The sequence below is a fragment of the Bradyrhizobium sp. 521_C7_N1_3 genome (assembly GCF_052075975.1).
Classification (GTDB): Bacteria; Pseudomonadota; Alphaproteobacteria; order Rhizobiales; family Xanthobacteraceae; genus Bradyrhizobium; species Bradyrhizobium japonicum.
Genome location: NZ_CP197232.1, coordinates 229,072 through 284,806, shown reverse-complemented (window position 1 = coordinate 284,806; position 55,735 = coordinate 229,072). Strand labels below are relative to the sequence as shown.

Genomic DNA, 55,735 nt, shown 5'->3' with positions numbered 1-55,735 from the left:
TGCCGGGCCGCAACGCCATCGGTATCGAACTGCCGAACGCGCATCGCGAAAAGGTCTATTTGCGCGAACTGCTGATCGCAAAGGAAGCGACCGACACGGTTGCGAAGCTGCCGCTTTGCCTCGGCAAGACCATCGGCGGCGACCCCGTGATCATCGACCTCGCGCGCACGCCGCACATGCTGATCGCCGGCACCACCGGCTCCGGCAAGTCGGTCGCCATCAACACCATGATCCTCAGCCTGGTCTACCGGCTGCGCCCGGACCAGTGCCGCCTGATCATGGTCGATCCGAAGATGCTCGAACTCTCCGTCTATGACGGCATTCCCCATCTGCTCACCCCCGTCGTGACCGACCCGAAGAAGGCGGTGGTCGCGCTGAAATGGGCCGTGCGCGAGATGGAAGAGCGTTACAAGAACATGGCCAAGCTCGGTGTGCGCAACATCGACGGCTACAATACGCGCCTGCTCGAATTGAAAGCCAAGGGCGAGGAACCGACGCGCACGGTGCACACCGGCTTCGACAAGGAAACCGGCAAGGCGATCTACGAGGAAGAGAAGCTCTCGCTCGACCCGCTGCCTTACATCGTCATCATCGTCGACGAAATGGCCGACCTGATGATGGTCGCCGGCAAGGACATCGAAGGCGCGGTGCAGCGCCTCGCGCAGATGGCGCGCGCCGCCGGCCTGCATGTGATCCTCGCGACGCAGCGCCCGTCGGTCGACGTCATCACCGGCACCATCAAGGCGAACTTCCCGACCCGCATCGCGTTCCAGGTGACGTCCAAGATCGACAGCCGCACCATTTTGGGCGAGATGGGCGCCGAGCAGCTGCTCGGGCAGGGCGACATGCTCTACATGGCGGGCGGCGGCCGCATCAGCCGCGTGCACGGACCTTTCGCGTCGGACGAAGAAGTCGAGAAGGTGGTGCGTCACCTCAAGACGCAGGGCCAGCCCGAATACCTCGAGGCCGTCACGGCCGACGAGCCGACCGAGGACGAGGACGGTGGCGCCGTGTTCGACGCCAGCGGCATGGGCGCGGATGGCGGCGGCGATCTCTTCCAACAGGCCGTGGCCATCGTAAAACGCGACCGCAAGGCCTCGACCAGCTACATCCAGCGCCGGCTCCAGATCGGCTATAACCGCGCCGCTTCGCTGATGGAGCGCATGGAACTGGAAGGCATCGTCGGACCCGCCAACCACGCCGGAAAGCGCGAGATTCTGGTCGAGGAAGAAGACAGCCATATGTGAGGCAGAGCCGCCTCCTGAACATAATTTCACGCAAAATCGATATCTGCATTTACGAAATCACGCTAAAAAGGCGCCCAGCCACACAGGACGACGCGTTGATCAGACATCCGGACATTCGATTCGCTGCCACCATCGCCGCGCGAAGTGCGCGCATGGCCGGCGTGCTTCTCGTCACCGCCGCGATGGTGACCGCGGCGTCGTTCGCGCAGACCGTGCCCGTGCCGAAGCCCGCGCCGAAGGGCCGCGATGGCGGAGCAGCGGGAGGCCCGGCCGTCACCGGCGCGACCCAGACGCCGCCGAACCCGGTCATCCCGGATCCGCGCCGCAACGTGCCGAGCAGCATCTTCCAGACCTTCGACGCCAACCAGAAGGCGCAGGCGGCCAAGGTCAGCGCCTATCTGTCCTCGCTGTCGACGCTGGTTGGAAATTTCGTCCAGGTCGGCCCTGACGGCAGCAAGACGCAGGGCGACTTCTACATCCAGAAGCCCGGCAAGGTGCGCTTCGAATATGACGCGCCGAGCCCGATCGACATCGTCGCCGACGGATCGTCGCTGGTGGTGCGCGACCGCAAGCTCGCGACCCAGGACGTCTATCCGCTGTCGCAGACGCCGCTGCGCTTCCTGCTGTCCGATCGCATCGACCTGATGAAGGACACCAACGTCGTCAACGTCTCCGCCGACGACGTCTTCGTCAGCGTCACCATCGAGGAGAAGCAGGCGCTGGTCGGCACCAGCCGCCTGCTGCTGATGTTCGGCGCCAAGGACGGCCAGTTGAAGCAGTGGACCGTCACCGACCCGCAGGGCTACGACACCACGATCGCGGTCTACAATCTCGATGCGGGCAAGAAGCTCGATCCTGCCATGTTCAAGATCGATTTCACCAATTACGGCCCGTCGCCGGGATAGGCGCCGTGCTCTCGCAGGGTGGGCAAAGGCGCACTTGCGCCGTGCCCACCATCTTTCCTCCTTACAGCAGGCATGGTGGGCACGCTTCGCTTTGCCCACCCTACGAGAGCTCGCTGTGGACAAGCATTTTCCCCGCGCCAATCCATGCTAAGACGCGTCCCTCATGCGTCTTTCCCTGACAACCTGGAACATCAATTCGGTGCGGCTGCGCATCGACCTGGTCGCGAAGTTTCTCAAGAGCGCGCGGCCGGACGTGCTGTGTCTCCAGGAGACCAAGTGCATCGACGATGCCTTTCCGCTGAAGCGTTTCAAGCGGCTCGGCTATGAGCATGTCGCGCTGAACGGGCAGAAGGGCTATCACGGCGTCGCCATCGTCTCGAAGATTCCGTTCGAATCGAAAGACATCCGCACCTTCTGCGACAAGGTGGATTCGCGCCACATCTCGGTCTCGTTCGGCGAGAAGGCCAGCATCGCAAAGCCGCTGGTGCTGCATAATTTCTACGTGCCCGCCGGTGGCGACATTCCCGATCCCGCGCTGAACGAGAAATTCGACCACAAGCTGCGCTTCCTCGACGAGATGAAGGCCTGCGAGCCGCTGCATCCGCGCGGGGAGGATCGCCACATCCTGGTCGGCGATCTCAACGTCGCGCCGCACGAGAACGACGTCTGGTCGCACAAGCAGCTTCTGAAAGTAGTCTCGCATACACCAGTGGAGACCGAGAAGCTGCAAGCCGCGCTGGCAGCCGGTGAGTGGGTCGACGTTGCGCGCGAGCGTTTTCCGATGTCGGAGAAGGTCTACACGTGGTGGAGCTATCGCTCCGCCGACTGGACCGTCGGTGATCGCGGCCGCAGGCTCGACCACATCTGGGTCTCGCGCGCATTGAAGGACGCGGTCAGCGATTTCAATATCCTGCGCGACGCGCGGAGCTGGGAGCGCCCGTCCGACCACGTGCCGGTGACGGTGACGCTGGAGGTCTAATCTCGAAAGCCCGTAGCCCGGATGGAGCGCAGCGCAATCCGGGATTGGTGCGTACGGAAAGACTGCCCCGGACTACGCTTCGCTCCATCCGGGCTACGAAGCGACGACAGCTACGACGTCAGCTTCGCGCCCGCCATCAGGATATCGCTCGCGATCTGGCTGGAGCGCACCGCGAATTCGTCACGCAGACGCACCGCAGCCGCGGGATCACTCTCGAGCACGCGTTGAAACAAGCTGCGCGCGACGCGGATGACGGAGGCGTGCTCCAGCGCGACCGCGCTCGACGGCCGCTTCATCGGCACCACCAGCGCGAGCTCGCCGATCAGCGCGCCGGGTCCGGCGATCATCTCCGCGCCGGCACCGTCGTCGACCCGAAAGGCGCCGCGTTGAACCACGTAGCCAGCATCGGCTTCGTCGCCGAGATTGAACAGGACGTCGCCGCGAACGAAGTTGCGCTGCTCGGAGCCGATCGCCAGCATGCGCAACGACGCGTCTCCCAACAAGCGCAGTGTCGGGACACGCTCGAGAAGCGCTACGTCGTCGTCGATTGACATTCAGGTCCGGGGCTCAAAGGGCATGCGATCTAAAACGATTCGCACGCCCCTAAAGCGTATCACGGCACCAGCTTGTAGCCACCGGCTTCCGTGACCAGGATCTCCGGATTGGCGGCGTCCTTCTCGATCTTCTGGCGAAGGCGGTAGATGTGGGTTTCCAGCGTGTGGGTGGTGACGCCGGAATTATAGCCCCAGACCTCCTGGAGCAGGGTCTCGCGCGAGACCGGCATCTGGCCGGCCCGGTAGAGGAAGCGGAGGATGGCGGTTTCCTTCTCGGTGAGCCGGACCTTGCGGGCATTGGCCGCGGTCAGCATCTTCGAGCCGGGGCGGAAGGAGTAGGGGCCGACCGAGAACACCGCGTCCTCGCTGGCCTCGTGCTGGCGGAGCTGGGCGCGGATGCGGGCCAGCAGCACGGCGAAACGGAAGGGCTTTGCGACGTAGTCGTTGGCGCCGGATTCCAGCCCCAAAATCGTGTCGGAATCGGTGTCATGCCCGGTGAGCATGATGATCGGGGCCTTGAAGCCGCCCTTGCGTAAGGAACGAACCACCTCGCGGCCATCGGTGTCGGGCAGGCCGACATCCATCAGGACCAGATCGGGGGCATTGGCCTTCGCGGCGCTCGCGCCCTTGGCGCCGGTATCGACGGCGGAGGCCTCAAATTCTTCGTGCAGCGATAATTGCTCCACCAACGTATCGCGCAGATCGGTATCGTCATCCACGATCAGGATCTTGCGGGCATTGGCCATAGGGGGTCATCCTTTTGGAGTCCGGCTCGGCGCGCATGCATGCTGCACCCAACCGCGAGGGAAAGTTAGGGGGGTCGCCGTTATTATTGTTGTTCGTGTTGAAGTAGTGGGCTGTTACCGATTCACAAGCCGGAACCACTCTAACTCAAAATCTCAGGCCGTTTTGATGAATGTCCTGTAATGAATTCGACATCGCACGTTCACATGAAAAACAAAGTAGATTCAGCTAGTTACCTAAGGAATCGAAGCTCCGGACCGCTCCAGGCGATCCGCGTTAAACCTGCTGCCGGGAATCCGCGCCGGGGCTGGCTGACGGCCGGCGCGCTGACGATCCCGGTGGCGCTGGGGCGGGGCGGAATCCTGGCAAACAAGCGGGAGGGCGATGGCGGCACCCCGCGGGGCAGCTTCCGTCCCAGGCAATTGTGGTGGCGGGGCGACCGCCACAGCCGTCCGCGGACCTTTCTTCCGGCCCGGACCATCGGCGACACGGACGCCTGGTGCGAGGACGCCGGGGACCGCCACTACAATCAAGCGATCCGGCTCGCGCCGGAGCAGGGCGGTGACCGTCTCAAGCGGACCGACCATCTCTATGACTTCATCATCGAAATTGACCACAACACCAGACCGCGCATCGCCGGCCGCGGTAGCGCGGTGTTCTTGCATCTGGCGCGCGACAATTTCGGGCCGACCGCAGGCTGCGTCTCGATGACCAAAGCGGCGATGCTGCAATTGCTGCGGCGACTGGGACCAAGAACAAGAATCATCATCGGGTGAGGGCACATGCTCGACAAGGATCAGATCGCCGCCGCATCGCAGGTCCTGGTCAAACATTGGCGCGACGGCACCAAGTTTGACGCGCTGGAGCCGCGGTTGCGGCCGCAGAGCCGCGCTGATGGCTATGCCATCCAGGCCGTCCTCGAAAACCAATCGCTTGGACAATTGTTCGGTTGGAAGATCGCGGCGACAAGCGAGGCCGGACAGAAGCACATCAACGTCGCGGGACCGCTGGCCGGCCGCATCATGAGCGACACCGTGATCGCCGACGGTGGCACGGCGTCGATGAAAGGCAACGAGATGCGCGTCGGCGAGCCCGAGTTCGCCTTCCGCATGGGCCGTGATCTGCCGCCGCGCGCGACGCAGTACAGTGTCGACGACGTGCTCGCCGCCGTCGACACCCTGCATCCCGCGGTCGAGATTCCCGACTCGCGCTTTGGCGATTTCACCAGCGCCGGCGAGGCGCAGCTGATTGCCGACAATGCCTGCGCGCATCTGTTCGTGCTGGGCGCAGCGACGAGTGCGAACTGGCGCGCCATGGATCTCGTCGAGGAGCGTCCGCAGATCACGCTGCGCGGCCAGCGCTATCTCGGCCACGGCAAGAACGTGCTCGGCGATCCCCGTGTCGCCTTGGCCTGGCTCGCCAACGAGCTGCGCGGGCTCGGCATCACCTTGCGGGCAGGGGAGGTGGTGACGACGGGCACGTGCCATCCGCCGCTGCCGATCCAGGCCGGCGATCATTTCGCGGTGGATTTCGGTGTGCTGGGGCAGGTGTCGGTGGGGTTTGCGTAGAGGCGGCCTCACACACCGCCGTCATTGCGAGCGCAGCGAAGCAATCCAGACTGTCCCCGCGGAAAGACTCCGGATTGCTTCGCTGCGCTCGCAATGACGAATTCGAAAGCCGTTGCTGGGCGCGGCCGCCGATGACGCCTCTTACCGATGCCCGAAGATCGCGCTCCCGACGCGCACATGGGTGGCGCCGAGCATGATCGCGGTGGCGAAGTCCGCGCTCATGCCCATCGAGAGATTCTTCAATCCATTGCGCGCCGCGATCTTGGCGGTCAGCGCGAAATGCGCCGCCGGCGGCTCGTCGACCGGCGGGATGCACATCAACCCGGAGATCGTCAGCCCATAGCTGTCGCGGCAGCTCGCGATGAAGGCATCGGCCTCGCCGGGAGCGATGCCGGCCTTCTGCGGCTCCTCGCCGATGTTGATCTGGACGAACAGCTCCGGGTGCCTGTTCTGGGATTCGATTTCCTTGGCTAACGCCTGGCAAATGCTCGGGCGGTCGACCGAATGGATGGCATCGAACAGCGCCACCGCCTCCTTCGCCTTGTTGGATTGCAGCGGCCCGATCAGATGCAGCGCGATGCCGGAATAAGCGGACGTTAACGCCGGCCACTTGCCCTTGGCCTCCTGCACGCGATTTTCGCCGAATACGCGCTGTCCGGCGTCGATGACCGGGATAATTGCATCCGCGGCGAACGTCTTGGATACCGCGATCAGCGTCACGGAGGCGCGATCGCGCCGCGCTTCCTTGCAGGCGCGGACAATTTCGGCTTCGACCACGGCGAGCGCGTTTGGTGAATGGCCGGTTACCGGCGCGGCGTTGGTTTCGGTCATGACGTCGGTTCGGACTGGATTGTTGCGGAGCTAGTTCTAATTTTACCGAGTTCAAGAAAGAGTTTTTGAACCCTTCGCTTTACCTTGGCCAATGGGGTGGGCAGCGAAGATGGCAAACGTCAGTTTCAACCGCAAACGAGTGAAACTCAAGCAGGTTCTCGGAATCCGGGCACGGCTTGCGTTGCTCGCGGTGATTCTGGTGACGCCTTTGATGTTCGAGCGCATCCGTTCGCTCGAGGACACGCGCGCGCGGCAGATCGCGCAGGCCGCGACCGAATTCACCACTATTGCAAGACACAGCGCCGATGCGCAGCGCGAAGTGATCTCGTCGGTAGAAACCATCCTGAAATCTGAAGCCTTCATCCGCGCCTCCGCCGGCGGCATCAGCAAGAGCTGCGACGTGCTGCGCGCGAGCCTGCCGTCGAACCTTCCCTGGATCCGCACGCTGTTGATCGCCGGCCAGGACGGACGCATCCAGTGCGCCACCAACAACATGTATGTCGGCCTCGACCTCAGCGACCGGCCATACTTCCAGCAGGCGCAGGAAACCGGCCGCTTCGTGCTGAGCGACTTCATCCTGTCGCGGCCCGTGCCGTCGCCGACCGTGATGGCGGTTTATCCGGTGTCGGCCTTCAGCGGTGTCGCCGATGCAGTCGTGCTCGCCACCGTGAACCTCGACTGGATGTCGAAGGTCATGAGCAATCTCGGCGGCCGTGCCGGCATCACCGCAGTGCTGGTCGACAGTGCCGGCACCGTGCTCGCCGCGCCGGCTGACCAGCACAGCGTGATCGGCCGTCCGCTCGACAACATGCCGCTGATGTCGGCGATCGCCGACAGGGCGCTGCGTTCGGACCAGGACGAGGGCTCACTCTCTTTTCTCGCCGCCGACGGCTCCCGCCGTGCGGTGAGCTATATCCGTATCGCCGGCACCAATGCCCGCCTGATTGCCAGCATCGACGAGGACAAGGTGTCCGCGGCGGTCAGCCGCGACATCCGCACCGCCTATCTCCAGCTCGCGTTCGTCGTCCTGTTCGTCCTGCTCGGCGCGCTGATCGCCGCCGAGAAGCTCGTGATCAAGCCGATCGAGATGCTGGCCGACATGGCCAAGCGCCTCGGCGAAGGCGATCTCTCGGCCCGCGCCGCGCGCAACCGGCTGCCGGCCGAGTTCGTGCCGCTGGCCCGCGCCTTCAACGCGATGGCCGCGCAGCTCAGCCAGCGCGAGCGCGAGCTGATCGCGAGCAACGACCGCCTGACCGTGATGGCCTCGATCGACATGCTGTCGGGGCTGGCCAATCGCCGCGGTTTCCAGAGCCGGCTCGACTTCGAATGGATGCGCGCGCAGCAATATGGCAGCGAGCTCGCGCTGCTGATGATCGACGTCGATCACTTCAAGCTGTTCAACGACACCTATGGCCATCTCGAAGGCGATTCCTGCCTGACCCGGCTCGGCGAATCCTTGTCCGGCATCGCCGCCGACACGATGGGCTTTGCGGCCCGCTATGGCGGCGAGGAGTTCTGCCTGCTGCTGCCGAACACCGACGTGAACCGCGCCGTCGAGATCGGCGAGCAGGTGCGCGCGGCCGTGCTGAAGCTGTGCCTGCCGCACATCACCTCCGCCCACATGATCGTCACCGTCTCGATCGGCGTTGCTGCGACGAAGCCGAACGAGACGCTGCGCCCCGGCGATCTCATCGAAGCCGCCGACGCCGCGCTCTACGCCGCAAAACACCGCGGCCGCAACAATGTCATGGAGCACGGCATCCAGGTGATCGAGAACGGAGCGGCCGACATGATGCTGGCGGCGAGCGCCTAGCCCGCAGCCGTAGCGCGATCGAGCTCGACCTCCGTGACCACACGATTGCGGCCGCCGCCCTTGGCGAGATAGAGCGCGCGGTCGCAGCGCTCGATGAGATCGGTGATCGCCTCGCCGGTCCGGTACTGCGCCACGCCGATCGACACGCTGATGTTGGGCAGGGTCTCGCCGGTCGAGCGGCGCGTGATCGTGCATTCGGCGATCGCGCGCCTGATGCGCTCGGCGATCTCGGCGCAAGTGGCGAGATCGGCATCCGGCAGCACCGCGATCAGCTCCTCGCCGCCATAGCGGGCCGACAGATCCTGCTCGCGAACCTTTTCGCGCAGCACTTTCGCAATCAGGCGCAGCATCTGGTCGCCGACGCCATGGCCGAAATTGTCGTTGAAGGCCTTGAAGTGGTCGATGTCGAGCATCAGCACGCCGAGCGGCTCGCCCCAATCCGCGGTCGCTTGTGCCTTGCGCAGGAATTCATCGAGCGCCCTCCGGTTTGCCAGCCCCGTCAGCACATCGGTCCGGGCGCGCTCTTCGGACTTGGAGAGCGAGTCGCGGATCACGTCGAGCTCGCGGGTCTTTTCCGCAAAGCCGGCCTCGAGCCGCGTCGCCCTCGTGGCGGCCCGCGCCAGCTCATTCATGAGCTGGGCGACCAGCGCCTTCGGATCGACGCCGGCCCTGCCCCGATCGGCGACCTCGCTGATCGCCCGCATCTGGGAATGATTGTCGGCCATGGCCGTCGCCAGAAACTCCTTCGCCGCCCCCATGAGGGCATGCAGCCGATCGGACGTCTCGGAGGCGACGGCGCCCGCCCGGGGCGCGACATAGGTCTCGAACAGATCCTGGTTGGTCCTGGCGTCGAAGGGACGGTTGTGGTCGATCAGGAGTTCGATGGCATTGCGCAGGTCGTCATGGCTGCCTGCGAAATAGTGGAACCAGACGGCAAAATTGGCCGGCGTCGGCGGTATCCGCTGCTCGGCCATGCTCCGCACCGCCCGTCCGGCGATGGACGCGGCATAGTCGTAATCGAGATCGTCGAAGTCTGATTCCATCGCCTGGCGGGGTGCTGTTGGCGGCCAACCTCGCACCGACCCCTTAATCCGATCCCAATGGGCTGGTCCGTACTTTAGCGGAGCAGCCCTGCGGAGGGCCGCCGCCAGCGGCAACCCATTGACCCCCTAAGGACTTCTATGGCCTAGTCCGCCGTCTTTAGACGGCCGAATCCACGAAAACCCAACGATTCCATGACCTCCGAACGCTACAACGCCCGCGACGCCGAACCGCGCTGGCAAGCCGCCTGGGACCAGCAGGCGATCTTCGTCTCCAAGAACGACGACTCGCGGCCAAAATACTATGTGCTCGAGATGTTCCCCTACCCGTCCGGGCGCATCCATATCGGCCATGTCCGCAACTACACGCTCGGCGACGTGCTGGCCCGCTTCATGCGCGCCAAGGGGTTCAACGTGCTGCACCCGATGGGCTGGGACGCCTTCGGCCTGCCGGCCGAGAACGCCGCCATCGAGCGCAAGGTCGCGCCGAAGGCCTGGACCTACGACAACATCGCCGCGATGAAGAAACAGCTCCGCTCGATCGGGCTGTCGCTGGACTGGTCGCGCGAATTCGCGACCTGCGACCCCAGCTACTACAAGCATCAGCAGAAGATGTTTCTGGACATGCTCGCCGCCGGCCTCGCCGAGCGTGAGAAGCGCAAGCTCAACTGGGATCCGGTCGACATGACCGTGCTTGCCAACGAGCAGGTGATCGACGGCCGCGGCTGGCGCTCCGGAGCGATCGTCGAGCAGCGCGAGATGAGCCAATGGGTCTTCAAGATCACGAAGTACTCGCAGGAGCTGCTGTCGGCACTGGATGGGCTCGACCGCTGGCCCGACAAGGTGCGGCTGATGCAGCGCAACTGGATCGGGCGCTCCGAGGGCCTGCTGGTCCGCTTCGCGCTGGATCAGGCGACGACGCCCGCCGGCGAGAGCGAGCTGAAGATCTTTACGACGCGCCCGGACACGCTGTTCGGCGCCAAATTCATGGCGATCTCGTCGGATCATCCGCTGGCTCAAGCAGCCGCCGCGAAGAACCCGAAGCTTGCCCAGTTCATCGCCGACATCAAGAAGATCGGCACCGCGCAAGAGATCATCGACACCGCGGAAAAGCAGGGTTTTGACACCGGCATCCGAGCGGTGCACCCGTTCGATCCGAGCTGGAAGCTGCCGGTCTATGTCGCGAACTTCGTGCTGATGGAATACGGCACCGGCGCGATCTTCGGCTGCCCCGCGCACGACCAGCGCGACCTCGACTTCGTCAACAAGTACAATCTCGGCAACACGCCGGTGGTGTGCCCCGAGGGCCAGGACCCGAAGACGTTCGTCATCACCGACACCGCCTATGACGGTGACGGCCGCATGATCAATTCGCGCTTCCTCGACGGCATGACCATCGAGCAGGCCAAGGACGAGGTCGCAAAGCGCCTGGAAGGCGAACTGCGCGGCAACGCGCCGGTTGGCGAGCGTCAGGTCAATTTCCGCCTGCGCGACTGGGGCATTTCACGGCAGCGCTATTGGGGCTGCCCGATTCCGGTCATCCATTGCCCCAAATGCGATGTGGTGCCGGTGCCGGACGCCGACCTGCCGGTGACGCTGCCTGATGACGCGACTTTCGACAGGCCGGGCAACGCGCTCGACCATCACCCGACCTGGAAGCACGTCACCTGCCCCAAATGCGGCGGCAAGGCCCAGCGCGAAACCGACACCATGGACACCTTCGTGGATTCGTCCTGGTACTTTGCGCGCTTCACCGATCCCTGGAACCAGAACGCGCCGACGACGCCAGCCGTCGCCAACCGGATGCTGCCGGTCGACCAGTATATCGGCGGCGTCGAGCACGCGATCCTGCATCTGCTCTACAGCCGCTTCTTCACCCGCGCGATGAAGGCGACCGGGCACATCGCGCTGGACGAGCCGTTCGCCGGCATGTTCACCCAGGGCATGGTGGTGCACGAGACCTATCAGAAGGCCGACGGCACCTATGTGCAGCCGGCCGAGGTGAAGATCGAGGTCGGCGGCAATGGCCGGCGCGCGACGCTGCTGACGTCAGGCGAAGACATCCAGATCGGTCCGATCGAGAAGATGTCTAAGTCGAAGAAGAACACGGTCGACCCCGACGACATCATCGAGACCTACGGCGCCGACGTCGCCCGCTGGTTCATGCTGTCGGACTCCCCGCCCGACCGCGACGTGATCTGGAGCGACGAACGCGTCCAGGGCGCCTCCCGCTTCGTGCAGCGGCTGTGGCGGCTGGTGAACGACGCGATGGAACTCTGCAAGGCTGCCCCCGCGGCCCGGCCAGCCGCGTTCGGCCCGGATGCGATCGCCTTGCGCAAGGCCGCCCATGGCGCGCTGGACAAGGTCACCACCGGCATCGAGCGGCTGCACTTCAATGTCTGCCTTGCCCATATCCGCGAATTCGCCAACGCGTTTTCGGAGGTGCTCCAGCGCCCCGGCCAGCCCACAGCTGACCTCGCATGGGCGGTCCGGGAGGCCAGCCAGATCCTGGTCCAGCTGTTCTCCCCGATGATGCCGCATCTGGCCGAGGAGTGCTGGCAGGTTCTGGGCCATCGCGGGCTGGTTTCCGAGGCCGATTGGCCCCAAATCGAACGCGATTTGCTGGTTGAAGACAGCGTGACCCTGGTGGTCCAGGTCAATGGCAAGAAGCGGGGTGAGGTCACAGTTGCAACAGCCGCCCAGAATCCGGAAATCGAGGCTGCCGTTTTGGCCCTCGATGCGGTAAAGCTGGCCCTGGACGGCAAGCCCGTCCGCAAGGTGATCATCGTCCCCAAGAGGATCGTGAATGTTGTCGGCTAGGATCCGCATCGCAGCCCGCTTGCTGGCGGTCGCCGCATTGGCGGCTCTGACGGCTGGCTGCTTCCAGCCGATGTATGCCGAGCGTACCGACGGCACCCCCGGCCTGCGCGAGAAGCTGATGGGGGTCGACCTTCCGCCGATCAACAAGCCCAATGCCTCCCGCGAAGCCCGCGTCGGCGTCGAGGTCCGCAACGCCCTGGCCTTCAAGCTCTACGGCAGCGCCACGGGCATGCCGCCGACCCATCGCCTGGAGATTCGCTTCGCGACCAGCAAAACGTCGCTGATCGTCGATCCCAATACCGGCCTGCCGAACAGTGAAAACTACGGCATCGACGCCCAGTACAATTTGATCGAGGTCGTCAGCGGCAAGTCGGTCATGACCGGCACGACGTTCGCGCGCGTGTCCTATGACATGCCCGGCTCCTACCAGCGCTTTGCCCGCAACCGGGCCCTTCGCGATGCCGAGGATCGTGCCGCCAACGAGATCGCCGAGAACATCAACACTCGCCTCGCCTCGTTCTTCACCGCCGGCACTTAAGTCATCCCCGTCATTCCGGAGCGCCCGCACGGCGGATCCGGAATCCAGAGATTATTGATCGAGATTTCCGGGTTCGCGCTTTGCGGGCCCGAAATGACAGTTGGGCCCGATGGTCGCGCTGCGCGGAAAAGAGATCGACGCCTTCCTCGCCCGTCCCGACGGGGGCCGACCGATCATCCTGCTCTACGGTCCCGATGCCGGCCTCGTGCGCGAGCGCGCCGATGCACTGATTGCCTCGGCCGTCGACGATCCCAACGATCCCTTCTCACTCGTCAAGCTCGACGGTGACGAACTCTCCGCCGAGCCGTCGCGGCTCGTCGATGAAGCCATGACGGTGCCGTTGTTCGGCGGCCGCCGCGCCATCCGCGTCCGCGCCGGCTCGCGCAGCTTTGCCAGCGGTATCGATACGCTGGCGGAGATGGGCGTGAAGGATTGCCGCATCGTGATCGAGGCCGGCGAGTTGCGCCCGGAATCGCCGCTGCGCAAGGCCTGCGAGCGCGCCAAGACGGCCGTGGCGATCGGGTGCTATCCCGACACCGAGCGCGACCTTGCCAAGCTGATGGACGACGAGCTCCGCATCGCCAATCTGCGCATCGCGCAGGATGCCCGCGCGGCCCTGATGTCATTCCTCGGCGGCGACCGCCAAGCCTCGCGCAATGAGCTGCGCAAGCTGACGCTCTATGCGCATGGCAAAGGCGAGATCACGCTGGATGACGTGATGTCCGTCGTTGCCGATGCGTCCGAGCTGAAACTCGACCCCATCGTCGACGGTGCCTTCGCCGGCCGGCCCGACATCGTCGAGACCGAATTTGCAAAGGCCATGATCGCCGGCACCTATCCCGGCGTGATCATCTCCGCCGCGCAGCGCCAGGCCGCGTGGCTGCACAAATCTGCGCTCGCGATCGCCGACGGCCAGCCTGCCTCCGCCGTTCTCGAGGGCGGCTATCCGCGCCTGCATTTTTCGCGAAAGCCCGCGGTGGAAACGGCGCTGCGCAATTTCAGCGTGGCGCGGCTCGCCGCAATCATCGAGCAGCTCGCGACCGCTGCGCTCGACACCCGCAAGCAATCCACCCTCGCCGCCGCCATCGCCCAGCGCACGTTGATGGCCATCGCCGCGAATGCGAAGCGGCGCGGCTGAGGCACCGCTCTCTCCACGTCATTGCAAGCAGCGCAAGCGACGAAGCAATCCAGAGTCTCTCCGCGGAAAGGTTCTGGATTGCTTCGCTTCGCTCGCAATGACGTGTGGAGAGAGAGTTGCGCGTCGCAACGACGGTGCGAAGCGCCAAATCCGTCATCCTGAGGTGCGAGCCGCGCGGCGCAACGCGGCGCGTGGGGAGCCTCGAAGGATGAACGGCCCCGATGCAGCGGAGCCGTCGCCCTTCGAGGGCCGCTGAAGAAGCGGCCACCTCTAGCGACAATGGCTTCGCCATTGCGCGGGGGTGACGGTGATAGAGTCGGTGCGTCTACAGCGCGCCCTTCGCCAGCCGCTTCATCACCTCGTCGAGCTGATCGAGGTTGCGGTAGTTGATCTGGACGGAGCCGCCGGGGTCGCGGTGATTGACCGTGACCTTGAGGCCAAGCGCATCGCTGACGCGCTTTTCGAGATCGATCGTGTCGGGGTCTTTTTCCTTCCCCCCGGTGCTGCGCGCCTTCTGCGGCTTGCGCTCCGGCACACCCTCTTCATGCGCGAGCGCCTCGGCCTGGCGCACGTTGAGGCCTTCCGCGACGATGCGCCTGGCTGACGCGACCGGATCGGGCACGCCGATCAGCGCGCGGGCGTGGCCGGCGGTCAGCTCGCCGCTCGTGATCAAGGCCTGCACTTCGGCCGGCAGCTTCGTCAGCCGCATCATGTTGGCGATGTGGCTGCGGCTCTTGCCGACGACCTTTGCGATGTCGTCCTGGCTGCGTTTGAACTCGTTGGCGAGCGCGTGATAGCCGAGCGCCTCTTCCATCGGGTTGAGGTCTTCGCGCTGCACGTTCTCGACGATCGCGAACTCCAGCGCATCGCTGTCGCTGATGTCGACCGGCACGATCGGCACTTCGTGCAGGCCGGCCATCTGTGATGCGCGCCAGCGCCGTTCGCCGGCGATGATCTCGAAGCGATCCTGTGCGCCCTTGACCGGACGCACGACGATCGGCTGGATCACGCCATGCTGCTTGATCGAATCGGAGAGCTCCTTGAGCTCCGTTTCCGAAAAGGCGCGGCGCGGGTTGCGCGGATTGGGCTTGATGAATTCGATCGGCACCTTGCGCTGCGCGCGCGGACGATCGACATGCTGAGCCTCGCCGCCGACATCACCGATCAGACTCGCAAGACCCCGGCCCAGTCGCGAACGCGCTTCGTCGGCCATCGCCAGCTCCCTTGGATTCACGGTGCAACACTCCAGAACTGAATTATCGTAGGGTGGGCAAAGCGAAACGTGCCCACCAGTTGTGTGCGGAAGATGGTGGGCACGGCGAAGACGCCTTTGCCCACCCTACGGCATCGTCAATGCTCGACGCGCAGCTCGCGCTCGCGCTGGATCACTTCGGTGGCGAGCCGCAGATACGCTTCGCTGCCGACGCATTTGAGATCGTAGACCAGGACCGGCTTGCCATAGGACGGCGCTTCCGAGATGCGCACGTTGCGCGGGATCATGGTCTTGTAGACCTTCTCGCCCATGAACTGACGGACGTCGGCGACGACCTGATTCGAGAGGTTGTTGCGGGAGTCGAACATGGTCAGCACGATGCCGTGGATCGACAAGTTCGGATTGAGCGTCGAGCGCACCTGCTCCACCGTCTGGAGCAGTTGCGACAGACCTTCGAGCGCGAAGAACTCGCACTGGAGCGGCACCAGGATCGCATCGGAGGCCGCCATCGCGTTCACCGTGAGCAGGTTGAGCGAGGGCGGGCAGTCGATCAGCACATAGGTGTAATCGGCGTCCGGCGAGACGTTGTTGTTGAGCGCGCCGATGGCGTCGCGCAGCTTGAAGGCGCGGCCGGGCGTGGTGCCGAGCTCGAGCTCGAGGCCGGAGAGGTCCATGGTCGAGGGCGCGATGTGCAGCCGCGGCACCGCGGTCGAGACCACCGCTTCACGCAGAGGGGCTTCACCGATCAGCACGTCATAGGTCGAGCAGGAGCGGTTGCGGCGATCGATGCCGAGGCCGGTCGAGGCGTTGCCCTGCGGATCGAGATCGACGATCAGGACGCGCTCGCCGATCGCAGCGAGTGCCGTGCCGAGATTGATCGCCGTGGTTGTTTTTCCCACGCCGCCCTTCTGATTCGCCAGCGCCAGAATGCGCGGGTGGCCCTGCGGGACCTCAGCGGCCTGTTCTTGGGTGGCCTGTTCTTCGGCGGTCTGTTCTTGCTGCGGTTCGTCAATCACGCTCATCGCAAATTCCCCACTCGACCCCTGAACGCCTTAGCGCCGCTCGACCGACGTCAGCTCGACGATCCAACCGTCGCCGGTCCGGCTTTGGTGAAGCTGCGGCTGGATATTCCAATATTTAGCGGCTTCGGTCAATTCAGCCTCTACATCTTGACCCTTCGGAAATAGCGCTTTTGCACCTTGGCGCATCAGCGGCTCCGCAAAGCCGATGAGTTGATGTAGCGGAGCCAGCGCACGCGCGGTGACGCAATCGACGGGGCCGGTGATTCTATCCACATTATCCCCGATCTCAGCGAGATGTACGACCCCCGGAGATGTGGTGACGCGAACTGCTTCGCGTAGAAAGGCGGCCTTCTTGGCGATTCGCTCAACGAGATGGACGCTGGCGCCAGGCGTCCCGGCCATGGCACAGGCGAGGACGATTCCGGGAAAGCCGCCGCCGCTGCCGAGGTCGGCCCAGCGTTTGGCCGAAGGGGCGAGATCGACAAGCTGGAGCGAGTCGGCGATGTGCCGGGTCCAGAGCTGCGGCAGGGTCGAAGGCGCGACCAGATTGGTCTTGGCCTGCCACTCCCGGAGCAGTGCGATGTAGCGGTCAAGCCGGTCTTCGGTTTCACGTGAAACGGGGGCGAGCCTGAGCGCCGCGAGCTTGTCCGCTGCGATGATGGAGTCCAGCGACCGATCGTTGGCGCTGGCCTTATCGATCTTCGGTTTGATCGGCGTCGGCTCGGATCGACGGCTCGCGCCCTCACCTGCCACTGGTTTCCCTGATGACGATCTGCCGCCCGGCCCGCGCTGTTTCACGTGAAACGCCTATGCGATCGCCTTTGAGGTCTTCCGTGCCTCGCGCCGGAGATAGGCCGCGAGAATGCCGAGCGCTGCCGGTGTCATCCCGTCGATCCGGCCAGCCTGGCCGACGGTGAATGGTCGCGCCTTCTCCAGCTTGGCCCGCACCTCATTGGAAAGACCGGGGACCTGCTGGTAATCGACGTCCGACAGCACCATCCCCTCGTCTCGCCTGAAAGCTTCGACGTCGGCGCTCTGGCGCTCGAGATAGACGTCGTATTTCGCGTCGATCTCCAGATGGGTGGCAATGACCGGGTCGATCGCCGACAGCTCCGGCCAGATGGTCCGGACCTGGCTCCAGCCGATGTCCGGATAGGCCATCAACTCGAACGCCGAGCGGCGCTGGCCGTCCCGGTTCAGGGACAGGCCGTGCTTGATCGCCTCGTTCGGGGTTATAGTCAGGGACTTCGACAGCGCCCTGGCCGCATTCAGGGCGTCCATCTTGGCGCGGTGATGCCGCGTCCGGGCACTCCCGACGCATCCCAGCGCAATCCCCTTCTCGGTGAGACGCTGATCGGCGTTGTCCGCCCTCAGCGTCAGCCGGTACTCGGCGCGAGAGGTGAACATCCGATAGGGTTCGCTGATCCCGCGGGTGACGAGGTCGTCGATCATCACGCCGAGATAGCCATCGGCACGGTCGAACACGGTCAGGGCGGCGCCGCTCGCGGCCAAAGCCGCGTTCAGGCCGGCCACGATACCCTGCCCGGCAGCTTCCTCGTATCCGGTGGTGCCATTGATCTGACCCGCCAGGAACAGGCCACGCAGACGCTTGGTCTGGAGGGTCGGATCGAGCTCGCGGGGATCGATGTGGTCGTATTCGATGGCATAGCCCGGACGGACCATCTTCACCTGCTCCAGGCCAGGAATGCTGGCGAGGATCGCGAGCTGGACCTCCTCCGGCAGTGAGGTCGAGATGCCGTTGGGATAGACGGTGCTATCGTCGAGCCCCTCCGGCTCCAGGAAGATCTGATGGCCGTCGCGGTCGCCAAAGCGAACGATCTTGTCCTCTATCGAGGGACAGTAGCGCGGTCCGGAGCTCTTGATCTGGCCGGAGTACATCGGGGAGCGATGGACGTTGGCCCGGATCACCTCATGGGTCGCGGAGGTCGTTCGGGTGATCCCGCACTGGATCTGCGGGGTCGTGATCCGCTCGGTCATCACCGAGAACGGCTCCGGCGGCTCGTCTCCGGGCTGCATCTCGACCGCGGACCAGTCGATCGTGGTGCCATCCAGACGCGGCGGAGTCCCGGTCTTGAGCCGTCCAAGGGTGAAACCAGCGCGCTCGAAGGAGGCGGAAAGACCCATCGCCGGGGCTTCGCCGACCCGGCCGGCGGGCCAGTTCTTCTCGCCAAGATGGATCAGGCCACGGAGGAAGGTGCCGGTTGTGACGACGACAGCCCCTGCCCGAAGCTCGCGGCCGTCCGCCAGGCGTAGTCCGGTGACCCGGCCTTCGACCACGATCAGCTCGTCCGCCTCGCCCTCGATGACGGAAAGACCTTCGGTGTCCCGGATCGCGGCCTGCATGGCTGCGGCATAGAGCTTCCGGTCGGCCTGAGCTCGGGGACCGCGGACCGCTGGGCCCTTGCGGCGATTGAGGACGCGGAACTGGATGCCGCCGGCATCGCCGACCCGGCCCATCAGGCCATCGAGAGCATCGACCTCGCGGACCAGATGGCCCTTGCCCAGACCGCCAATGGCGGGATTGCAGGACATCGCACCGACGGTGGAGAAACGGTGCGTCACCAGAGCGGTCGTCGCACCCATCCGGGCGGAAGCAGCCGCGGCCTCACAGCCGGCGTGGCCGCCGCCAATGACGATGACGTCGAAAATCTCTCGCTCTGTTCGCATGGCCGGACTTCTATCGCAGAGGCAGAGAAGCCGGAAGTAGAAACTGGGTGAGGCCGTTGTTTCACGTGAAACGAGGCGGCCAGGGGCGATGCGTATTTTCGCGAAAACAACCCCATGCACAGTGGAATCGGCATTGAGCGCGCTGCTGTTTCACGTGAAACAAGATGGGTCTAAGCGGGAGAGAACTCCTGGCCAGATCTCGCACGGCTCTGGACGCGGCTAGAGCGGCACAAGCGATCGGGCTACACCATCATTGCGAGCGGAACGACTTGTCCACCGAAGCTTCAGCGAAGGCGGAAGCAATCCAGAATCCCACCGCAGAAGCAGTCTGGATTGCTTCGTCGCAAGGGCTCCTCGCAATGACGAGATCGGGGGGCCAGCGCCGGCCACAACCGTCGCGGCCCGTAACGCGATACGAGATCGCGCACATGAACCGCTGAAGCTGGGCGAGCCAATCGCCCCGCGGTTTCTCGTGAAACAGGCCGGTCACAGGCACCTGTCCCACGTGAAACGGCTTGGAACCCATCCCATTGCTGTTTCACGTGAAACGCAAGGAGTGGGACGAGCTTGTAGCCCGGATGGAGCGCAGCGAAATCCGGGAACGGTGTTCCGGCTGGGGAGCCGTCCCCGGATTGCGCTTCGCTTCATCCGGGCTACGAAATGAGCCTCGTTTCACGTGAAGCGGAAGAACTGGAATAAGCGCTAGTTCTACAATGAAGAACTAGTCCTACTTTCCGATGCAGAATTTCTGGAAGATGGCCCCGAGAACGTCCTCGACGTCGACCCGACCCAACAGCCGGCCCAAGGCGTAGGCCGCGGCACGCAACTCTTCGGCCGCAAGCTCTTCGCCGTCCTCTACAAGCTCCAGGCTCCGGCGCAAGCTGTCCGAGGCCCGGCGCAACAGATCTCGCTGGCGGGCCCGGGTCACCAAAGCGCCCTCGGTCGTTCCGAAAAACTCGGCGGCGAATTTCACGAGAGCGTCGATCAGATTGGGAACGCCGTCCCCCCGGCTTGCCGAGATCCCGAACTCGACGCCCGACCCGACGTCCCCCGCCTCGCCCAGATCGATCTTGTTGCGGACGATCCAGATCGAGCCGCCCGATTGATCACGCCCGGGGCCGGACTTCACCAGCGATTGCGTCGCGCCCGGATCGGCAGCGCGCCCGCCCTCGACCAGCCACAGCACGAGGTCGGCGTCTTCGGCGCGCGCTCGCGCCCGGCGCACGCCTTCCTGCTCCACGGGATCGTCGGTCTCCCGGATGCCAGCGGTGTCGATCACCGTGACCGGATAGCCGTCGAGATCGAGCTGTACCTCGATCACGTCACGCGTGGTGCCGGCGTAGGGCGAGACGATCGCGACCTCGCGGCGCGACAGCTGATTGATCAGCGTCGACTTGCCGACATTCGGCTCGCCCGCGATCGCAACCACCAGGCCGTCGCGCAGGCGTTCAGAATGTCCCTGTGCCGCAAGCACTTCTGTGATTTCGTCATGCAGCGCTCTGATCGCCTTCACCGCCGGTGCTCTCAGTTCGGCCGGCACGTCGCCCTCGTCGGAAAAATCGATGCCGGCCTCGATCAGCGCCGACGCCTCGATGATGCGCTCGCGCCAGTCGCGCGCGCGATCGCCGAGCAGGCCCTGCAACTGGCGCAGCGCCTGGCGGCGCTGGCGATCGGTATCGGCATGGATGAGATCGTCGAGGCCTTCGGCTTCGGTGAGATCGAGCTTGCCGTTCTCGAACGCACGCCGCGTGAACTCGCCGGGCTCGGCCGCGCGCGTATTCGGAATATTAGAAATCGCGGCGAGGAGTGCCGCCAGCACCGCGCGTCCGCCATGGACGTGAAATTCGGCGATGTCTTCGCCGGTCGCGCTGGCCGGCCCCGGAAACCAGAGCACGACCGCGTCGTCGATCGGCAGGCCAGCGCCATCGTGCAGCAGCCGGCGGCTGGCCTGTCTCGGCGCCGGCTGCCTCTCCGCCAGCGTTGTCAGAACGAGGCCCGCTTGCGATCCGGAAACCCGCACCACAGCGATCGCGCTCGGCGCACGGCCGGACGACAGCGCAAAGATGGTCTGGTCTCGCGGATGCATGGCCTATTTGTCCGGCTGGCGGGGAAAAGGCAAACGGCCCGTTCTCGCGATGCCGCCACCCCCTTTTGCTGCGCTCCGGCCCGCAGCAACGGCTATATTGCGATGCAATATACGGTGCAGCATTTTGCTGCAGAAGCATCCGCGCTCAGGCATCGACCAATCCGCCAAAGTCAAGCATTGCGCAAATATATCAACAGCTTCCGGGAGACCCGGATTTCCCTTCGTCCCATCGCCATGCTGCACTTCTTCGCAGCAAGGCCGCACAAAAAGAAAAAGGGCGCCCGAAGGCGCCCTCTGATCTCATGCTGCACCGCACTCAGGTGTTCATCGAGTCGAAGAACTCCGAATTGCTCTTGGTCGAGCGCAGCTTGTCGAGCAGGAAGTCGATCGCGTCCATCGTGCCCATCGGATTGAGGATCCGGCGGAGCACGTACATCTTCTTGAGCACCTGCGTATCGGTGATGAGCTCCTCCTTGCGGGTGCCGGAGCGCGAGATGTCGATCGCCGGGAAGGTGCGCTTGTCCGAGACCTTGCGGTCCAGGATCAGTTCGGAGTTACCGGTGCCCTTGAACTCTTCGAAGATGACTTCGTCCATGCGGCTGCCGGTATCGACCAGCGCGGTCGCGATGATGGTCAGCGAGCCGCCCTCCTCGATGTTGCGGGCAGCACCGAAGAAGCGCTTCGGGCGCTGGAGCGCGTTGGCGTCGACGCCACCGGTCAGCACCTTGCCGGATGACGGCACCACGGTGTTGTAGGCGCGGCCGAGGCGGGTGATCGAATCGAGCAGAATCACGACGTCGCGGCCGTGCTCGACCAGGCGTTTTGCCTTCTCGATCACCATCTCGGCGACCTGGACGTGACGCACCGCCGGCTCGTCGAAGGTCGATGACACGACCTCGCCCTTCACCGAGCGCTGCATGTCCGTGACTTCTTCCGGACGCTCGTCGATCAGAAGCACGATCAGATAGCATTCCGGATGATTGTGCGTGATCGAATGCGCGATGTTCTGCATCAGCACGGTTTTACCCGTACGCGGCGGCGCGACGATCAGCGCGCGCTGGCCCTTGCCGATCGGCGCGACGATGTCGATCACCCTTGCAGAAAGGTCTTTCCGCGTCGGATCGTCGATTTCCATGCGGAAACGCTGATTCGGAAACAGCGGCGTGAGGTTGTCGAAATTGACCTTGTGCTTGGCCTTTTCCGGGTCCTCGAAATTGAGCGTGTTGACCTTCAGCAGCGCGAAATAGCGCTCGCCCTCTTTCGGGCTGCGAATGTGGCCTTCGATGGTGTCGCCGGTGCGCAGGCCGAAACGGCGGATCTGCGAGGGCGAAACGTAGATGTCGTCCGGGCCCGGCAGATAATTCGCATCGGGCGAGCGGAGGAAGCCGAAGCCGTCGGAGAGCACCTCGACGACGCCCTCGCCGACGATGTCGGTTTCGGCGAGCGCAAGCTGCTTGAGGATGGCAAACAGCAGTTCCTGCTTGCGCATGGTGCTGGCATTCTCGACCCCGTTCTCTTCCGCGAACGAGACGAGCTCGGCCGGCGTCTTCGACTTGAGGTCCTGGAGTTTAATTTCCCGCATTGGGGTGGTCCTGTGGGGTAACCTTGGGAGGGGTGCGAGGAGGCTCGGAAATGCGGACGTGAGAAGGTAAGGTCCGCAGGTCTGGCAAGGAGAGTGCCGATGAGGCTTCAAACCTGATGCGGTGTCCGGCCTCTGGAAAGCTCAGACAAAACCACATCCGCCTGCGTTGGGTGGGATATTGCTAATATAGAAAATCGCTCCCCACTGCGCAAGCCGAAGCGCTGAGCGATTCTTCGCAAGCCTTGCCTAGAACGGCTTCACGATCACCATGATGACGATCAAAATCATCAGCACAGTCGGCACCTCGTTGATAATTCGATAGAATTTCTGGCTGCGAGGACGCCGGTCGGCGGCGAAATCCTTGCACCAGCGTGAAAAAAAGCCGTGGACCCCGGACATCGCCAGGACCAGTGCCAGTTTTACATGCAGCCAGCCGAACGAGAACCAGTGGCCGGACCAGGCGAGATAGAGCCCGGCAAGCCATGTGACGATCATGGCGGGGTTGATAATCGCCTTGAGCAGCCGGCGTTCCATCACCTTGAACGTTTCCGACTGCTTCGAGCCGATCTCGGCCTCGGAGTGATAAACGAACAGCCGCGGCAGATAGAGCATGCCCGCCATCCAGGAGATGACGGCGATCACATGCAGCGCCTTGATCCAGAGATAGACGTCTTCGAACATTTTCTGCGCCCGGCTTTCTGTCCAGCGCAGGGAACGCTGGGGATAGTAAGAACTCGTTAAGGTCTCACCCTGCACACTTATCCGTCCATAGAGCCTTCCTCAAATCTAGAATCTTAGATTCTTAAGGTTTGAGTCTATGTGACCGTGAATTGGACTCACACAATTCCGTCCGCACGTTCACGCGCGCTTGTTCACATCCATCAACATATCCCTGGCGCTTCCGGCGGCTTCCGATAAGTCGGCCAGCTTCAAAGGCTTGCGCGTTTCTGTCGGCAGCTTATCAAAGGGGTTGTCCGCGCAATCCCGTTCCCCTCTCGGCAGGGCGCCGAACTTGTTCCGATGGACAGCGGTGTGAAGAAAATTGGCACTTGTCCCGCCCCTGGTGTCGCGCAAGCCTTTCCGAGGGGTTAAGGTCCACAGAAATCCACAAACCACACCGCCTCCATACAAAGGGCTTTTGTGCCGACCTCGAACAATTATTTCCATCTCCACCTGGTCTCCGACTCCACCGGAGAGACGCTGATCACCGTCGCGCGCGCCGTCGCGGCGCAGTACGCCAACGTCACCCCGGTCGAGCATGTCTATCCCCTGGTGCGCAGCCAGAAGCAGCTCGACCGCGTGCTCGACGAGATCGAGGAGGCGCCGGGGATCGTGCTGTTCACGCTGCTGGAGAAGGATCTGGTCTCCAGGCTCGAGGACAAGTGCAAGCAGATCAACGTTCCGAGCCTGTCGATCATCGGCCCGGTGATGCAGTTGTTCGAAGCCTATCTCGGTGCCGCGACCACCGGCCGCGTCGGCGCCCAGCACGTCCTCAACGCGGAATATTTCAAGCGCATTGACGCGCTGAACTACACGATGATCCACGACGACGGCCAGCATGTCGAAGGTCTCGACGATGCCGACGTGGTGCTCGTCGGTGTCTCACGTACCTCCAAGACACCGACGTCGATCTATCTGGCCAATCGCGGCATCCGCACCGCCAACGTGCCATTGGTTCCGGGCATTCCGGTGCCGTCACAGTTGGAGACCCTGACGCGGCCGCTGGTGGTGAGCCTGCATGCGACGCCGGAACGCCTGATCCAGATCCGCCAGAACCGCCTGCTTTCCATGGGCGCGGAGTCCGGCAGTGAGACCTATACAGACAGGCAGTCGGTTACCGAGGAGGTCGCGTTCGCGCGCAAGCTGAGCGCCAAGCACGATTGGCCGCTGCTCGACGTCACGCGGCGATCTATCGAGGAAACCGCCGCGGCGATCATGAAGCTCTACAGCGACCGCCAGCGCAACCGGCCTACGGGATAGTTTCGGCGATGTCTCTCTGGCGCGGCGAAACTCCGTTGATACTGGCCTCGCAGAGCAGCGCGCGAAAGATGCTGCTGGCCAGTGCCGGACTGGAGTTCAAGGCGATTACGGCCGATATCGACGAGCGCGGCATTCAGGCCGCCTCCAAGCTTTCAGACCCGCATGCCATCGCCCTGCTGCTGGCGCGTGAGAAGGCCAAGGCGGTCTCGGCCAGTCATCCGGGGAGCTATGTGATCGGTGCCGACCAGACCCTGGCTCTCGGCGAGCGTCTCTTCAACAAGCCCGCAGGCCGCGCACAGGCGATGGCGCAATTGTTCGACCTCGCCGGCAAAAGCCACGCGCTGAATTCCGCGGTGGCCGTGGCGCGAGATGGCAAGATCGTTTTCGAGGATGTTTCGGTGGCCCGCATGACCATGCGGCCGATGACCGAGACGGAGCTTTCCGCCTATCTCGACGCTGCCGGCGATGCGGTGACGACCAGCGTCGGCGCCTATCAGCTCGAAGGCCTCGGCAGCCATCTGTTCGAGCGCATCGAGGGTGACCATTTCACCATTCTCGGCCTGCCGCTGCTGCCGTTGCTTGCGTTCCTGCGGCGCGAACGGCTAGTTGCAGTGTGAATGACAGAGATGGCTGCGTGCTGATGCGGATCCTTGGACTGACCGGCTCGATCGGGATGGGAAAATCCACCACCGCGAAATTGTTCGCGGAGGCCGGCGTTCCCGTCTACGACGCCGATGCTGCCGTCCATCAGCTCTATGAGGGCGAGGCCGCGCCCGCGATCGAGGCCGCCTTCCCCGGCACTACCGCGAACGGCAAGGTCGATCGCCCAAAACTGTCCGCGCGCGTCGTGCATGATCCGGCCGCGATCAAGCAGCTCGAGCAGATCGTTCATCCGATGCTCGGCGCCTCCCGGCAAAAATTCTTCGCCGATGCGGAAGCAGCCAAGGCGCCCGTTGTGGTCCTGGATATCCCGCTGCTGTTCGAAACCGGCGGCGAGAAGCGGGTCGATGCCGTCGTCGTGGTGTCGACCTCGCCGGAACTCCAGCGCAAGCGTGTGCTGGAGCGCGGCACGATGGACGAGGCCAAGCTCGACGCGATCATTGCCAAGCAGACGCCGGATGCCGAGAAGCGCAAGCGGGCCGATTTCGTAGTGGATACGTCACACGGACTTGAACCCGTGCGCGCCCAAATCACGCACATTCTGGCCGAGGTCGTTAAGATGCCGCAGCGGCGAGGCTGATTCGCTGCCTCACACGGCCTCTTGATCATGCGTGAAATCGTTCTCGACACCGAAACCACCGGCCTCGATCCGCTCCGCGGCGATCGCCTGGTCGAAATCGGCTGCGTCGAGATTTTCAACCGCATGCCGACGGGCCAGACGTATCATGTCTATATCAATCCCGAACGGGACATGCCGGCGGAAGCCTTTGCGGTGCACGGGCTGTCGGCTGAGTTCCTGTCGACCAAGCCGCTGTTCCACGAGGTCGTCGATGCGTTTCTGGAGTTCATCGGCGATGCGCCGCTGGTGATCCACAACGCTTCGTTCGACATCGGCTTCATCAACGCCGAGCTCGACAAGGTCAAACGCGTCGCGATCCCGCGCGAGCGGCTGGTCGATACGCTGCTGCTGGCGCGGCGCAAGCATCCGGGCGTGTCGAACCGGCTCGACGATCTCTGCTCGCGCTATTCGATCGACAATTCACACCGTACCAAGCACGGCGCGCTGCTCGACGCCGAACTCCTGGCCGAAGTTTATGTCGATCTGGTCGGGGCGCGACAATCGCAGTTGCTCCTCGCTTCGGAAGGCGAGGACATTCGCGTCCATGCGGCTGGCGATGCGCCGCGGCGGCAGCGGACCGTGCCGCTCGCGCCGCGGATTTCCGATGCCGAGCGCGAGGCCCATCGGGCCTTCATCGCAACGCTCGGCGACAAGGCGATCTGGAACGAGTTCCTGCCCGCTCCAGCCGCCTCTCCGCCTGGTCAGGCCTGACCGCTTGTCTGCTGAGCGGCCATTTGCCGCTCCATGTTCTGACGATAGAGACCGACGAAGTCGACCGGATCCAGCATCAGGGGCGGGAACCCGCCGTCGCGCACGGCGGTCGCGATGATCTCGCGGGCGAACGGGAACAGCAGACGCGGGCATTCGATCATGACCAGCGGATGCAGGTTCTCCTTCGGCACGTTGGTGATGCGGAACACGCCGGCATAGGCGAGCTCGAACGAGAACATGATCTTACCGGCGGTCTCGGCCTTGCCCTCGACCGACAGCGTCACCTCGAACTCGGTTTCGCTGAGATTGATGGCGTTGACGTTGATCTGGATGTTGATCTGGGGCGGCTGGCCCTGCTGCTGGAGCGAGGTCGGCGCGTTCGGATTCTCGAACGAAAGGTCCTTGATATATTGCGCCAGAACGTTGAGCTGGGGAGCCTGGGCCGCCTCGGGAGGGGTGCCGTTGCCGTTGGTCATGAGAGTCTCTCCTTACCCGATTGGGGCTGAATTTCGCGGCGGTTGGCTAACATAGGGCCGCCTCACTCCACAAGGACGAACGGTCCCTGATCGGGTATCCGGGCCGCGCCCGCAATTGTGACGTTCACCCGGCCCTCCTGACGAAATCGCGCGTTAAACGATTGAAGATGCGCGATTTCCGGGCAGGATCGGGTTTCCCCTTAAGCATAAAACGCGCTACACTCCGCGCTGTGCCAAAAGGCGCCATTGGCCGGGCAAGATTTCGTGCCTACATCCCGAGGACCAGACGCGCGGACCTAAAATGGTGATGTAGACTTGCCGTTCCCGTATGGAACGGTCTACTGGCCGGATTGATTTTCCCGGCGACGACCCCGAGACGGCCCCTCTTAGCAAAGACCAGAAAGCGGATACCACGTGGACATCTACACCATCATCTTCCTGGCGCTGGCGGTCTTCATCTTTCTGAGACTGCGCAGCGTGCTGGGACAGCGGACGGGTAACGAGCGGCCGCCGTTCGACCGCACCGCCGCCCGCAACGCGCTGGGGGGCGCCCAGGACAAGAACGTCGTGACCATGCCGGGCAAGGTGATCGATCAGGCCCCGCTGGCGCCGACCGCCGAGCCCGCCCTGCCCTCCGACCGCTGGAAGGGCCTGACCGAGCCGGGCACCGCGCTCGCCCAGGGTCTCGACGCCATCGTCGACAAGGATTCCACCTTCGATCCGCGCCATTTCATCTCGGGCGCCCGCGGCGCCTATGAGATGATCGTGCTGGCCTTTGCCAATGGCGACCGCCGCGCATTGCGCGACCTGCTGTCGTCGGAGGTCTATGACAGCTTCGACGCCGCCATCAAGGAACGCGAGAAGAACGAGCAGAAGACCGAGACGCGTTTCGTCTCGATCGACAAGGCCGAGCTCGTCGGCGCCGAGCTGCGCGACCGCACGGCTCAGCTCACCATCCGATTCGTCTCGCAGATGATCTCGGCCACTCGCGACAAGAGCGGCAATATCGTCGACGGTAGTGCGGACACGGTCGCCGACATCACCGACATCTGGACCTTCGCCCGCGATATCACCTCTCGCGATCCAAACTGGAAGCTGGTTGGCACCGGAAGCGCGAATTAAGACTTTCCTGAAGAACAGCGCGACGGCGCTTTGCGCGGGTGCCGTCGTGCTGTCGTCGTTTTCGCTCGGCGCCGAGGCGGCGCGCCGTCACTATCGCAGCCATCATCATCATCTCCCGGCACTTGCCGCCGCACCACCGCGCGCCTTGCCCTATCCGCAACTCCCTTTGCCGTTCGAAATCCCCGGTGCGCAATATCTGCCGCTGACCTGGGCGGACGTGAAAGGCTGGAGCGACGACGACCATCTGGCCGCCTACAAGACATTCCGCGCGAGTTGCCGGACGATCAACGCGCAGACCGGTGCGGCCGAACCGAAGGCGCTTGGCGGCTCGCTGAGCGAGCCCTGCCGAGCCGCCAAGTCGCTCGAGCTCACCGACGACGCCAAAGCCAGGACCTTCTTCGAGCAGAATTTTGCGCCGCTGCGGATCTCGCGCCTCGGCGAGCCCGACGGTTTCGTCACCGGCTATTACGAGCCGGTGCTGGAGGGATCGCGGACGCAGACCGAAATCTACAACGTTCCGGTCTATCGCAGACCCTCGAACCTGTTCGTGCGCGGCTACAAGCAGGACTCGGTCAGCCTGCCCAACAAGGGCCCGGTCTATCGCAAGATCGGCCGCCGCAAGCTGGTGCCCTATTACGATCGCGGCGAGATTGAGGACGGCAAGATCGCCGGCCGCGGGCTGGAGATCGCCTGGCTGAAGGACCCGACCGATCTGCTGTTCGCCCAGATCCAGGGCTCGGCGCGGATCAAATTCGACGACGGCGGCACGGTCCGGCTGAATTACGACGCCTATAACGGCTATCCCTACACGGCCGTCGGCCGTGTCCTGATCGAGCGCGGCATCATTCCGAAGGAGGAGATGTCGATGCAGAAGATCAGGGAGTGGATGGCGCAGAACCCCGATGGTGCCAAGGATCTGCGCCGCCAGAACCGCTCCTACATCTTCTTCCGCGAGGTCAACCTGTCCGACAAGGAAGAAGCGGTAGGTGCGCAGGGCATTCCGCTGACCGCCGGCCGCTCGATCGCGGTCGACAAGGCGCTGCACGTCTACGGCACGCCGTTCTTCATCGAGGGCGAGCTGCCGATCGATTCCGAACGCTCCAAGACGCCGTTCCACCGGCTGATGATCGCGCAGGACACCGGCTCGGCCATCATCGGCCCCGCGCGCGCCGATCTCTATTTCGGCGCCGGCGCGGATGCCGGCCGCGTCTCGGGACGGCTGCGCCATCCCATGCACTTCGTCATGTTGGTCCCGAAGGGCCTCGATCCCACGGTGCGCGCCGCGAAATTGCCGGTGCCGGACCCGCGTCCCTCGGAGAAGATCGCAAAGCTGTTTCCGCAGACCGAACCGGCCAAGGATTCCGCCAAGGATCAGACCAAGCCGGCGGCGCCAGCCGCAGCCGTGGCACAAGGCAAAGGTGAGACAGTTGCCGTTGCCAATCCGGTCCCGTTGCCGATGCCGCGTCCCCTGATAGAGCCCGTTCAGGAGCCCCGGCGGCCGGTCAAGAATCGTCCCCATCGGCAGCAATGAAGCGATCGTCCCGTCCGCCCGTGCTGGAGCCTCGTCCCTCGCCGCGCCGCCGCGCGCTGAGCGAGGAGGAGCGCGCGCTGTGGGATGCGGTCGCAAAACAGGTCAAGCCGCTGCGGAAGCATCGCGCGGCAAAGACGCATCCCCCGCCGCGCATCGAGCCTTCACCGGCAGCGCCGGCCACGCGATCTGCGCCATCGCCACGGCCGATCGCTGATGCGCCGGCTGTGCGCGTCGCAAAGCCGGCCATGCCGCCGCTGGCACCGCTGGGCAAGCGCGAGCGCACAAAATTGTCGCGCGGCCGCAGCGAGATCGAGGCGCGGCTCGATCTGCACGGCATGACCCAGATTCGCGCCCATCGGGCCCTGACCGGCTTCCTGCACCGCGCCCATCACGACGGCCTGACCTTCGTGCTCGTCATCACCGGCAAGGGACGGAGCGGCGGCGAAAGCGGCGTGCTCCGCCGCCAGGTGCCGGAATGGCTGAGCCTGCCGGAGTTCCGCGCCTTCGTCGTCGGCTTCGAGGAGGCGCATATCGGCCACGGCGGCGAGGGCGCGCTCTATGTGCGGATACGCCGGGCGAGGTATTAGAACGGCCGGACGATTCCGACGCGCGGGATCAATGTGAGGATCAGGCCGAAGATATTCGTCTTCCGATCCTCCGACGCGATCAGCGGTGCATTGTATTTGGCCGGCAGCATCTTCACCGCATGCAGGATCAGGAACAGGCAGACCGCCCAGTTCGAGATCCAGCGCGAATAGTCGAACACCATCGCGAACATCACGAGATAGGCGAGGCTGATACCGATCAGCGCCGCGATGACGAGGCGCCGGTGCATGTCGTTCGCGAGCGCGCCGATCAGACCGGCAAAATAGCGCCAGAGTGGCGTGTGCAGCCAGATCAGCAGGGCAAACACCGGCACGCCGAGGATGTTGTGGGGCAGGCGGCCCCAGGTATCCGAAACCTCCTTCGCCAGCGGCTGGTACCAGATGTAGGCGAATTGCAGCAGGTCGGTCCGCGCCGGATCAACCATCCGGGTTTTCAGATAGGCAACGAAATCCGCTTCGGGGATCGGCATCGTTCCCAAAAACTGCGCCGCGAAGAACAGCGCGCTCACGCCAAGCAATGCCACCAAACCGAACGCGACATTCGCTCTGGTAGTGCCATGCGCGAGGTAGTGCCTGATCACGACGATGGTGATGATCGTCGGCACATACATCAGCAGATGAATGTGGTGGATCAGCACGAGGACGATCGAGAACAGCGCGGCCGTTGCGACGAACAGCAAGGAGCCGGCCGGCATCAGCAGCAGGATGATCGCGAGTGCGCAGCCATAGATGTCGAAATGGCCGAGCGTGTGCATGAAGTTCTTGAGAAAGACCGGCGAGCCCGCGATGAAGACGAACAGCGGCAACGTCTTCGCGGTGAAGCCGAACGTCTTCTGAAATAATCTGGCGTACAGCCCCAGCGTCACCAGCCACGTCGCCCCGCCGAGCGCAAACACCAGCCAGACCGGCACCTTGTCCGTGAACAGCGCGACGATCGCCCCGATCAGCGCGCGCTTGATGAAGCCGAAATGGTAGTCGACGAGGAGGTGGATGTAGGGGACGTAAGGCGGCAGCTGGATCTTGTGGACGAACACGCCGGCGATGACCGCCGCGTTGATCGCGAGCAGGAGACGCCAGGGATTTTGCTGAATCTGGGCGATCACGCCGCACCCGAACTGACGCGATCTACCTCCGCCATCGTCCCGGACCAGCGAGCGCAGATCCGGGACCCATAACCACAGGAAGTCGTTCGAGCCGGGATCGTGGTCGCCATCTGTTTCAACAAGAGCCGCTGGTGGCTATGGGTCCCTGCTTTTGCAGGGACGACAGCGGCATCAATAGCGCGGCAGCGCCGAATTACAAAATGAACCGGCTCAGATCCGCGTTCTTGGCGAGGTCGCCGACGTGCTTCTGCACGAAATCCGCATCGACCTTGACGGTCTCGCCGCTGCGATCGGGGGCGGTGAAGGAGATTTCGTCCAGCACCCGTTCCATCACCGTCTGGAGCCGCCGCGCGCCGATGTTCTCGACGGTGGAATTGACGGCGACCGCGACGTCGGCGAGCGCGTCGATGGCGTCGGCGGTGATGTCGAGCGTCACGCCCTCGGTCTGCAGCAACGCGACATACTGCTTGATCAGCGAGGCCTCGGGCTCGGTCAGGATGCGGCGCATGTCGTCGCGGGTCAGGGCCTGAAGTTCGACGCGGATCGGCAGGCGGCCCTGCAATTCCGGCAACAGGTCGGACGGCTTCGCGACGTGGAAGGCGCCGGACGCGATGAACAGGATGTGATCGGTCTTCACCGTGCCGTGCTTGGTCGAGACCGTGGTGCCTTCGATCAACGGCAACAGGTCACGCTGCACGCCCTCGCGCGAGACGTCGCCGCCGACCCGGCCGTCGCGCGCGCAGATCTTGTCGATCTCGTCCAGGAACACGATGCCGTTGTTCTCGACCGCGCTGATCGCCTCCAGCGTGAGCTGGTCAGTGTCCAGCAGCTTGTCGGACTCTTCATTGACGAGGATCTCGTGCGAGTTCTCCACCGTCAGGCGCCGCGTCTTGCTGCGGCCGCCCAGCTTGCCGAAGATGTCGCCGAGCGACACCGCACCCATCTGCGCGCCAGGCATGCCCGGGATCTCGAACATCGGCATGCCGCCGCCCGAGGACTGCGTCTCGATCTCGATTTCCTTGTCGTTGAGCTCGCCGGCGCGCAGCTTCTTGCGGAACGATTCGCGCGTTGCCTGGCTGGAATTGGCGCCGACCAGCGCGTCGAGCACCCGCTCCTCGGCGGCGAGCTGCGCGCGCGCCTGCACGTCCTTGCGCTTGCGCTCGCGCACCTGGGCGATCGCGACCTCGACGAGATCGCGCACGATCTGCTCGACGTCGCGGCCGACATAGCCGACCTCGGTGAATTTCGTCGCTTCCACCTTGAGGAATGGCGCGTTCGCGAGCTTGGCGAGCCGTCGCGCGATCTCCGTCTTGCCGACGCCGGTGGGGCCGATCATCAAGATGTTCTTCGGCAGCACCTCTTCGCGCAAGGAGCCGGAGAGCTGCTGCCGGCGCCAGCGATTGCGCAGCGCGATCGAGACGGCGCGCTTGGCATCGGCCTGGCCGACGATGAAACGGTCGAGTTCGGAAACGATTTCGCGGGGGGAGAAGTCTGTCATGGGACCTTAGCTAGGATCAGATGCGGGTCGGGACAAGCCGCATTTTACGTCAGATGATGGGCGGACCCGATTGCCATTGTTTCACGGCGTCGATCGGATGGATCAGCATCAGGATATTGAGCGTCAGATTGTCGCGAATGTGAAGCGCCAGCATGATTTCGAAGGCGAGGCCGAGCAGGACGGTCACGGGCACAGGCAGCACGCGCGCGGCGAGGAACCCCAGCATCATGAACAGCGTGTCCGAGACCGAATTGACGATGCTGTCGCCGTAATAATCCAGCGAGATCGTGCCCGCGCGGTAGCGCTCGATGATGAAGGGAGAGTTCTCGACGATCTCCCAGGCGCCTTCGATCAGCATCGCGATGATCAGCCGCGCCGGCCAGGATAAACTTGGAAGAGACAGCAGCGAGGGCAGGCGTGCGAACAGCAGCCAGGTCAATCCGTAGAACAGGAAGCCGTGGAGGACGTGCGAGAAGCTGTACCAGTCGGCGATCTGCTGCGAATTCTCCGAGCTGTTCACCACGCCGTGCCACAGCTTGATGGTGCCGCAGGTGCAGATCGGCACCCGCCCCATCGCGAACAGGATCGAGGCCTGCAGCGCCAGCAGCAGCAGTGCGACGCCGACCCAGGCGAATGGCGGTACGGCGACCTTGCTCTCGTGCGTGCTGGTCAGCGTCACGGCTCGCGCACCATCAGCAGCGCCGTCCCGTCCGGCGTCTCGACCATGCGGTCGCGGACGAAGCCGGCCTTCTCATAGGCGCGCAAGGCGCGTGCGTTGAGCGGATCGGGATCGGTGACGATGCGCGGCAGGCCCTGCCGCAACTGGCCGTCGACGAACTGACGGATGAATGCGGAGCCGTGGCCGCGCGCGATCATATCGCTTTCGCCGATGAACTGGTCGATCCCACGGGTGCCCTCCGGTTGCGGCCCAAAGCCGGTATTCCAGGCTGTCAGGCGATAGCATTGAAGATAGCCGAACGGGTGGGTGCCAGCCAACACGATGAACTGGTCCATCGCGGGCTCATCGAGATCGCCGCTCACGAGCGCAAACTGCTCGTCCGGATCGCCCCACCATTCCCGCACATGCGCCTCGCCGAGCCACCGCCGGATCAGCGGCAAATCGGCCGGGCTCATCGGGCGGAAGCTGTAGGCGGGCGCCATGTCCTGTCCGGTCTGGCCTAGCCGGTCGCCAGGCTTTCGATGGTCAGATTGCGGTTGGTGTAGACGCAGATGTCGGCGGCGATATCGAGGGAGCGGCGGACGATGGTCTCGGCATCCTTGTCGGTGTCGAGCAGCGCCCGCGCGGCAGCCAGGGCGTAGTTGCCGCCGGAGCCGATCGCCATGACCCCGGCCTCGGGCTCCAACACGTCGCCGGTGCCTGTCAGCACCAGGGAGACGTCCTTGTCGGCCACGATCATCATGGCCTCCAGCCGCCGCAGATAGCGGTCGGTCCGCCAGTCCTTGGCGAGCTCGACCGCAGCCCGGGTCAGCTGCCCCGGATACTGCTCGAGCTTGGATTCCAGCCGTTCAAAGAGCGTGAAAGCGTCAGCCGTGGCGCCGGCAAAGCCGCCGATGACGTCGCCCTTGCCGAGTTTTCGCACCTTCTTGGCGTTGGACTTGATCACGGTCTGGCCGATCGAGACCTGGCCGTCGCCGCCGACCACCACCTTGCCGCCCTTCCGGACCGTCAAAATCGTGGTGCCGTGCCAGCCCGGCGCGCTGTTCTGGGAATCCTGCATCAAATACCTCGTTGTCGGATCTGATTTAGGCGGTCGGGACCGACCGTACAACGGGCCGGTCCGGGCCCATTTCGCTCACCATAGGCAGAAGTAGAGGCCCGGCCAGCCGTTCCCGCAGTAGCGAAGGCGTCATTTGGCTGTTAAAAGACCGCCGTTTTCGGTCCAAAAGAGCATGATCCGGGAAAGTGGCTACCGGTTTTCCGACAAGATCATGCTCAAAGTCAAAATGGAAACCGCTTTTCAATGCGCACCGCGACGATCAAGCGCAAGACCAAGGAAACCGACATCGAGGTCACCGTGAACCTCGATGGCACCGGCGTGGCCAATATCGCGACCGGCATCGGCTTTTTCGACCATATGCTCGATCTCCTCGCCCGCCATTCCCGCATCGATCTCACGGTCAAGGCGGTTGGCGACTTGCACATTGATCATCACCATACCACCGAAGACACCGGCATCGCGCTCGGCCAGGCGGTCAAGCAGGCGCTCGGCAACATGGCGGGTATCACCCGCTATGCCGGCGTGCACATGCCCATGGACGAGACGCTGTCGCGCGTGGTCATCGACATCTCGGGCCGTCCGTTCCTGGTGTTCAAGGCCGACTTCCCCCGCGACAAGATCGGCGAGTTCGATACCGATCTGGTACGCGAGTGGTTCCAGGCCTTCGCCATGAACGCCGGCGTGACTCTGCACGTCGAGACCCTATATGGCGATAACAGCCACCATATCGCCGAGTCCTGCTTCAAGGGCCTGGCGCGGGCGCTGCGCACTGCCGTCGCGATCGATCCGAAGGCCGTGGGCGAAATCCCGTCCACCAAGGGTTCGCTCGGCGGCTGACGTCTTTCGGCCCGCGGCACGCGCCGCTTGCGGTATCACTGAATTCCTAGGAACGGGGCATCACCATGCCTGTCTACACAGTTCATGCTCCCTCCCCTGCCGGAGCCGATCTGCGCGCGACCGACAAGTTCGTCTTCGTGCGCGACGGCTTTCATTTCTGGGCGATGGTTTTGGGCCCGTTTTGGCTGCTCTGGAACAGGCTCTGGCTGGCGCTGATCGGCTGGGTGATTTTCCTGGCTGCCTTCGATGCAGGGCTGCATAGCCTCGGCGTCGGCCGCAGCTCGATCTTCCTGGCCAATATGATCGTCGCGGTGCTGATGGGCTTCGAGGCCTCGAGCCTGCGCCGCTGGACGCTGTCGCGCGGCAAGTGGCGCCAGCTCGACGTCGTCATCTCCGACGACGAGGACACCGCCGAGCGGCGGTTCTTCGAGCGCTGGAGCCAGAAGCAGCACGGCATCGTCAACGATCAATGGGCCGTCGATCGCGGCGGCCCGCCGCCAACCCGCAACGTGCCGGGTCAGCAATTCTCAAATCCGCCACCGCTGCCGTCGGGCGGCATCATTGGATTGTTTCCGGAACCGGGAGGGTCAAGATGAGCGTCGCCATCATCGATTACGGTTCAGGCAATCTGCATTCCGCCGCCAAGGCGTTCGAGCGCGCCGCGCGCAGCCTGGAGATTCCGCAAAAGGTCTTCGTCACCAGCGATCCGGATCAGGCCTATGGCGCCGACCGTCTGGTGCTGCCGGGTGTCGGCGCCTTCGCCGATTGCCGGCGCGGGCTCGATGCCGTCAACGGCATGGTCGAGGCGATCACCGAAGCGGTGCGCGTCAAGGCGCGGCCCTTCTTTGGTATTTGCGTCGGCATGCAGCTGATGGCGAGCCGCGGCAAGGAACATGTCATCACCGAAGGCCTGAACTGGGTCGGCGGCGACGTCGAGAAGATCATGCCGCGCGACGAGAGCCTGAAGATCCCGCACATGGGCTGGAACACGCTGGACCTGCTGCAGGAGCATCCGGTGCTGGACAAGCTGCCGCTCGGCCCCAAGGGCCAGCACGCCTATTTCGTGCACTCCTACCACCTCAATGCCGCCAACGAAGCGGATGTGCTTGCGCGCGCCGATTACGGTGGACCCGTCACCGCGATCGTCGCGAAGGACACCGCCATCGGCACCCAATTCCACCCCGAGAAGAGCCAGCGTTTCGGCTTGGCCCTGATCTCGAACTTTTTGCGATGGAAACCGTGATTCTCTTTCCCGCGATCGACCTCAAGAACGGCCAATGCGTTCGCCTCGAGCAAGGCGACATGGCGCGCGCGACCGTGTTCAACCTCAATCCCGCCGCCCAGGCGCAGAGCTTTGTCGAACAGGGCTTCGAGTATCTCCACGTCGTCGATCTCGACGGCGCCTTTGCCGGCAAGCCGGTGAATGCGCAGGCGGTCGAGGCGATGCTCAAGACGATCAAGATCCCGGTGCAGCTCGGCGGCGGCATTCGCGATCTCGCGACCGTCGAAGCCTGGCTCGACAAGGGCATCACCCGCGTCATCATCGGCACCGCCGCGGTGCGCGACCCTGAACTGGTGAAGGCGGCTGCAAGGAAATTCCCCGGCCGCGTCGCGGTCGGGCTCGATGCCCGCGACGGCAAGGTCGCCGTCGAAGGCTGGGCCGAGACCTCGCAGGTGACGGTGCTGGAGATCGCAAAGCGTTTCGAGGATGCCGGCGTCGCCGCCATCATCTTCACCGACATCGCGCGCGATGGCTTGCTCAAGGGCCTCAATCTCGATGCGACCATCGCGCTGGCGGATGCGATCTCGATTCCCGTGATCGCCTCCGGCGGCCTCGCCTCGATCGAGGACGTCAAGGCAATGCTGACGCCGCGCGCCAGGAAGCTCGCCGGCGCGATCGCCGGCCGCGCGCTTTACGATGGCCGGCTCGATCCCGCCGCCGCCCTCACCTTGATCCGCAACGCGCGCGCCGCCTAGGAGCTGACACATGTTCAAGGTGCGCGTGATCCCCTGCCTCGACGTCAAGGACGGCCGGGTCGTCAAGGGCATCAACTTCGTCGACCTGCGCGATGCCGGCGATCCCGTCGAAGCCGCGATCGCCTATGACGCCGCCGGTGCCGACGAGCTCACCTTCCTCGACATCACCGCGACCCACGAGAACCGCGGCATCATGCTGGACGTGGTCCGGCGTACGGCGGAGGCCTGCTTCATGCCCGTGACCGTCGGTGGCGGCGTGCGCAAGGTTGACGACATCAAGACGCTGCTGCGCGCCGGCGCCGACAAGGTCTCGATCAACAGCGCGGCGGTGTCGCGCCGCGAGTTCGTCAAGGAAGCCGCCGAGAAATTCGGCGAACAGTGCGTGGTGGTCGCGATCGACGCCAAGCGGGTCAAGCGTCCGGGCGGCGACCGCTGGGAGATCTTCACCCATGGCGGGCGCAACTCGACCGGCATCGATGCCATCGAATATGCCCAGGAAGTGGTTTCGCTCGGTGCTGGTGAAATCCTGCTCACCTCCATGGACCGCGACGGCACCCGGCAGGGCTTCGACATCCCGCTGACCCGGGCGATCGCCGACAGCGTTCCCGTTCCCGTGATCGCCTCGGGCGGCGTCGGCAATCTCGATCATCTCGTCGACGGGATCCGCGACGGCCACGCCACGGCTGTGCTGGCCGCCTCGATCTTCCATTTCGGGGAATTCACCATTCGCGAAGCCAAGGAGCACATGGCCCGGCGCGGACTGGCCATGCGCCTCGATGCCTGACGACTCCCGTTCATAAAAATGCTACATAGGCCTGCGGGGAATGGCCTCCGTGGCCTTGTGTGTTGTTCGAGTAATTCCGATGTCGCGTTTCACGATCCACGATCTGGCCGACACCATCGACGCCCGCGCGGCGGCCGGCGGCGAGGCGTCCTATACCCGCAAGCTCCTGGACAAGGGCGCCGAGCATTGTGCCAAGAAGTTCGGCGAGGAGGCAGTCGAAACCGTAATCGCAGCAGTCGAAAACGATCGCGCGCATCTGATCGCTGAAAGTGCCGACCTGCTCTATCACTTCCTTGTGCTGCTCAAGGCCCGCGGCGTAAAGCTGGAGGAGGTCGAGGCCGCGCTGGACAAGCGGACGAATATGTCCGGATTGGAAGAAAAGGCGTCCCGCAAGGGTTAGTAGATCCCAACGGAAAGGTCGCGTCATGGATATCCGCGCACCCGAGCAGCAGTATAATCCGTACCGCGTCTATACGCGCGAGCAGTGGTCGCGACTGCGCGACGACACGCCGATGACGCTGGAGCCCGGCGAGTTCGACCGGCTGCGCTCGCTGCACGATCGCCTGGACTTGCAGGAGGTCGAGGACATCTACCTGCCGCTGTCGCGCCTCCTGTCGATCTATGTCGATGCGATGCAGCGCCTGTATTACGCGGAGCGCCAGTTCCTCAATATCCGCGACCGCAAGATGCCCTACATCATCGGCGTCGCCGGTTCGGTCGCGGTCGGAAAATCCACCACGGCCCGCGTGCTTCAGGCACTGCTGGCGCGCTGGTCGCCGCGTCCGAAGGTCGAACTGATCACCACCGACGGATTTCTGTATCCCAACGCCGTGCTCGAGCGGCAGGGCATCATGCAGAAGAAGGGCTTTCCGGAGAGCTACGACCTGCCGCTGCTGCTCAGCTTCCTCTCCGACATCAAGGCCGGCCGCCGCCACGTGCGCGCGCCGGTCTATTCGCATCTGACCTACGACATCGTGCCGAACCAGTGGGCCGAGATCGACCAGCCGGACATCCTGATCGTCGAGGGCGTCAACGTGCTGCAAACCGGCAAGCTGCCGCGCGACGGCAAGGCGGTGCCCGTTGTCTCCGACTTCTTCGACTTCTCGGTCTATATCGACGCCGACGAGGCGGCGCTGCGGCAATGGTACATCAAGCGCTTCCTGGCGCTGCGTGACACCGCGTTCACCAATCCAAAGTCCTACTTCAACCGCTACGCGCTGTTGTCGGACGAGGAAGCCACCGCCACTGCGATCGCGATCTGGGAGCGCACCAACCTCGCCAATCTCGAGGACAACATCCTGCCGACCCGCCCCCGCGCGACGCTGATCCTGAAGAAGGGCGCCGACCACACCGTGGCAAGCGTGGCGCTGCGACGGCTATAGGCCGCGGTGCCGTAGGGTGGGCAAAGGCGCGAAGCGCCGTGCCCACCATTTCTCCGCATTGTCGTACGTGAATGGTGGGCACGAGGAGCCTGCCGTCGGGCAGCGCATTCGCGCGACCCGTTCGCTTTGCCCACCCTACGACATTGGTGTTTGGCGCACGCCTGCAGCCACATCGTCATTGCGAGCGCAGCGAAGCAATCCAGAATCTTTCGGCGGAGAGATTCTGGATTGCTTCGTCGCAAGGGCTCCTCGCAATGACGGAGGAGAGACCTTCCTACACCGCCAGATGCCGCGCCGCCGCCAGCCCGGCCAGCGCCTCGTCCAGCTTGTCGCGGTCGAGCGGCTTGATCAGAAACCCGTTCATGCCAGCCTCGAAACAGGCATAGCGATCCTCCACCAGCGTATTGGCGGTGAGCGCGAGGATCGGCGTGTGGTGGCCGCCCTTGGCGGCCTCATGCGTGCGGATGCGTTTCGTCGCCTCGATGCCGTCGAGCTGCGGCATCTGGATGTCCATCAGCACGAGATCGTAGGGCGTGCCGGCGGATGACGCCGCGAGCCAGGATTCCAGTGCCGCCTCGCCATGAACCGCGATGACGACGCGGTGGCCGAGCTTGGTCAGCAGCGAGCGCATCAGCAGCGCGTTGATCTCGTTGTCCTCGGCGACGAGGATCGACAGGCCCTTCGCCGTGACGACGCCGGCAGGGGAGGCAGCCGGCGGCTCCGGCGCCAGTTCGGGCGATGCGACCTCCGGCGTCAGCGCGAGACGTGCCGCGAGCGAAGCCGCGCGCACCGGCTTGATCAGAAAGCCGGTGAATGAAGCTGGAAATTTCTCGTGGCGCGAGCTCGACGTCAGCAGCACCAGCCGCTGCGCCGTATGCTTGCGCGCGGCCTCGCCGAGACGGTCGGCGATGGCGGCGCCGATCGCACGATCGACCAGCACCGCATGCCAAGAGCGCTCCGGCAGCAGCGCCTCTGCGGCGGCGCCATCCGAGACGAGGCAGGTCTGGCCGCCCCAGCGCTCCAGCCGCCGCGCGATCAGCGAGGCCTCGATGCCGTCGGCGATCAGGAGAATCGACTTGCCGGTGAGATCAGGGCTTGGGAACGCCGTCTGTCCCGCGCCGGATTGCGATGGCGCAAGCGGGATCGCGACCTCGAAGGTCGAGCCCTTGCCCGGCTCGCTCTCCAGGGTGATGCGGCCGCCCATGCGCTTGACGATGCGTTCGCTGATGGCAAGGCCGAGCCCGGTGCCGCCATAGGTGCGGGCGACGCGCTCGTCGGCCTGCTCGAACTCGCGGAAGATGCGCGTCCGCGCTTCGGGTGCGATGCCGATGCCGGTGTCGCGCACCAGAAAACTGATCTCGTTCGGCCATATGCCGGGTTCGACGATCAGCGCGACGCCGCCGGTCGCGGTGAACTTGATGGCGTTGCCGGCGAGGTTGAGCAGCACCTGGCGCAGCCGCGCGGCATCGCCGACGACCTCGAGCGGCAGGCGCTCGTCGACATAGGCGGCGATCTCGAGCGTCTTTGCCTGCGCGCGCGGCGCGAGCAGCTCGGTGATCTCCTCGATCATGGTCGAGAGCGCGAACGGGCGCTGGTCGAGATCGAGCTTGCCGGCCTCGATCTTGGAATAGTCGAGCAGTTCCTCGATCAGCGCCATCAGCGCTTCGCCGGAGGTTTTCACCGCCCTGGCATAGGTCGTCTGCTCCGGCGTCAGCGTGGTGTCGAGCAACAGGCCACCCATGCCGATGATGCCGTTGAGCGGCGTGCGGATCTCATGCGAGGCCATTGCCAGGAAGCGCGACTTGGCGCGGTTGGCGGCATCGGCCAGGTCGCGCGCGTCCGACAGCGCGCGCTCGGTCTCGGTGCGGTCGGTGACGTCGCGTCCGACGCTCTGCAGTTCCGCGGGCTGGCCGGCATCGAGACGGACGTAGCCCTCGCGCCAGGCGATCCAGCGCGCGCCGTGCGGGGTGGTGATCCTCTGGTCGTGAATGCGCGTGCCGTTGCTTTCGCGGGCGCTGTCGCCCTGCTCGAGGACGTCGAAATCGAAACGCGTGCCGACCAGCACGCCGCGCGCCTGCCCCGCGAGCGCGCAATAGGCGTCATTGGCGAAGGTGATGCGGCCCTGGTGGTCGCGCAGCACGATCAGGTCGCCCTGCTGCTCGAACAGGCTGCGCGCGCGTTCTTCCGCTTCCTTCAGTTCCCAATTGCGGTCGATCAGCGTCTCGTTGTGGGCGGCGAGCTTACGCATCCGCTTGTTGACGAAGCGCAGCCGCATGCTGAGCGTGGCGAGGCCGAGGCAGGCGAGCGCGAACAGGAAGCTCGCGCCGACCGCAAACGTATTGGGATCGTAGCCGGAGTTCTCGGAGCGGCTGCCGGAGACGAAGCCATAGGCGCCGCCGAACGTCGCCGAGAAGATCATGAAGGAGCGGATCGCGAACGCGATGCGGGGATGCTGTCGCCTGAAGCGGCGCATGCGCACCTTGATCCGGAACGTCCGATCCATCGCCTTCGACCCCGACTCTTGTTCAGAAACCCCGCGCCGCCAATTGCGACGATGTCTCGCCGACCTTGCGAACAGCTTGAGGCCTTGGTTCGGCCTCCAAACACGGTTGACGAGGTGTTAACGCTTCAGAGCGAGGCGGCCTGGAGCGGGAGCGGGCGGTGGCCGCCATTGGCGCCGACGATCAGCGCCGCGGCCTCGCGCTGGGAAAAGGTCTTCGAGCGCACATAGATGCGGTAGTCGGCCGGCCCGTCGGTGGACAGGTAAATCACCGGGCCGCCGTCGACCGGCTCCGCGGCAATCGTGACGAGGCGCGTCGCCGGATTGGCCTGACAGGAATCTGTTTCGGAGCCGAGACCGTCGTCCACCACCGCGAAGTCCGCCGCGTCCGGATCGTCGGTGATCTGAACCCGCACCGTGGCCCGCGACAGATCGTCGGTGAAGGCGACATGGACGCCGGCCGTCCAGAACAGCGATGTCAGCTCGACTGAAGTCTCGCCCAGCGCGATGCAGGGATGCGACACCGATCCGATCTCGCCGCGGGCGAACACCGCGGCCGCCAGCAGGGGAACAACCGAGGCCAGGATCTTGAAACGCAACATGACACTCTACTCGCCCGGCCCTGTGTGGACTCGTACTCGGAACGCTTGGGCCTTATGGTTTGCAGAGCGTAAAGGAAACTCGTTACCGCCGGGTTGATGCGCGGAATGATCAGGCCATCTGCCGCACATCCTCCGCGAGTGCGCGGTAGGACAGCGCCTCGGCGAGATGCAGCCGGCCGATTTTCTCCGCGCCATCGAGATCGGCGAGCGTGCGCGCCACCCGCAGCACGCGGTGATAGCCGCGCGCCGAGAGCCGCATGGTCTCGGCGGCGTCGCGCAGCAATTTGGCGCCTTGCGCATCGGGCTTGGCGATGTCTTCCAACACCGAGGCCGGCGCCTCGGCATTGGTGCGAACATGCGGCAGGCCCGCATCCGCGTAACGCGCGAGCTGGATGTCGCGCGCGGCGGCCACGCGCGCGGCGACTTCGGCGGAGCCCTCGGCTGCCGGCGGCAGGATCAGATCGGCTGCGGTCACCGCGGGAACCTCGATGCGCAAATCGATGCGGTCCATCAGCGGACCGGAGATGCGCGCCTGGTAGTCGCTGGTGCAGCGGTCGATGCGGCCGCGCTTGCAGGCATAGCCGGGCTCGAACGCATTGCCGCAGCGGCACGGATTCATCGCCGCGACCAGCATGAAACGCGCGGGATAGGTCACGCGATGATTGGCGCGGGAGACGGAGACCTCGCCATTCTCCAGCGGCTGGCGCAGCGAATCCAGCACGCGCGGATCGAATTCGGGCAGCTCGTCGAGGAACAGCACGCCCTGATGCGCGAGCGAGATCTCGCCGGGTCTTGCGCGGATGCCGCCGCCGGTGAGCGCGGCCATGCTGGCGGAGTGATGCGGCGAGCGGAACGGCCGCCGCGCGGTCAACGCGCCGCCCTCGATCTCGCCGGCGACGGAGGCGATCATGGAGACTTCGAGCAATTCGCCTGGCGACAGCGGCGGCAGGATCGAGGGCAGGCGTGCCGCCAGCATCGACTTGCCGGCACCGGGCGCGCCGATCATGAGCAGATGATGTCCGCCGGCGGCCGCGATCTCCAGCGCGCGCTTGGCGCTCTCCTGGCCCTTGATGTCGCGCAGGTCGAGCGGGGAGGCGGCGACCTCGTGCACGCGCGGCGTGGGCCGCGACAGCACCTGCGTGCCCTTGAAATGGTTGGCGATCTGGATCAGCGATTGTGCCGCGATGATCTGGATGTCCGGGCTCGCCCACGCCGCTTCCGAGCCGCAGGCCGCCGGACAGATCAAGCCTTCCTCGCGCACATTGGCGCCGATCGCGGCGGGAAGCACGCCGGCCACCGGCGCGATCGAGCCGTCGAGGCCGAGCTCGCCCAGAACGGTAAATCCGGTCAACGCATCCGGCGGGATCGCGCCGATCGCGGCCATCAGGCCGAGCGCGATCGGCAGGTCGTAATGGCTGCCTTCCTTGGGCAGGTCGGCGGGCGCCAGATTGACGATGATCCGCCGGGCCGGCAGCGCCAGCCCCGAGGCGATCAGCGCCGAGCGGACGCGCTCCCGTGCCTCCGACACCGCCTTGTCCGGCAGGCCGACGATCGCAAAGGCCGGCAGGCCGGGCGCGACCTGGACCTGCACGTCGACCGCGCGGGCCTCGATCCCCTCAAAGGCGACGGTAGAAACCCGCTGAACCATGCCCGAACCAGCCTGCCCTCTCGCACAATTAGGGGTAGCAGAGCCGGATCTTTCTTGCAAGAACAATACAAGAACAGCCCTACGGGCCCGGAAAACCCTAACCGGTCGTAAACATCACGCCGACACTAAGCCTCGAATGCGAGCGGCTCTCATCAGCACATCCCAACGAATGTTCGCTACTCCTAGAGCTGCGGGATGGGCCGTGATCTAACGGGTGAACAATTCAAATGCTTGCAAATCGCCGGAGAAGCGAACGTCGGGTGTGCAGCCGGCTCGCCAAGATTCACTTTGGCGCGGGCTCGCTGCCGCGAGACTGCACCATCACGGATATCTCGGACGGCGGCGTGAAAGTGGTGGCGGAGTTTCTGGAAGTGCCGCCGCAATTCACCATCATCTTTGCGCCCGATTATTCCCGCCAATGCCGCCTGCGCTGGCGCATCGGCTGCGAATTCGGCGCCGAGTTCACCGATTGAGCCGGACGGACCGGGTTCCTTAACTGGACTTTAGCGTTAATCGGTAAGCATCGCTGATCAGTCGCCGAGTGATCAGAGTATGCCCAAGCGTTCGTCCCCTGCCTCTTCGCCGGCGAGATTCCTGCTTTCCGCGCTCGTGATGCTTGCCCTCGGCGGCTGCCAGACCACGAGTCTGGAGGACATCACCGGCGCGCTCGGTAGCAAGTCGGAAACCGCTGGCAGGGCCGATCCGAAGCCGGACATGGACGCGCTTCGCGAGCGTTATCGCGCCAAGCCTTCCGATCCCAGCGTCGCGCTCGACTATGGCATGGCGCTGCGCGAGACCGGCCAGCGCGCCCAGGCCGTTGCGGTGATGGAGCAGGCCGTGCTCGCCCATCCCGGCAACAAGGCGCTGCTCGCCGGCTACGGCCGCGCGCTCGCCGACAGCGGCAATTTCCAGCAGGCTTTCGATGTGCTCAGCCGCGCGCATACGCCCGAGGATCCGGACTGGCGCATCCTGTCGGCACAAGGCGCGGCGCTCGATCAGCTCGGCCGCAACGAAGAGGCGCAGCAATATTATGCGGCGGCGCTGAAGATCGTGCCCGAGGAGCCGCAGGTTCTGTCCAACCTCGGCCTGTCCTACATGCTCCAGAACAATCTGCCGCGGGCCGAGGAAACGCTGCGCCGCGCCTATGAGCGCAATCGCGCCGATTCCCGCGTGCGCGCCAATCTGGCGCTCGTCGTGGGACTGCAGGGAAAGCAGGCCGAGGCCGAGACCATCGTGAAGGCCGACCTGCCGCCGGATCAGGCCGCGGCAAAGGTCACGGCGCTGCGGCAGTTGCTGGCGAAGAAGCAGCAGCGGGCGGAGAAATAGCGCGCCCTCGTCCGGATTCTTTTTTAAGCGTTATCTTACGCGTTTCCCTGGCGCGAACCGGTATCCACTTCGCTCGAAAACGCTCTCGCCCTTACGATACCTTGCGATGCGGGGCTGACCCGCGACCCGCCCTGCCCTTCAGCCTTTTCAGGAGCGGTCCGAGCAGCGAGCGCTTCGGCTTCTTCACCTCGCCACGACCGGCGAGGCGGTTCGCCATGTTCTGGAACAGAAGGGTGGTGCGGTGGTTCTTGGAGACCTCCGCGATCATCTGGCCGTTATTGGCCGCGGTCGAGAACAGTTTCGAGTCGAACGGGATCGCTGCGATCGGCTGGCTCTCCATGGTCTTGGCGAACGCCTTGACCTCGATCTCCGCGCGCTTGTGCATGCCGACCTGGTTGATGCAGTACAGCGGCGGACGGTCGTTGGGCCGTGCCGCCTTGAGCACGCTCAGCATGTTCCTGGTGTTGCGCAGATTGGCGAGATCGGGCTCGGCCACGATCACGATGTCGTCGGCATTGACGAGCGCGCGGCGCGTCCAGCCCGACCATTGGTGGGGAACGTCGAGCACGATGCAGGGCGTGGTCATGCGCAGCGTGTCGAAGATCGCATCAAAAGCTTCGGCGCCGAAATCGTAGACGCGGTCGAGCGTCGCGGGCGCCGCGAGGAGGCTGAGGCGCTCGGTGCATTTGGCGAGCAGGCGCTCCATCAGCGCGGTGTCCGGCCGGTCCTGCGAGAGCACCGCGTTGGCGATGCCCTGCGCCGGGTCCTGGTTGTAGTCGAGGCCGGCGGTGCCGAAGGCGAGGTCGAGATCGATCACGACGGAATCGAGCGCGAGATCGCGCGCGATGGTCCAGGCCACGTTGTGCGCGACCGTGGACGCACCGACGCCGCCCTTGGCGCCGACCACCGCGATGACGCGGCCGGTGATGATGGCTTCCGACGCCGAGAACAGGCTGCAGATCGAACGGACGACGTCGAGGGTTTCGACTGGTCCCACCACGTAGTCGTTGACGCCGCGGCGGACCAGCTCGCGATAGGGCGCGGTGTCGTTGGGGTTGCCGATTACGACCACGCGGGTGCCGGGATCGCAGACGCCGGCGAGATCGTCGAGGCCCTCGAGGATATCGCGTGTGCCGTCGGATTCGATCACGATGACGTTCGGCGTCGGCATCGTGTCATAGACTTCGATGGCCGCGGCAAGGCCGCCGCCCTTGGCGGTGAGATGCGCCTTGGCGAGACGGCGATCCTGCCCGGCCGCGGTGATCGCGGCGAGCGTCTGCTCGGTCTCGCAAAAGGCCTGCACCGAGATGCGAGGAACCGGCGCAATGTGGTCCTCGGGGTGCCGCGGGTCGTCCGCTTCTTCGTCGTCGTGAAGACTTGTCATTTGCCGGTGTCGCTGAGTTTGGCCTTTTCGGCCTCGGGATACATGGTCGTGGTCGGCGTGCCCTTGCGGTAGCGCTCGAAGGCGATCTCGCGCCGTGCGGTGTAGGCGGGCGTCTCCGCCCGCGGCTGCTCGAGGTCAGCGGGGTTGTCGATCATGGCCGCGAGATTGCGCTGGCTGGCGCAACCCAGATTGAAGTACGGCCGGTTCTCGTTGTAGCCGGGGTCGAGGATGTTCGGACCGACGTCTTCCGGCCACAGCCCGCACGGGCCGGCGACTGCGGCGATCTTCGAATAGCTCAGGCGGATGGTCGGCAGCAGGCCGGGATCCTCGGGGCGATAGGGGTGCTGGACGATGGCGCGCGACGGCACGCCGCCGGACGCGAGCACAGACCGGATCTCGTGATAGGTCGCCGCCGCGGCGCGCGAATTCGCAGCGTCGCTCGGCACGTCGACGACGACGGAACCGGTGCCTTCGCGCACCCAGTCCCTGGCAATGCCCGCGACGTCCGCGTGCTGCGCGGCGGAGAGGCCGCCGCGCGCCTTGCCGACGAAGATCACGATCGACTTCTTAGCTTCCTGCACCGCGATCGGGTGGCGCTGGCGATAGTCGGTCGGCACCGTCTGGGTGACGATGTCCCCGGTGGTGTTGCAGGCGCCGAGCATGACGGAAAGCCCCGTCAGCGCGAGCGCGATCCGCAGGTTGCGACGTCGATCGGCGATCGTCTTCGTCATCGCTTTGTCCCCTCTTGCCCCGTTTCTTGCCCCGGTCCCCAAACCGTCCGTCTCAGTCGATGATGAAGCCGAAATCGCCGCGGCTGCCTTCGATCGGATCGACGCTGCGCGCGATGCCATAGAGGCGGTTCATGCGGCCGAGCAGCGCCGTCTGCGCGTCCGAGGCCGGCGCAAAGCCGTCGTCGGGCCGTGACAATTCCTTCTGGGCGACCGCGCGCACCACATAGGGCGTCACGATCACCATCAGCTCGGTCTCGTTGTTGACGAAGTCCTGGCTGCGGAACAGCGCGCCGATGATCGGCACCTGGTCGACGCCCGGCAGGCCGTTGATCGCCTGCTTGGTCTTCTGCTGGATCAGGCCGGCCATCGCCATCGAGCCGCCGGAGGGAATTTCCAGCGTGGTCTCGGCGCGGCGGGTCTGGACCGAGGGGATGGTGATCGAGTTGTTCGAGATCGAGGACACCGCCTGCGTCAGCGTGATCGCGTTCGTGTTCGACAGCTCCGAGACCTCGGTCATCACGCGCAGGCTGATGCGGCCTTCGCTGAGCACGAGCGGGGTGAAGTTCAGCGAGATGCCGAACTTCTTGTAGGTGACCTGGGTGGTACAGACGTGGGTGACCGGATCGCAGGAATAGCCTGCGGGGATCGGGAATTCGCCGCCGGCGATGAAGGTGGCGGATTCGCCCGAGATCGCGGTCAGGCTCGGTTCGGCCAGCGTACGCATCACGCCGGCGCTTTCCATCGCGCGCATCGTGGCGCTGACGGTGGCGACACCCTTGGCGAGGCCGGCCACGCCGAGCCCGTTGCTGCCGACGATCGGTCCGCCGCTGACCGAGAACGGGTTGGAATTGTTGAAGTTCACGACCGCAGTGCCGGCATTCAGGCTGGCGCTGAGATCGACGCCCAGCTGCTTGACGATGTCGCGGCGGACTTCGCCGACCACGACCTTGAGCATCACCTGATCGCGGCCGCGCACGACGATGTTGTTGACCACCTTGTCCGCGCCGCCAACGAGTTTTGCGGCGACGTCGCCAGCCTGCTGGGCCTCGATCGGGCTCGACACCGAGCCGGTCAGCATCACGCTGTCGCCGACGCCTTCGATCTGCACGCCCGGCAGCGACTGGCGCAGCGCCGTGCGCATGCCGTTGAGATCGCGCTTCACCGCGATGTCGTAGGAGGCAACCTGCTGGCCGTCGGCGGTGAAGAACACGACGTTGGTCTGGCCGACCTGGCCGCCGATGATATAGGCGCGCTGCGATGAGCGGATCACTGCATTGGCGATCTTGGGATCGGCCACCAGCACGTCCTTGACCTCGCGCGGCAGGTCGATGACGACGGACTTGCCGACGCCGAGCGACAGCGAGCGCGTGCGCGCAGGCGCGATGGTCGAAACCGGCGACACGCCGAGATCCGGCGCCTGCATCGGTGCCTGGTCGCCGACCGGCGCATCCGCCGCGCTGACGAAGTCGGGGGCCGCGATCAGCCCCAGCATCAGCACCGCCCCCGTCCAGAACGAGCGCGCGCGCTTCCCCCGAATGCGCAGGCCCGTCCGATCATCCCCGTAGTTCATGGTGTCCCCATCATCACTTCTGTGACGTCAGTTGCCGTGCCTGCACCCCGTAGCGGATCACGTTCACGCCGCCGGGCCGCTTGGCCGCCAGGTCTTCGATCGAAATCTCCGACGCGTTGGCATCGGCGATGCTTCGCAACGCGAGCGTCAGCGTGCCGCCCTGGCGCGAGGCCGACAGCGTCGCGACCTGGTCCGGCTTGAGCTCGAGCGTGACGGTTTTGCCGAGAACGGCGTTCTGGCCGTCTTTTTCTTTCGGAGCCTGGTCGATCGCGAGCACACGGATGTTGCTCAGGATGACCTCCGACAGGATCAGGTCATTGCCGCCGGTCGCGCCGTTGGCGCCATCGGGGTTCTTCAGGCGCCGCGTCAGGACGATGTCGACGCGGTCGTTCGGCAGGATGAAGCCGCCGGCGCCGGTCTCGGCTGAAATCTCGGTGGAGACGGCCCGCATGCCGGAGGGCAGGATCGCGGCCATGAAGCCCGAGCCCTCGGCCCTCACCAGCTTCTGCTCGCGGATCGGCTCGCCCTGCATCAACGGCACGCGCGCGATCGAGCCTGCGATCTGGGTCTGGGCGTCGGGCCTGCTGTCGCGGCGGATGAAGGCGCTGCTCGCGGTCGCCGCCGGCCAGGACTGCCACTGCAGATCCTCGGGCTTGACGGCCTGGCCGAGCTGGATGTCGTTCTTCGCGATCAGCACCTCGACCGTCGGCAGTTTCTCGGCGACGGGAAGGGCGGGCGCGGGCTTGTTGTCGAAGCCGCTCGCCAGATACGCAGCGACGCCGCCGGCGCCCAGCGCGATGACGAGAACGACAATGCGTGCGGTGTTCATACGCTTCTACTCTTACGCGGGGCACTCGAACCGCACGTGGCGGGTTCCCCTGCGTCGATGAGTAGGGAGTAAAAGTATAAGGGGTGTTGCGAGGCCGAGTGTGATGGCCCGTGACGATGCGCGTTCTGGGCAGATGGTGAACGTCGCGTTATCCGCTCGGCCAATGGCCCCGTAGATTCACGCAGGGCGGGACGTTCGTTCGAACGATGCGCGCGGCGTCATGGTGAATGGGTGGTTAGTCATCGGCGCTTCGCGCAGCGTGCGCGGTAGTCGCTCCTCATCCTGAGGGGCTTGCGTAGCAAGCGTCTCGAAGGATGAAGGCCCGGCCGGTGGCCTCGCCCTTCGAGACGCCGCGCAAGCCCGGCTGCTCAGGGTGAGGAGCGTAGTGCCTCGTGTTTCAATTGATGTCCGTAGCCCGGATGGAGCGAAGCGCAATCCGGGGTCTGCAGCGCGCGGTGTGATCCCGGATTTCGCTGCGCTCCATCCGGGCTACGAGTGAGCGCCCTACTTCGCCCGCTTCTGCTCGATCGTGTCCCAGACCTTCGCCGCGACATCAGGGCCGCCGAGCCGCGCGATGGCGCGGATGCCGGTCGGCGATGTCACGTTGATCTCGGTGAGGTTGCCGTTGATGACGTCGATGCCGACGAACAGCAGGCCGCGCTCGCGCAGCGCCGGGCCGACGGTGGCGCAGATCTCGCGCTCGCGTGGCGTGAGCTCGGTCTCCTGCGCGGCGCCGCCGCGCACCATGTTGGAGCGGAGGTCGTCGGCGGCCGGCACGCGGTTCACCGCGCCGGCGAATTCGCCGTTGACGAGGATGATGCGCTTGTCGCCGTGCTTCACCTCGGGGATGAACTGCTGGATCACCCAGGGCTCCTTGAACGTCACCGAGAACATGTCGAACAGCGAGCCGAAATTCATGTCCTGCGGCATCACGCGGAACACCGCCGCGCCGCCATGGCCGTGCAGCGGCTTCATCACGACGGCGCCGTGCTTGTCGCGAAAGGCGTTGATCTCGTCGAGGTCGCGCGAGATCAGCGTCGGCGGCATCAGCTGCGGAAAGTTCATCACGAACAGTTTTTCCGGCGCGTTGCGCACCGAGGCGGGGTCGTTGACGACCAGCGTCTTCGGATGGATGCGCTCCAGGAAATGCGTCGAGGTGATGTAGGCGAGATCGAACGGCGGATCCTGGCGCAGCAGCACGACGTCGAAGCCGTTGAGCGCTTCGCGCCTGGGCTCGCCCAGCGTGAAGTGATTGCCGGGCTCGTCGCGCACGGTCAGGAGCTGGATCGGCGCGACGATCTCCTCGCCGACCATCGAGAGCTTGTCGGGCGTGTAATAGGACAGGCCATGGCCGCGCTTCTGCGCCTCCAGGAGCAGCGCAAAGGTGGAATCGCCCTTGATGTTGATACGGGCGATGGGGTCCATCTGGACGGCGACGTTCAGTTTCATGGTCTGCCTTTCAGGTCGAGGCGTCGAATGCCGCCAACACATGGCGCGGAAGTGAGCGCGGTGCAATCAGCATGGCGTCGAATCGCAGTTCGAATTCGGCATGCTCGGGATGCGCCACGAGCCAGCCTTGCGCGGCGTCGATGATGCGCTGCTGCTGGCGCGGGGTCACGGCGAAGGCGGCGTCATCCAGCGTCGCGCGGGCCTTGACCTCGACGAAGGCGATCAGGTTGCGGCGGCGCGCCACGATGTCGATCTCGCCATGGGGGGTGCGGTAGCGCCTGGCGAGGATGCGGTAGCCCTTGGCCATGAGATAGGCGGCGGCGCGGCTCTCCGCGGAGATGCCGGTGCGGAACGCGGCGACGCGTTCGGGCGAGGCGACTTTCGGTTCCGCGCCCTCAGTCTTCGCCATCGCCGCCCCTCAGGTCCTTTGCGAGCTCGAGCGCGCGGGCATAGACCTCGCGGCGCGGCCGGCCCGAGAGCGCGACCGCATGTGCGACGGCATCCTTGACGCTGTGCGCGGCGAGCTGCTCGCGCAGGAGACCGTCGAGCGCATCCGGCGTCAGCAGCTCCGCGTCCGCCGCAGGCGGCGCGATCACCAGCACGAATTCGCCGCGCGTCTCCAGCGTGTCCGCCCCGCGTGCCAGCTCCTGCAGCGGCGCGCGCGAAATCTCCTCGTGCAGTTTCGTCAATTCGCGGCAGATCGCGGCTTCACGCGTCCCCATGATCTCGGCAAGCTCGGCGAGCGTGTCCTGCACGCGGTTGCCGGAGTCGAACATCACCAGCGTCGCATCGATGCGGGCAAGTTCCGCAAGGCGCGACTTTCGCGCGGCGGATTTCGCCGGCAGAAAGCCCTCGAAGAAGAAGCGGTCGGTCGGCAATGCGGCGACCGACAGCGCGGCCAGCACCGAGGACGGGCCGGGCAGCGCGTAGACCGCATGGCCGGCTGCGCAGACCTCGCGCACCAGCTTGAAACCGGGGTCGGAGATCAGCGGCGTGCCGGCATCCGACACCAGCGCGATCGAACCGCCCTGCCCCAGCGCCTCCAGGATCTTCGGACGCGCCGCTTCCGCGTTGTGCTCGTGATATTGCTTGAGCTGCGCCGTGATGGCGTAGCGCTCGGTCAGGCGCCGCGTGATGCGGGTGTCCTCGCAGGCGATGACGTCGACGCCGGCGAGCGTCTGAAGCGCGCGCAGCGTGATGTCGCCGAGATTGCCGATGGGGGTTGCGACCAGATGGAGGCCCGGCGCCGCCTTCGGCGCCGTCAGCCGATGGGCGTCGATGGAGAAACCGCGCGAGGCGGGATCCGTCGTCTCAGGTGTATTTATCGGGCTCGGCTTTGCGCGCATAATGAATCGAACTTAGGCATGATCCCCGGGGCTGGGAACCGGTCCTCGGAAAAAGATCGCGCCAGGTCAGGGGTGAGGAGGGACTGGAATGTGATCCATCCGGCATCACATTCCAGAGGGAATGATGCGTCAGCGCCATATTCGCGGCGGAAACGCCGCCTTGATGCGGGTGACGGATGGTGGACAGCTAGCCAGGGCTCGAGGTGCGGCCGCGTTAAGGGGTCATTATCCTTTTGTTTTAGTTAACTATTTGCCGACAATATGCCTGAATCCGCGGCTTGTGTCGTGGGAAGAATGTTGTGACCGGCCGGCCGACGGCCGGTCAGAAGAGAAGTTGTGATGCTGGGCCCGCGCGATCCGAAATCTCCCGTTCAGGGCTCCCGATTATCAGGAGCGACCCGGCGAAGCGCGCTCGGCCTGTTGCTCGGCGCTCCCTTGCTGTCGGCCTGCGCCGGCGTGCAGCAGAGTCTCAGCCAGTTCTCCAACCCGTTCAGCAGCCCCTCCCCGGCCCCGGCGCAGCCGGCCGGGCCGCCGCAACAGGCCACCACCGCCGGCAGCGGCGGGGTGAAGGTTGCCGTGATCCTGCCGCTCTCGGCCGCAGGCAATGCCGGCCTTGCCGCGCAGTCGATGCGCAACGCCGCCGAGATGGCGCTGGCCGAGTTCCAGAACCCCAACATCCAGCTCCTGATCAAGGACGACAATGGCAGCCCGCAAGGCGCGCAGGCGGGCGCGCAGCAGGCAGTTGACGAAGGCGCCGAGATCATTTTGGGCCCACTGTTCGCGCAATCGGTGCCGGCGGTGGCGCAGGTCGCGCGTGCGCGCGGCATCTCGGTGATCGCGTTCTCGACCGATTCCAGCATCGCCGGCCGCGGCGTCTTTCTGCTGAGCTTCCTGCCGGAGTCCGACGTCAATCGCATCGTCGAATATTCCGCCGGCATCGGAAAACGCTCCGTCGCCGTGCTGGTGCCCGACAATGCCTATGGCAATGTCGTCGAGGCCGCGGTGAAGGCGGCGGTGCCGCGACGCGGCGGCCGCATCGTTGCCTTCGAGAAATATGGCGCCGATCGCGCGACGCCGGCACGCACCGTGGCGCAGCAGCTCGGCAGCGCGGATGCGCTGTTCATCGCCGATGACGGCGATGCCGTCGTCGCGGTGGCCGATGCGATGACGGCCGCAGGCGCGAATTTGCGCAACATCCAGCTGCTCGGCACCGGCCTGTGGGACAATCCGCGCGTCTATGCCAATGCGAACTTGCAAGGCGGTCTCTACGCCGCGCCGGACCCGGCCGGCTTCCGCGCCTTCTCCGGCCGCTACCGCACCAAATACGGCGCCGAGCCGATCCGCACCGCGACGCTGGCCTATGACGCGGTTGCCCTCGTCGCGGCGCTCGCGCGCACGCAGGGCCCGACGCGCTTCTCGCCGGATGTGCTCACCAACCCTTCCGGCTTCGCCGGCATCGACGGCCTGTTCCGCTTCCGCGCCGATGGCACCAACGAGCGCGGCCTCGCCGTGATGAAGGTGACGACGGGTGGTGGCGTTGCGGTCGCGGGCTCGCCGAAGAGCTTTGGGGCATAGTGGTTTCGTAGCCCGGATGGAGCGCAGCGAAATCCGGGACCGGTCTCTCAACTCGCGCAACCCCGGATTGCGCTACGCTCCATCCGGGCTACGAGATCTCGCTACGCCGCAAGATCCGCGACCACCGCATCCAGTACCGGGAATCCGCTGCTGGTCACGCGCAGGCGCCCGGTCGCATCGACGATGATCGCACCTTCTTCGCGCAGCAACGCGATGCGCTTGGGATCGAGCGGGCGGCCCGACAGTGCGCTGTAGCGCTCGGGGTCAATGCCCTCGGCGAGGCGGAGCCCCATCAGCAGGAATTCGTCGGCGCGCTCCTCGCTGTTGAGGAGATCGTCGGTGACGTTTCCGTGGCCGTTGGTCTCGACGCGCATCAGCCAGGCTTCGGGGCGCTTCTCGGTGGCGGTGGCGTGCCTGATCCCGTCGATGTCGAGGCGGCCGTGGGCACCGGGGCCGATGCCCGCATATTCGTCGCCGCGCCAGTACACCAGATTGTGCCGGCATTCGGCGCCGCGCCGCGCGTGATTTGAAATCTCGTAAGCGGGCAGGCCGAGCTTGTCGCAGGTCTCCTGCGTGACGTCGTAGAGCGCGCGCGCGACCGCTTCGTCCGGCGTCTTCAGCTTGCCGGCCTGGTGCAGGCCGAAGAACGGCGTGCCTTCCTCGATCGTCAATTGATAGAGCGACAGATGCTCGGCCGCTTCATCGATCGCGAGGCGCAGCTCGTCGGCCCACATCGCCGGTGTCTGGTCGGGGCGGGCGTAGATCAGGTCGAACGAATAACGGTCGAACGAACGGCGCGCGATGGCGACGGCGTCGAGCGCCTCGCGGGCGCTGTGCATCCGGCCGAGCGCTTTCAGCGAGGCATCGTCGAGCGCCTGCACGCCGAGCGAGACGCGGTTGACGCCGGCGGCGCGATAGCCGGCAAAACGCGTGGCCTCGACGCTGGTCGGGTTTGCCTCGAGCGTGACTTCGACATCGCTGGC

The 55,735-nt window shown here is 65.0% G+C and carries 55 protein-coding genes (2 of these 55 running past the window's edge); 26 read left to right on the top strand and 29 right to left on the bottom strand.

What is annotated here, in order from left to right:
- The 3 genes from AB7008_RS01265 to xth form a co-directional block, all read left to right on the top strand.
- Window positions 1-1,247, top strand: the 3' portion of a protein-coding gene (locus AB7008_RS01265; protein ID WP_441258305.1) for a DNA translocase FtsK. The gene continues 1,237 nt to the left of window position 1, outside the view; the window shows 1,247 of its 2,484 coding nt (coding positions 1,238-2,484); the start codon falls outside the window, past its left edge; its stop codon occupies window positions 1,245-1,247.
- A gap of 152 nt (window positions 1,248-1,399) precedes the next feature.
- Window positions 1,400-2,152: an outer membrane lipoprotein carrier protein LolA gene (locus tag AB7008_RS01260; RefSeq protein WP_028158684.1), complete on the top strand. Its 753-nt coding sequence runs from the start codon at window positions 1,400-1,402 to the stop codon at window positions 2,150-2,152.
- Window positions 2,153-2,315: 163 nt separating this feature from the next.
- The gene (xth, locus tag AB7008_RS01255) at window positions 2,316-3,131 is read left to right on the top strand and encodes an exodeoxyribonuclease III (protein ID WP_028158685.1); all 816 of its coding nucleotides are present in this window, start codon (window positions 2,316-2,318) and stop codon (window positions 3,129-3,131) included.
- Window positions 3,132-3,241: 110 nt separating this feature from the next.
- Here the strand turns inward: xth and AB7008_RS01250 are convergent, their stop codons facing one another.
- Window positions 3,242-3,685 carry a cyclic nucleotide-binding domain-containing protein gene (locus AB7008_RS01250; RefSeq protein WP_028158686.1) on the bottom strand — a complete coding sequence of 148 codons (444 nt, stop codon included), beginning with the start codon at window positions 3,683-3,685 and terminating at the stop codon, window positions 3,242-3,244.
- Window positions 3,686-3,744: 59 nt separating this feature from the next.
- Window positions 3,745-4,431 (bottom strand): response regulator transcription factor, encoded by a 687-nt coding sequence (locus tag AB7008_RS01245; RefSeq protein ID WP_007598630.1) that lies wholly within the window; start codon window positions 4,429-4,431, stop codon window positions 3,745-3,747.
- A 204-nt stretch (window positions 4,432-4,635) separates the two neighbouring features.
- Between AB7008_RS01245 and AB7008_RS01240 the strand changes: the two genes are divergently transcribed.
- Both AB7008_RS01240 and AB7008_RS01235 read left to right on the top strand, forming a co-directional pair.
- Window positions 4,636-5,205: a L,D-transpeptidase family protein gene (locus tag AB7008_RS01240; protein ID WP_304494304.1), complete on the top strand. Its 570-nt coding sequence runs from the start codon at window positions 4,636-4,638 to the stop codon at window positions 5,203-5,205.
- A gap of 6 nt (window positions 5,206-5,211) precedes the next feature.
- Entirely contained in the window at window positions 5,212-5,997 is a 786-nt protein-coding gene (locus AB7008_RS01235) for a 2-keto-4-pentenoate hydratase (protein ID WP_304492265.1), read from the top strand.
- A 141-nt stretch (window positions 5,998-6,138) separates the two neighbouring features.
- Here the strand turns inward: AB7008_RS01235 and AB7008_RS01230 are convergent, their stop codons facing one another.
- The gene (locus AB7008_RS01230; protein ID WP_304492264.1) at window positions 6,139-6,828 is read right to left on the bottom strand and encodes a YggS family pyridoxal phosphate-dependent enzyme; all 690 of its coding nucleotides are present in this window, start codon (window positions 6,826-6,828) and stop codon (window positions 6,139-6,141) included.
- 109 nt (window positions 6,829-6,937) lie between these two features.
- On the opposite strand from AB7008_RS01230, the gene AB7008_RS01225 reads away from it, so the two are divergent.
- Window positions 6,938-8,641 carry a diguanylate cyclase domain-containing protein gene (locus AB7008_RS01225; RefSeq protein ID WP_248880850.1) on the top strand — a complete coding sequence of 568 codons (1,704 nt, stop codon included), beginning with the start codon at window positions 6,938-6,940 and terminating at the stop codon, window positions 8,639-8,641.
- Here the strand turns inward: AB7008_RS01225 and AB7008_RS01220 are convergent.
- Window positions 8,638-9,684: a GGDEF domain-containing protein gene (locus tag AB7008_RS01220; RefSeq protein WP_304492263.1), complete on the bottom strand. Its 1,047-nt coding sequence runs from the start codon at window positions 9,682-9,684 to the stop codon at window positions 8,638-8,640. The genes AB7008_RS01225 and AB7008_RS01220 overlap by 4 nt on opposite strands.
- A 192-nt stretch (window positions 9,685-9,876) precedes the next feature.
- On the opposite strand from AB7008_RS01220, the gene leuS reads away from it, so the two are divergent.
- The 3 genes from leuS (at window position 9,877) to holA (ending at window position 14,177) form a co-directional block, all read left to right on the top strand.
- Window positions 9,877-12,501 (top strand): leucine--tRNA ligase, encoded by a 2,625-nt coding sequence (leuS, locus tag AB7008_RS01215; protein WP_441258304.1) that lies wholly within the window; start codon window positions 9,877-9,879, stop codon window positions 12,499-12,501.
- Window positions 12,488-13,039 (top strand): LPS assembly lipoprotein LptE, encoded by a 552-nt coding sequence (lptE, locus tag AB7008_RS01210; protein ID WP_028158692.1) that lies wholly within the window; start codon window positions 12,488-12,490, stop codon window positions 13,037-13,039. The genes leuS and lptE overlap by 14 nt, the downstream gene beginning before the upstream one ends.
- 109 nt (window positions 13,040-13,148) lie before the next feature.
- A complete protein-coding gene (gene holA, locus AB7008_RS01205) occupies window positions 13,149-14,177 on the top strand; it encodes a DNA polymerase III subunit delta (protein WP_071908756.1) in 1,029 nt (342 codons plus the stop codon).
- 325 nt (window positions 14,178-14,502) lie between these two features.
- Here holA and AB7008_RS01200 read toward each other — a convergent pair whose 3' ends face one another.
- From AB7008_RS01200 to AB7008_RS01165, 8 genes are all read right to left on the bottom strand, one after another.
- Window positions 14,503-15,390 (bottom strand): ParB/RepB/Spo0J family partition protein, encoded by an 888-nt coding sequence (locus AB7008_RS01200; protein ID WP_441258303.1) that lies wholly within the window; start codon window positions 15,388-15,390, stop codon window positions 14,503-14,505.
- Window positions 15,391-15,527: 137 nt separating this feature from the next.
- The gene (locus tag AB7008_RS01195) at window positions 15,528-16,412 is read right to left on the bottom strand and encodes a ParA family protein (protein ID WP_441258302.1); all 885 of its coding nucleotides are present in this window, start codon (window positions 16,410-16,412) and stop codon (window positions 15,528-15,530) included.
- A gap of 30 nt (window positions 16,413-16,442) precedes the next feature.
- Window positions 16,443-17,123: a 16S rRNA (guanine(527)-N(7))-methyltransferase RsmG gene (gene rsmG, locus AB7008_RS01190; RefSeq protein WP_439711329.1), complete on the bottom strand. Its 681-nt coding sequence runs from the start codon at window positions 17,121-17,123 to the stop codon at window positions 16,443-16,445.
- A gap of 96 nt (window positions 17,124-17,219) precedes the next feature.
- On the bottom strand, window positions 17,220-19,100 hold the full coding sequence (gene mnmG / locus AB7008_RS01185; protein WP_441258301.1) for a tRNA uridine-5-carboxymethylaminomethyl(34) synthesis enzyme MnmG: 1,881 nt from the start codon (window positions 19,098-19,100) through the stop codon (window positions 17,220-17,222).
- A 727-nt stretch (window positions 19,101-19,827) separates the two neighbouring features.
- Window positions 19,828-21,186 carry a tRNA uridine-5-carboxymethylaminomethyl(34) synthesis GTPase MnmE gene (mnmE, locus tag AB7008_RS01180; RefSeq protein WP_441258300.1) on the bottom strand — a complete coding sequence of 453 codons (1,359 nt, stop codon included), beginning with the start codon at window positions 21,184-21,186 and terminating at the stop codon, window positions 19,828-19,830.
- Between the two features lie 316 nt (window positions 21,187-21,502).
- Window positions 21,503-22,768, bottom strand: a complete 1,266-nt coding sequence (gene rho / locus AB7008_RS01175) for a transcription termination factor Rho (RefSeq protein WP_014490793.1) — start codon at window positions 22,766-22,768, stop codon at window positions 21,503-21,505.
- Between the two features lie 246 nt (window positions 22,769-23,014).
- Window positions 23,015-23,449, bottom strand: coding sequence for a protoporphyrinogen oxidase HemJ (gene hemJ / locus AB7008_RS01170; protein ID WP_014490794.1), 435 nt, complete (start codon window positions 23,447-23,449; stop codon window positions 23,015-23,017).
- Window positions 23,450-23,626: 177 nt separating this feature from the next.
- Window positions 23,627-23,842 (bottom strand): hypothetical protein, encoded by a 216-nt coding sequence (locus AB7008_RS01165; protein WP_028158698.1) that lies wholly within the window; start codon window positions 23,840-23,842, stop codon window positions 23,627-23,629.
- Between the two features lie 66 nt (window positions 23,843-23,908).
- Here AB7008_RS01165 and AB7008_RS01160 point away from each other — a divergent pair, with 66 nt between their 5' ends.
- The 4 genes from AB7008_RS01160 to dnaQ are packed head-to-tail and all read left to right on the top strand — an operon-like array spanning window position 23,909 to window position 26,738.
- On the top strand, window positions 23,909-24,748 hold the full coding sequence (locus AB7008_RS01160; RefSeq protein WP_014490795.1) for a pyruvate, water dikinase regulatory protein: 840 nt from the start codon (window positions 23,909-23,911) through the stop codon (window positions 24,746-24,748).
- An 8-nt stretch (window positions 24,749-24,756) separates the two neighbouring features.
- Complete coding sequence (locus tag AB7008_RS01155; protein ID WP_441258299.1) at window positions 24,757-25,365, top strand: Maf family protein; 609 nt, start codon at window positions 24,757-24,759, stop codon at window positions 25,363-25,365.
- A gap of 23 nt (window positions 25,366-25,388) precedes the next feature.
- Window positions 25,389-25,988, top strand: a complete 600-nt coding sequence (coaE, locus tag AB7008_RS01150; protein ID WP_028158700.1) for a dephospho-CoA kinase — start codon at window positions 25,389-25,391, stop codon at window positions 25,986-25,988.
- Between the two features lie 27 nt (window positions 25,989-26,015).
- Entirely contained in the window at window positions 26,016-26,738 is a 723-nt protein-coding gene (dnaQ, locus tag AB7008_RS01145) for a DNA polymerase III subunit epsilon (protein ID WP_304492255.1), read from the top strand.
- Here the strand turns inward: dnaQ and secB are convergent.
- Complete coding sequence (gene secB, locus AB7008_RS01140; RefSeq protein ID WP_028158701.1) at window positions 26,729-27,214, bottom strand: protein-export chaperone SecB; 486 nt, start codon at window positions 27,212-27,214, stop codon at window positions 26,729-26,731. The two genes, dnaQ and secB, sit on opposite strands and share 10 nt — an antisense overlap.
- A gap of 414 nt (window positions 27,215-27,628) precedes the next feature.
- Between secB and AB7008_RS01135 the strand changes: the two genes are divergently transcribed.
- The 3 genes from AB7008_RS01135 to AB7008_RS01125 are packed head-to-tail and all read left to right on the top strand — an operon-like array spanning window position 27,629 to window position 30,454.
- Window positions 27,629-28,336: a Tim44/TimA family putative adaptor protein gene (locus tag AB7008_RS01135; RefSeq protein WP_304492254.1), complete on the top strand. Its 708-nt coding sequence runs from the start codon at window positions 27,629-27,631 to the stop codon at window positions 28,334-28,336.
- Window positions 28,314-29,867, top strand: coding sequence for a murein transglycosylase A (gene mltA / locus AB7008_RS01130; RefSeq protein WP_304492253.1), 1,554 nt, complete (start codon window positions 28,314-28,316; stop codon window positions 29,865-29,867). Before AB7008_RS01135 ends, mltA begins: the two co-directional genes overlap by 23 nt.
- A complete protein-coding gene (locus AB7008_RS01125; RefSeq protein ID WP_028158703.1) occupies window positions 29,864-30,454 on the top strand; it encodes a Smr/MutS family protein in 591 nt (196 codons plus the stop codon). The genes mltA and AB7008_RS01125 overlap by 4 nt, the downstream gene beginning before the upstream one ends.
- Here AB7008_RS01125 and AB7008_RS01120 read toward each other — a convergent pair.
- The 5 genes from AB7008_RS01120 to hslV form a co-directional block, all read right to left on the bottom strand.
- Complete coding sequence (locus AB7008_RS01120) at window positions 30,451-31,575, bottom strand: hypothetical protein (protein ID WP_304492252.1); 1,125 nt, start codon at window positions 31,573-31,575, stop codon at window positions 30,451-30,453. The two genes, AB7008_RS01125 and AB7008_RS01120, sit on opposite strands and share 4 nt — an antisense overlap.
- A gap of 193 nt (window positions 31,576-31,768) precedes the next feature.
- Window positions 31,769-33,073, bottom strand: a complete 1,305-nt coding sequence (gene hslU, locus AB7008_RS01115; protein ID WP_028158705.1) for an ATP-dependent protease ATPase subunit HslU — start codon at window positions 33,071-33,073, stop codon at window positions 31,769-31,771.
- Between the two features lie 49 nt (window positions 33,074-33,122).
- Complete coding sequence (locus AB7008_RS01110) at window positions 33,123-33,752, bottom strand: DUF2585 domain-containing protein (RefSeq protein ID WP_028158706.1); 630 nt, start codon at window positions 33,750-33,752, stop codon at window positions 33,123-33,125.
- Window positions 33,749-34,234, bottom strand: a complete 486-nt coding sequence (locus AB7008_RS01105) for a GNAT family N-acetyltransferase (protein WP_041957261.1) — start codon at window positions 34,232-34,234, stop codon at window positions 33,749-33,751. Before AB7008_RS01105 ends, AB7008_RS01110 begins: the two co-directional genes overlap by 4 nt.
- Window positions 34,235-34,251: 17 nt before the next feature.
- Window positions 34,252-34,812: an ATP-dependent protease subunit HslV gene (gene hslV, locus AB7008_RS01100; protein WP_014490807.1), complete on the bottom strand. Its 561-nt coding sequence runs from the start codon at window positions 34,810-34,812 to the stop codon at window positions 34,252-34,254.
- A gap of 243 nt (window positions 34,813-35,055) precedes the next feature.
- Here hslV and hisB point away from each other — a divergent pair, with 243 nt between their 5' ends.
- From hisB to coaA, 7 genes are all read left to right on the top strand, one after another.
- On the top strand, window positions 35,056-35,649 hold the full coding sequence (hisB, locus tag AB7008_RS01095) for an imidazoleglycerol-phosphate dehydratase HisB (RefSeq protein WP_028158708.1): 594 nt from the start codon (window positions 35,056-35,058) through the stop codon (window positions 35,647-35,649).
- A gap of 65 nt (window positions 35,650-35,714) precedes the next feature.
- Entirely contained in the window at window positions 35,715-36,245 is a 531-nt protein-coding gene (locus AB7008_RS01090; RefSeq protein ID WP_304492249.1) for a DUF2628 domain-containing protein, read from the top strand.
- Window positions 36,242-36,892 carry an imidazole glycerol phosphate synthase subunit HisH gene (gene hisH, locus AB7008_RS01085; protein WP_028158710.1) on the top strand — a complete coding sequence of 217 codons (651 nt, stop codon included), beginning with the start codon at window positions 36,242-36,244 and terminating at the stop codon, window positions 36,890-36,892. The genes AB7008_RS01090 and hisH overlap by 4 nt, the downstream gene beginning before the upstream one ends.
- The gene (hisA, locus tag AB7008_RS01080) at window positions 36,889-37,626 is read left to right on the top strand and encodes a 1-(5-phosphoribosyl)-5-[(5-phosphoribosylamino)methylideneamino]imidazole-4-carboxamide isomerase (protein WP_028169702.1); all 738 of its coding nucleotides are present in this window, start codon (window positions 36,889-36,891) and stop codon (window positions 37,624-37,626) included. The genes hisH and hisA overlap by 4 nt, the downstream gene beginning before the upstream one ends.
- A gap of 10 nt (window positions 37,627-37,636) precedes the next feature.
- The gene (gene hisF / locus AB7008_RS01075) at window positions 37,637-38,410 is read left to right on the top strand and encodes an imidazole glycerol phosphate synthase subunit HisF (protein WP_441258298.1); all 774 of its coding nucleotides are present in this window, start codon (window positions 37,637-37,639) and stop codon (window positions 38,408-38,410) included.
- Between the two features lie 79 nt (window positions 38,411-38,489).
- Window positions 38,490-38,810, top strand: coding sequence for a phosphoribosyl-ATP diphosphatase (locus AB7008_RS01070; RefSeq protein WP_028150153.1), 321 nt, complete (start codon window positions 38,490-38,492; stop codon window positions 38,808-38,810).
- 25 nt (window positions 38,811-38,835) lie between these two features.
- Window positions 38,836-39,792 carry a type I pantothenate kinase gene (coaA, locus tag AB7008_RS01065; RefSeq protein WP_028150152.1) on the top strand — a complete coding sequence of 319 codons (957 nt, stop codon included), beginning with the start codon at window positions 38,836-38,838 and terminating at the stop codon, window positions 39,790-39,792.
- Window positions 39,793-40,066: 274 nt separating this feature from the next.
- On the opposite strand, the gene AB7008_RS01060 is transcribed toward coaA, so the two are convergent.
- The 3 genes from AB7008_RS01060 to AB7008_RS01050 all read right to left on the bottom strand — a co-directional run bounded on the left by AB7008_RS01060 (window position 40,067) and on the right by AB7008_RS01050 (window position 44,542).
- Complete coding sequence (locus AB7008_RS01060) at window positions 40,067-42,295, bottom strand: ATP-binding protein (RefSeq protein ID WP_441258297.1); 2,229 nt, start codon at window positions 42,293-42,295, stop codon at window positions 40,067-40,069.
- A 125-nt stretch (window positions 42,296-42,420) separates the two neighbouring features.
- Window positions 42,421-42,894 (bottom strand): hypothetical protein, encoded by a 474-nt coding sequence (locus AB7008_RS01055; RefSeq protein WP_014490816.1) that lies wholly within the window; start codon window positions 42,892-42,894, stop codon window positions 42,421-42,423.
- 109 nt (window positions 42,895-43,003) lie between these two features.
- On the bottom strand, window positions 43,004-44,542 hold the full coding sequence (locus tag AB7008_RS01050) for a YifB family Mg chelatase-like AAA ATPase (protein ID WP_441258296.1): 1,539 nt from the start codon (window positions 44,540-44,542) through the stop codon (window positions 43,004-43,006).
- Between the two features lie 227 nt (window positions 44,543-44,769).
- On the opposite strand from AB7008_RS01050, the gene AB7008_RS01045 reads away from it, so the two are divergent.
- Complete coding sequence (locus AB7008_RS01045; RefSeq protein ID WP_011083489.1) at window positions 44,770-45,015, top strand: PilZ domain-containing protein; 246 nt, start codon at window positions 44,770-44,772, stop codon at window positions 45,013-45,015.
- A gap of 79 nt (window positions 45,016-45,094) precedes the next feature.
- Complete coding sequence (locus AB7008_RS01040; RefSeq protein WP_441258295.1) at window positions 45,095-45,868, top strand: tetratricopeptide repeat protein; 774 nt, start codon at window positions 45,095-45,097, stop codon at window positions 45,866-45,868.
- Window positions 45,869-45,959: 91 nt separating this feature from the next.
- Here AB7008_RS01040 and AB7008_RS01035 read toward each other — a convergent pair whose 3' ends face one another.
- The 7 genes from AB7008_RS01035 to rsmI form a co-directional block, all read right to left on the bottom strand.
- The gene (locus AB7008_RS01035; RefSeq protein WP_028148783.1) at window positions 45,960-47,252 is read right to left on the bottom strand and encodes an AAA family ATPase; all 1,293 of its coding nucleotides are present in this window, start codon (window positions 47,250-47,252) and stop codon (window positions 45,960-45,962) included.
- Entirely contained in the window at window positions 47,249-47,983 is a 735-nt protein-coding gene (locus AB7008_RS01030; protein ID WP_014490821.1) for a CpaD family pilus assembly protein, read from the bottom strand. Before AB7008_RS01030 ends, AB7008_RS01035 begins: the two co-directional genes overlap by 4 nt.
- A gap of 52 nt (window positions 47,984-48,035) precedes the next feature.
- Window positions 48,036-49,553, bottom strand: coding sequence for a type II and III secretion system protein family protein (locus tag AB7008_RS01025; protein WP_028155518.1), 1,518 nt, complete (start codon window positions 49,551-49,553; stop codon window positions 48,036-48,038).
- A gap of 13 nt (window positions 49,554-49,566) precedes the next feature.
- Window positions 49,567-50,382, bottom strand: a complete 816-nt coding sequence (cpaB, locus tag AB7008_RS01020; protein ID WP_014490823.1) for a Flp pilus assembly protein CpaB — start codon at window positions 50,380-50,382, stop codon at window positions 49,567-49,569.
- Window positions 50,383-50,886: 504 nt separating this feature from the next.
- The gene (gshB, locus tag AB7008_RS01015) at window positions 50,887-51,831 is read right to left on the bottom strand and encodes a glutathione synthase (RefSeq protein ID WP_304492244.1); all 945 of its coding nucleotides are present in this window, start codon (window positions 51,829-51,831) and stop codon (window positions 50,887-50,889) included.
- A 10-nt stretch (window positions 51,832-51,841) separates the two neighbouring features.
- A complete protein-coding gene (locus AB7008_RS01010; RefSeq protein ID WP_028155515.1) occupies window positions 51,842-52,240 on the bottom strand; it encodes a YraN family protein in 399 nt (132 codons plus the stop codon).
- On the bottom strand, window positions 52,227-53,177 hold the full coding sequence (gene rsmI, locus AB7008_RS01005) for a 16S rRNA (cytidine(1402)-2'-O)-methyltransferase (RefSeq protein ID WP_028155514.1): 951 nt from the start codon (window positions 53,175-53,177) through the stop codon (window positions 52,227-52,229). Before rsmI ends, AB7008_RS01010 begins: the two co-directional genes overlap by 14 nt.
- Window positions 53,178-53,516: 339 nt before the next feature.
- On the opposite strand from rsmI, the gene AB7008_RS01000 reads away from it, so the two are divergent.
- Window positions 53,517-54,752 (top strand): penicillin-binding protein activator, encoded by a 1,236-nt coding sequence (locus AB7008_RS01000; protein WP_441258294.1) that lies wholly within the window; start codon window positions 53,517-53,519, stop codon window positions 54,750-54,752.
- 101 nt (window positions 54,753-54,853) lie between these two features.
- On the opposite strand, the gene hemW is transcribed toward AB7008_RS01000, so the two are convergent.
- Window positions 54,854-55,735, bottom strand: the 3' portion of a protein-coding gene (hemW, locus tag AB7008_RS00995; protein WP_135213984.1) for a radical SAM family heme chaperone HemW. It continues 273 nt past the right edge of the window; only the last 882 of its 1,155 coding nucleotides appear in the window; its start codon lies off the right edge, out of view — the gene reads right to left on this strand; it ends in the stop codon at window positions 54,854-54,856.

What these genes read in the sequence shown, in the direction of transcription:
- AB7008_RS01035 (WP_028148783.1), bottom strand. Translation starts at nt 47,252, where the DNA reads ATGACAAGTCTTCACGACGACGAAGAAGCGGACGACCCGCGGCACCCC.
- AB7008_RS01260 (WP_028158684.1), top strand. Translation starts at nt 1,400, where the DNA reads ATGGCCGGCGTGCTTCTCGTCACCGCCGCGATGGTGACCGCGGCGTCG.
- hisB (WP_028158708.1), top strand. Translation starts at nt 35,056, where the DNA reads ATGCGCACCGCGACGATCAAGCGCAAGACCAAGGAAACCGACATCGAG.
- hslU (WP_028158705.1), bottom strand. Translation starts at nt 33,073, where the DNA reads ATGACAGACTTCTCCCCCCGCGAAATCGTTTCCGAACTCGACCGTTTC.
- coaA (WP_028150152.1), top strand. Translation starts at nt 38,836, where the DNA reads ATGGATATCCGCGCACCCGAGCAGCAGTATAATCCGTACCGCGTCTAT.
- AB7008_RS01125 (WP_028158703.1), top strand. Translation starts at nt 29,864, where the DNA reads ATGAAGCGATCGTCCCGTCCGCCCGTGCTGGAGCCTCGTCCCTCGCCG.
- rho (WP_014490793.1), bottom strand. Translation starts at nt 22,768, where the DNA reads ATGCGGGAAATTAAACTCCAGGACCTCAAGTCGAAGACGCCGGCCGAG.
- AB7008_RS01225 (WP_248880850.1), top strand. Translation starts at nt 6,938, where the DNA reads ATGGCAAACGTCAGTTTCAACCGCAAACGAGTGAAACTCAAGCAGGTT.
- AB7008_RS01195 (WP_441258302.1), bottom strand. Translation starts at nt 16,412, where the DNA reads ATGAGCGTGATTGACGAACCGCAGCAAGAACAGACCGCCGAAGAACAG.
- hisF (WP_441258298.1), top strand. Translation starts at nt 37,637, where the DNA reads ATGTTCAAGGTGCGCGTGATCCCCTGCCTCGACGTCAAGGACGGCCGG.
- hisH (WP_028158710.1), top strand. Translation starts at nt 36,242, where the DNA reads ATGAGCGTCGCCATCATCGATTACGGTTCAGGCAATCTGCATTCCGCC.
- hemJ (WP_014490794.1), bottom strand. Translation starts at nt 23,449, where the DNA reads ATGTTCGAAGACGTCTATCTCTGGATCAAGGCGCTGCATGTGATCGCC.
- AB7008_RS01045 (WP_011083489.1), top strand. Translation starts at nt 44,770, where the DNA reads ATGCTTGCAAATCGCCGGAGAAGCGAACGTCGGGTGTGCAGCCGGCTC.
- AB7008_RS01200 (WP_441258303.1), bottom strand. Translation starts at nt 15,390, where the DNA reads ATGGCCGACGAAGCGCGTTCGCGACTGGGCCGGGGTCTTGCGAGTCTG.
- AB7008_RS01060 (WP_441258297.1), bottom strand. Translation starts at nt 42,295, where the DNA reads ATGGATCGGACGTTCCGGATCAAGGTGCGCATGCGCCGCTTCAGGCGA.
- dnaQ (WP_304492255.1), top strand. Translation starts at nt 26,016, where the DNA reads ATGCGTGAAATCGTTCTCGACACCGAAACCACCGGCCTCGATCCGCTC.
- AB7008_RS01050 (WP_441258296.1), bottom strand. Translation starts at nt 44,542, where the DNA reads ATGGTTCAGCGGGTTTCTACCGTCGCCTTTGAGGGGATCGAGGCCCGC.
- mnmG (WP_441258301.1), bottom strand. Translation starts at nt 19,100, where the DNA reads ATGCGAACAGAGCGAGAGATTTTCGACGTCATCGTCATTGGCGGCGGC.
- holA (WP_071908756.1), top strand. Translation starts at nt 13,149, where the DNA reads ATGGTCGCGCTGCGCGGAAAAGAGATCGACGCCTTCCTCGCCCGTCCC.
- AB7008_RS01010 (WP_028155515.1), bottom strand. Translation starts at nt 52,240, where the DNA reads ATGGCGAAGACTGAGGGCGCGGAACCGAAAGTCGCCTCGCCCGAACGC.
- cpaB (WP_014490823.1), bottom strand. Translation starts at nt 50,382, where the DNA reads ATGAACACCGCACGCATTGTCGTTCTCGTCATCGCGCTGGGCGCCGGC.
- AB7008_RS01040 (WP_441258295.1), top strand. Translation starts at nt 45,095, where the DNA reads ATGCCCAAGCGTTCGTCCCCTGCCTCTTCGCCGGCGAGATTCCTGCTT.
- AB7008_RS01235 (WP_304492265.1), top strand. Translation starts at nt 5,212, where the DNA reads ATGCTCGACAAGGATCAGATCGCCGCCGCATCGCAGGTCCTGGTCAAA.
- AB7008_RS01090 (WP_304492249.1), top strand. Translation starts at nt 35,715, where the DNA reads ATGCCTGTCTACACAGTTCATGCTCCCTCCCCTGCCGGAGCCGATCTG.
- rsmI (WP_028155514.1), bottom strand. Translation starts at nt 53,177, where the DNA reads ATGCGCGCAAAGCCGAGCCCGATAAATACACCTGAGACGACGGATCCC.
- gshB (WP_304492244.1), bottom strand. Translation starts at nt 51,831, where the DNA reads ATGAAACTGAACGTCGCCGTCCAGATGGACCCCATCGCCCGTATCAAC.
- AB7008_RS01055 (WP_014490816.1), bottom strand. Translation starts at nt 42,894, where the DNA reads ATGTTGCGTTTCAAGATCCTGGCCTCGGTTGTTCCCCTGCTGGCGGCC.
- AB7008_RS01220 (WP_304492263.1), bottom strand. Translation starts at nt 9,684, where the DNA reads ATGGAATCAGACTTCGACGATCTCGATTACGACTATGCCGCGTCCATC.
- lptE (WP_028158692.1), top strand. Translation starts at nt 12,488, where the DNA reads ATGTTGTCGGCTAGGATCCGCATCGCAGCCCGCTTGCTGGCGGTCGCC.
- AB7008_RS01105 (WP_041957261.1), bottom strand. Translation starts at nt 34,234, where the DNA reads ATGGCGCCCGCCTACAGCTTCCGCCCGATGAGCCCGGCCGATTTGCCG.
- mnmE (WP_441258300.1), bottom strand. Translation starts at nt 21,186, where the DNA reads ATGCATCCGCGAGACCAGACCATCTTTGCGCTGTCGTCCGGCCGTGCG.
- xth (WP_028158685.1), top strand. Translation starts at nt 2,316, where the DNA reads ATGCGTCTTTCCCTGACAACCTGGAACATCAATTCGGTGCGGCTGCGC.
- AB7008_RS01250 (WP_028158686.1), bottom strand. Translation starts at nt 3,685, where the DNA reads ATGTCAATCGACGACGACGTAGCGCTTCTCGAGCGTGTCCCGACACTG.
- AB7008_RS01230 (WP_304492264.1), bottom strand. Translation starts at nt 6,828, where the DNA reads ATGACCGAAACCAACGCCGCGCCGGTAACCGGCCATTCACCAAACGCG.
- secB (WP_028158701.1), bottom strand. Translation starts at nt 27,214, where the DNA reads ATGACCAACGGCAACGGCACCCCTCCCGAGGCGGCCCAGGCTCCCCAG.
- AB7008_RS01155 (WP_441258299.1), top strand. Translation starts at nt 24,757, where the DNA reads ATGTCTCTCTGGCGCGGCGAAACTCCGTTGATACTGGCCTCGCAGAGC.
- hslV (WP_014490807.1), bottom strand. Translation starts at nt 34,812, where the DNA reads ATGCAGGATTCCCAGAACAGCGCGCCGGGCTGGCACGGCACCACGATT.
- coaE (WP_028158700.1), top strand. Translation starts at nt 25,389, where the DNA reads ATGCGGATCCTTGGACTGACCGGCTCGATCGGGATGGGAAAATCCACC.
- AB7008_RS01025 (WP_028155518.1), bottom strand. Translation starts at nt 49,553, where the DNA reads ATGAACTACGGGGATGATCGGACGGGCCTGCGCATTCGGGGGAAGCGC.
- AB7008_RS01000 (WP_441258294.1), top strand. Translation starts at nt 53,517, where the DNA reads ATGCTGGGCCCGCGCGATCCGAAATCTCCCGTTCAGGGCTCCCGATTA.
- AB7008_RS01030 (WP_014490821.1), bottom strand. Translation starts at nt 47,983, where the DNA reads ATGACGAAGACGATCGCCGATCGACGTCGCAACCTGCGGATCGCGCTC.
- AB7008_RS01070 (WP_028150153.1), top strand. Translation starts at nt 38,490, where the DNA reads ATGTCGCGTTTCACGATCCACGATCTGGCCGACACCATCGACGCCCGC.
- AB7008_RS01240 (WP_304494304.1), top strand. Translation starts at nt 4,636, where the DNA reads ATGAAAAACAAAGTAGATTCAGCTAGTTACCTAAGGAATCGAAGCTCC.
- AB7008_RS01245 (WP_007598630.1), bottom strand. Translation starts at nt 4,431, where the DNA reads ATGGCCAATGCCCGCAAGATCCTGATCGTGGATGACGATACCGATCTG.
- leuS (WP_441258304.1), top strand. Translation starts at nt 9,877, where the DNA reads ATGACCTCCGAACGCTACAACGCCCGCGACGCCGAACCGCGCTGGCAA.